Genomic DNA, 54789 nt, shown 5'->3' with positions numbered 1-54789 from the left:
CACCATCGTCGCGGTCGGCAAACAGATGGCGATACCCGAACCGGGCTGGGTGGTCGCGATCGCCGCAGCGATGCAGGAATCCAAGCTCCGCAACCTGCACTACGGCGACCGTGACTCCCTCGGACTGTTCCAGCAACGCCCCTCGATGGGCTGGGGCACCCCGCAACAGATCACCACCCCGACCTACGCGGCGACCAAGTTCTTTGAACGTCTCACCGCCACACCGAACTGGCAGGCCATGAGCGTCAACGACGCCGCACAGACCGTGCAGGGCTCAGGATTCCCCAACGCGTACGCGCAGCACGAGGACGAGGCACGTGTGGTCGTCGCCGCGGTGTCCGGAGTGCGCTGCCAACCCACGCCCGCGATGGCCGGAACCGGTGACTGCAACGACATCCAGGCACCCACCGCCGCCGCGATGACCGCGATCAACTACGCGTGCGGGCAGCGAGGGTTGCCGTATGTGTGGGGCGGCAACGGTCCGGTGAACGGTGACAGCGGATTCGACTGCTCAGGCCTGACCAAGGCCGCCTACAACGCGGCCGGGATCTCGCTTCCCCGCACCGCACACACCCAATATCACGCCGGACCACAAGTACCCGACGGGCAACTCCTGCCAGGCGACCTCGTCTTCTACGGTCCGCCCTCGAAAATCCGGCACGTCGGACTCTACATTGGACACGGAAAGATGGTGAACGCCCCAGACTTCGGCCAGCCGGTTCAAATCGACGAATACCGCCATCCCCACGACGACTACGCGGGCGCCACACGACCCACAAACTAGGCTTTTGTGTAGTTTCCGGAGGAACATGACATGTTCCGCGCCTAAATGATATGCGTCTGATCTTTTGGATCAGATGCCGTGGAAAGTTTCCCAGGCTACCTCGCTACAGTGCGCGCTCCTGTACGCCGTGTAGCCGAAGGGTCGTGCCCGTTGTCTGTGTTGCAATTGAAGTCCCCGGAGGTCAGGGAGGTGCCTGGTCCTTTGCGCAGTCCTTGTGACGGATTTCAATGGCGGCACTCCGGCAAGCGGTCCAGGATGTCGACGATCTGGCGAAATTGCTCGCCGGTCGCGGCGTGTCCTGCGTTCACGGTGTGTACGTCGAAGCGGTTGTGTGGGGTCAGTCGGTCGGCCTCGAGGATCATCCGGTCCTGTAGCGCGATGGGGATCAGCCGGTCCGCGGTGTGCCGGATGTAGGTGCGGGGGATGTGGCCCCAGGTGTCCGCCTGGACCTGGGAGTTCTCTCGGCCCACGGTGAGCGATTCGTCGGGTTGCAGATAGGCGAGCGTCGAGTAGAACTCGGCGTCGCCGGCGCCGGCCATAAGCGTCTCCTTCAACGCGGCCAGTGCTTCGGGGTTGGCGGTGCGGTAGTTGGCCCGCACCGCGCCGATGACCGTGGGGTCGGCGACGACCAGGGCGGCGAGGTTGCCGGCCAGGGTCGTCGACCCCTCCGGGGTCGTCAGGTAGTCCTCCGGGCTGGCCAGGTCCACGCAGCAGAACGCGGTGTCGTAGACGATCCGGTCGATGAGGTGCGGCACGGCGTTGCCGACCCGGTTCAGTGTCGCGCCGCCCATGCTGCCGCCGTAGAGGATGACCGGGCCGAACTCGGCGACCGTACGGACCGTCTGGATCGCCGCCGCGGTGTAGGCGTCCAGTCCGATGCCCGCCATCGGCGACGGTCGGGTCGCCAGCGATGCCGGGTCTTGCGGACACTGGTAGTCGAGGGCGAACTGGGCGTCGGTGGCGCGGTGCCCTGGCAGATCCACCCCGACGGTGCGGTGCCCACGCAAGGACAGCGCGTCGATGCCGCCTGGGGTGCCGCTCGCACCAGTGACGATCACGAACGTCGTCGTGCTGCCCCTTCCGTTCCGCGCCTGTGCGGTCGAGCCGCCCTCGGCCAGGGTGAGCCCGCCAGCCGCCGTGCCTGCCGCGGCCGCGCGCAACGCCGTGCGCCTGGAATGCCTCGTGTTTGTCATGACACCGAGTGGACCGCGGTGGGCCGCCGTGCCGGAAGCGGAGAAGGTGGACACCTGCGTCCACGAAAGTTGCACGTTGCCCGGCACCAGAGCGGGTCGGCTATATACGGCATCCCTTCCCGCGCCCCCGGAATCGCCAGCCACCCCCGGATAATCACCACACTCGCCACCACCCTGCACCGCGACATCCGCCGCCGACGGCTGCCTTGTCCTGTCCGACGGGCGCGCCTACGCCAACCCATCCGGTGCCACCACCGCGCTGGGCGGCAACCACCAGAACGGCTGGAGCGCGTTCCGGCGCGTATCCGACGGCCGCACGTTAGGCGAACTGCGCCGCGAACTGGCCGCCCAGCGCGGCCAATGACACCCGGGGTCGGGGGTGTCGCGGGCCATGCGACGACGGGCCGCGCGCAGTGCGTCGAGCTTCTCGGACCGGACGATGGTCTACCCCATTAACAGCCACGTCGCCAGGATCGTGCGGTCCAGGTTCAGGCTGGCTTCGGTCATTCGCAGGTCGGCGCCGTCGAGGCCGGTCGTGATGTCGCCGGGCCAGCCCTGCATGTCGGTGTATTCCATCGGGGTGAGCCCGGCCCAGTCGTAGCCGTGGGGCGGGGTGAACGACGGCGGGGCCGGGGCGCGGCGCAGGTTGGGCAACAGCCCGGCGGCGAGGAAGTCGAATCCTTCCTCGGTCGTGAGCGAGACATCGGGATGGGGTTCGGGGCGTGTCGCGGCGCGTTCGCCGCGACGGATCACCTCATCGCGGGGAAGTGTGGCCAGGACTTGCCCCAAGCGGGTTATGTTGTGAGACGGTGTTTGCCATCGGTGGACCCACAGGCCGCCACGTCCCGGCCCCCAGGACGCGATGGTCACGCCGTCGTGGTGATCGACAGGGTTGGCCACGGGCGGCTCGGCGTAGACCATCATGCCGACCGGGGCGGGCAGGTCCTCGGGATGCAACCGGTAGTCGGTCAGCGTGGTCGCGGCATGGCGGGCGAGTTCGGTCATGTCACCGGAGACGTAGAACAGTTCCGCGACCGGGAGCTGGACGGCCAAGCGTGCCCGCGATGGTGGCGGCCACGTCGTCGGAGCGGTCGAACACCCGCGAGTCGCTCGCGTGGTCGGGCTGTGGGCCTAGAAAGAACTGAAACCAGTTCCGCCGCACCGTCCGGTCCGGTATCCCGTGTCCAGGCTGTCATGCGGGCGCGGATCTCGGGTACTTCTCGTGCGGTCACGGAAATAGGCATGACGGGACCCCCTTTAGGCATTAGCGCTGTTGTCGAAATCGCGGTTATGGTTCGCGGGATGACAGGTCCATGGACGCTCCACGCACGGCGCCATGTCAAGCCACATATAGGTGTTCACCGAAACGGGCGTGCGCGACGACGGCCCCAGGTGTCCACACGAGACACGTGTCTTGTTTGACGAATCGCTTGACATGGAGGCGGTGACGAAGCGTCCATAGACGTGTAGCCCGAACAACCGGATGCGCACCGGCGGGCCGACGCCCCGGCCGGGGCATGACCATCCCATTCCGCACCAACGCAGGGAGATCGTCATGTCCCATCAGAACCACGCCACCCGCACCGCCCCAGCCCCCGACACCGCCGAGGGCGATCGCCACCTGCGGGCCGTGGCCGACGCACCCGGTCAGCAGAACGTGCCGACCACGGAAGACAAAGTGCGAGAAGCGCTGACCGACAATCCCGGCGCGACAACCGCCGCAGTGGCGATGACCGCCGAAGTCGGCCGTTCAACCGCCGCGAAGATCCTGGCCCGCTGGGGACGCGACGGCACCGCGATCCGGACCGCAGGAGATGGCCCGCGCAATCCCGATACCTGGACGCTCACCCCGTCCGACCGTGCCACCGCCGCGCCCAGCACCGAGGACGCACAGCCGGACGCTACGGCGGCGGGCGACACCGCCGAGAACACCGGAACACCGGAGGAACGCGCCACCGTCGGAGACGCCACGGCGGCGCAGGAGACCGAGACCCCTACCGGACCGGAACCCGCCGACGACACGGAACCCACCGCCACGGACACCACCGACTACGAAGCTCCCCCCTCAGCCGACGCCGAGACCGATGACGATGGCACCACAACACCGCCGCCCGGCACCCCAGCGGACGGCGTAACCAAGACCGAGGCCGAGCCGTCTCCGGCGGGGCCGTCTACGGCCACCGGCACCGTGCGGGCGGACACCGACCGACTTCCCAAGGGTGGACTGCGGGCCCTGGTCGAGGAGTACCTGACCGACCATCCGGGTGAGACCTTCGGCCCCGCCACGATCGGTAAGGAGCTGCGCCGTTCGGGCGGGGCGGTCAACAACGCCCTGGAGAAGCTCGTCGCCGACGGGTACGCGCGCAGAACGTGCGAAGCGCCGAAACGGTTCGCCATCAACCCGGACAAGACCGACGTCCCGGATACCACAAAGGACGCCGCCGAGCCCGCCCGCAAAGCCTGACACCCGACCCGCCCTGCCCGCGCGCAGGACCGGTGGCCCATCCTCTAGGGCACCGTCCTGCGCGCGGATTTCTCCGGGAATACCCGGGGCGCGGACCGTTCGCCGGATCGCCCATGGCCCGACGGTGCGGCCCAACGGTGGCGCAGCGCTGCCAGCGACGCCCCCGTAACCCGTCCCGGCACTGCGTGGGCGCCGCCACCGACACCGACCTGAACCTGCCCACACCGTCCGCGCCCTGGCCCGTCAACGGCGGGCGCGGCGGACACGATGGCGCCGTTGCGTGCCTCCGTTGCGGTCAGCTCGTGAACCTGCGTGGCGGCTAGCACGGCGGCAGGTCCCCGGCTACGCGTCGATGACGGCGTGCAGCAGGGCACGGGTTTCTGTGTCGGTGGAGTAGACGACGGTGCCTGCCCTGGCCCGGGTGAGCAGCACGCGGTAGGTGCGGCGCACCCACAGGTCGACGTCGTCCGCTGTCGCGCCGTCGAGGGCGTCGTCGTGGGTGGCGGCGGGATCGGTGACCCATCGGTCGTCGCGCCACAGGAGGTCGGGGCCGAGGATGACGCCGCCGTAGTCGTACTCGAAGCCTTGCGCGCTGTAGACACTGCCGATCTGGCCGGCGCCCGCGGGATCGATCGCCCACAACGGCGAGGGCGGCTGCCCGTTGACCGTTCGCTGGCCCTTCACACTCCACGGGCGGCGCCAGTCGCCGATCACGATGTCGTCGGCCAGCGGATTTCCTGGCCTCGCGTCGGTCCACGGCCAGCACAACCCTGCCGTGATCCGGGCGCTCGCCCCGAGCCTGGTCTTCGCGCGCAGCAGCTGCTGCAGCTCGCCGGGACTGTCGGCCACCCGCAGCTCGAACCGTGGCGCGGGTTCTTCTTCCGCGTTCCATGAGGTCGGCAGGCAGGGTGCGTCGTCGAGGCCTAGAAGGGCGCGGACCCAGCTGTCGTAGCGGACGCTGCGGTGGCGGTGCTGGCTCGTCAGCTCGGCGGTGTGCACGGTCGCGCCACAGGCTCGGGCGGCGGTCTCGAGGTAGTCGCAGGTACCGATTTGCCCTGGCCGGACCGCCTGGTCTTCGTCGAGGAGGAACACCACCACCCGGGCGGCCTCGATCAACTGTGCGGCCTGGGTGCGGTCGCTGCGGCGTGAGGCGGGGGTGTAGCGGGTGTTCGAGGTGGCCCGCAGCTGGTGCGCGTCGTCACACACCAGCAGATCCACTCTGCCGGGCGCGGTGTCGGCGGCGGTGCCGAAGTACTGCAAGAGCCTCTGGGTGGCGCGGGAGCCGTGTCCGGCGGTCTTGCGCAGTGCGGTGGTGAACGCCTGCGAGCCGGTGGCGTGCCGGGCCCGATGGCCGGCGCGCACGGCCTCGCCGAGCAGAGTCAGCGCGAGGGCGCTCTTGCCCGTGCCCGCGGCGCCGGCGACCACCACCACGGCCCTCGGGCCGTTCTCGTCGGCGAGGCACCGTCGCACGTGGCCGAGGACGGCCTGCTGATCGTCGGACAGGGCGAACACGTTGGCGTGGGTGAGCGAGCGGGCCGCGAGGTCGAACAGGGTGGGCGCCGCGGAGTGAGAGGGTGATCCGGCGGTCGGCATGACGAGTACGGTCCTCCTCGTTGCGGCGTTAAACGTGTGCCAGGGTCTCAGGACTCGGCCGTGTCCGTGCCTGGAGCTGCGCCTCGGGCGAGCAGCACCGCACGGCGATGGGTCGGTGCCTCGCCGGGCACGATGTCCGGTCACTCCGGGCTCCCCCACCCGGGTGGGCGCACCTCACCCTCGGATTTCTCGCAGACGGCCTGAACGGTCCGCTCCTAACCGGTAGTTGCCGTCCTGATCAGGCTCGAACCCGGTGGTGAGTACGGGTCATCGCGGCTCTCCTTCGGCAGTCGTATCCCGGCCGGTCGAGGTCGGGTGGACGGGACGGATCCAGCGTTGCGCGACCGGATCCCAGGTGGCGGTCATCACCAGGCGATTGAGGTCGGGCAGGCCAGGTCCGTACAGCCAGCCGAACTCGATACATTCGGCTTCTCCTGGCCATAGCCCGGACCACGTGTCCCGCGGGCACCGGCAGTTCTCGAAGTCGTGACCGAGACGCTGCAGCCCGGTGGCCAGACAGCGAGCTACATCGCACAGTTCGTGGTGAACGTGGCCGATCTCAGCGTGACAGTCCGGGCATAGTGGTTCACGCGGCGGAGTACTTGACGACGCCCTTGGCGGGGTGGTCATGCTGGCCCCCCAGTCGCGTCGCTCCGGGCCTTGATGAACTCGTTCCAGTGCTGGGTCTCGGCGCTGATGTAGGTGTTGTGCAGGCGCACATCGGGGTTCGCGAGCAGTTGCCGGTGCGCGAGGACCAGGCTCGCCCCGGCAGTGATGGCCTCGGCGAGGCGCAGGTGCATGCACGCCCAGTCGAAGCAGCGCCGGTAGTCATCCTGGTCATACGCGCGGCTGCTGAGGGTCGGGTAGATCTCTTGCGCGCGGGTGAACAGGGCCTCGGCGGCTGCGCAGTGCTCGGCGGCGCTGTGCGGCTCCGTCGCGGTGGCCGGGTCGGCGGGTGCGGTGTTCGGCGACATGGTGTCCTCTCCTTCAGTTCGGGGGCTGGAACGTGGGGTCAGCAGGCGGTGAGCACCGCGCGGGCACGGGGATCGGCCAGGACCGGGTGCGTGGTGTGGCGGCCGTCGTCGGCGATGAGCGCGCGCACGCCGAAGCGGGGCGGCCCACCGGAGAGATCGGTCCAGCCGTAGAGGGCGGGCAGCATCGACAGCGCGTGCCCTGTCGCCTCGGCGGCGGGGTCACCGGCGCGGTAGCCGAAGACCTCGACCTCCAGCTCCACCGCCGCGTCGTGGGCCGTGACGGCGTAACGCAGATGCGGTGGCAGCTGGTCCCGCAGCTCGGTGAGGGCGGCGGGAGCACCTGGTTGCGGTGGTCCGGTGAGGTCGGCCAGGATCCGCAGCCCGAGCTGGGGCAGGTCGTGGCGGTAGGTCTCGCCCAGCAGGGGGCCGTAGCGGCGGGCGGTGGTGTCGGCGGCATCGATCCCGGTGTAGCCGCAGCTGTCACGCATAGGCGGGAACACCAGCGGTGTCTCGTCCGGTCCGGGTGGGATGTACTTGTCGCCGCGCATCGACCATCGGTCGCCTCGTCGCGCGGTCCACACCGCGCCGGTGTCGAAGGCGTGTACGTAGTCGGTGCCGTGGCTGGTGGGCCAGGGCCAGGGCCACACCCGGTTTCCGAAAGTCACCTCACCGGCCTCGTGGATCTCGGCGGAACGCAGGAAAAACGTGACGAGGGTGATGAACCCGCCCGCGGACCGGGACCGGGTGATCTCGTCGAACCAGCGGCCATCCGGGACGCCGAGGCGGAGCGAGCCGAGCCAGTCGGCGTCCGGGCCGCGCCCGAGGTAGAAGTCGTGCGTCGTACTACTCATAGAGTGTCACCGCCGATGATGGGCATATCGGCGGGTTTCTCCCGCATCAGCGGCATCGGCACCGACGGCGGCGCGGCCGGATCACGCAGCCACGCGTACAGATCCGGCGGACCGAGCGGATCGTCCTCGCCTTCGGGGAACCAGGGGTTGTGCGGGTCGATGCGGTGCCAGCGGACACCGCCGCCCACCGTGGCGAACACCGCGTCGGCCCGGGGGTCGAAGGTGATGATCCAGGTGCTGTTGTGGCTGGAGTACCACGGCCAGGGCCAGCCGAGCTCGCGCCGATACGCGTGGCCGAGACGTTCCTCCTCCCACACGCCGAAGGTGTCGGCCACGGCCGCGCGGAAGGTGGCCTCGTCGGTCGCGGTGATCGCCAGCCGCAAGGGTGGGACGGCGAGGAAGTTCTCAGGATAGCACTCCCCGTGCAGGGAGCCGATCCACTCGGCGTCCTCGCCGCGTCCGAGGTAGAAGTCGGTGTTGCTCGACATCGCCAGGCCCTCCTTATCGTGACGGCGTATACAAATTCCGGTCAGCTGGTGCCGGGACGCAGGCGTACGGGTCGGGCGGCGGGTACGGCGGCGCCTCGTCGTGGCGCGGAGTGTCCCGGTCGCGCTCGGCTGCGCGATCGAGGAGGAATGCGATCACGATCACCGGTGTCCACGGTCCCGGCAGGACCACGGCCAGTACGGTCCACACGAGACGCTTCTTCCTGTCCTGCATCATTTCTCCTCGAATTGTTTGACAGTAGGGGTTTGGACTGTGTGCCAGGGCTGGTAGGTCGGGAGGTGGAGTGCGGGTGGCGCGGGTGGGTCACACAGCCATCGCGCGAAGTTCGGTGGGCCGCACCGCAACGGTGGGCGCGGGTCGTCGGGGTCGAGGCGGTGCCAGCGATCCCCGCCGCCCGCCGTCATGTGGGCGGCGGCGTCGATGTGGGTGATGATCCAGTCGTTGCTGTGGCTGGATTCCGTCTCCCATGGCCACCCGTTGCGAGGCTCGTGCGCGGCGCCGAGTCCTGTGACGGCCCACATCGGCAGCAGGTCTTTCACCGCCAGCCGGTAAGCCGACGGTTGCCTCGCGGTGAGCGCGGCACGGCCGCGGGGGTCTTTGAGGATGTTGTCGGGGTGGCAGGCGAATTGCAGGGAACCCAGCCACTGCGCCGTCGGGCCGGTACCGAGGTAGAAGTCGGTGCGCGTGACCATCACGCGGTCCTCTCCGGGAGTGGGGATGGCTCGGGTTCAAAGGTCCTCGCGGACCGGGCAGGTGGGTTGGTGTCCGACGCCGGAGGTCAATCCGGGCGGGCACAGCACTGGGGTTCCCGTTGCCCGCGCGTCGAGGTAGCGGCCCAGTGCCGCTGGGTCGTTGGCCGCGATCAGCGGCACCTCGCCGCCGCACTCCGGGCACGGCCCGAGGACGCGTAGGTCATCCACCGTGCCGTTGAAAGAGGTCAACCGGTACTCGGTACCGCCATCGGTGATGGCCACCCGGAACCAGTTCCAGCCGCCGTGCTGACGGTCGGGATCGTCGGTCACCGTCACCGCCGTTCTCTCGACACCGAACTCTTCGGTGACGTCGCGCCCCAGGTTGCGACGCAGAGCGGCCCGTTTGAGACGGGCAGGATGCTGGCTGGAGTCGGGGTCCGGGTTCTGCTGCCGGGCCCGGTCGAAGGCTTCGCGGGCGCGTCTAGCGAGGGTGCTGGCCCCGTGTGACGAGAGTTGTGTCAGTGCGGGAGTGATGCTCTGCCAGTCGTTCCGAGCGTTGTCGATGCTGGGGCGGCCCGTCGGCAGATACAGAACCCGTCCGCCGTCGAAGGTGTATGAGCTGCTCACGTAGAGGTCCGTGCGCCACCAATCGTCCAGCGTCGCGAGTTCGTAGTCGTAACTGGACTCCGCCTGCCCGAACCCGCACAGTGGCCACGCCTGGGTCAGATTGTCCAACGCGGTCAAGAAATCGGTTTCGGTTCCTGCAGTCAGAAACTCGCTTCCGGCGGGAAGCGCCGCGACGGTCGCGGGGTCGGCGATTCTGTCCGGCCATGCGGATCCGAGGTAGCCGTTGAACTCGGCGGCCGGGCCCGTGCCGACGAAGACCTCGACACGGGACGAGTCGTAGAAATGGTGCGGACACAAACGTGAGACGGCAGTGGGTATCGAGGTCATGTCTTCTCCCGGGATTCTGTCGGTGTGGACGGTGCGGTGGTGGCGTCATCGGCACGGAGTGCCTGTGCGAGCGCGGGAATGCGGGTGAGCGCGTCGTCGGTCGGCATGGTCAGGGTGATGCTCATGAGGTCACCGCGCAGGAAGTAGATGCGGACGGGCTCGGGTGCCTGCGGGAACGCCTTTTCCAGTTGTTCCGCGACCTCACGTTGGGCTTCGTGCTGGCGTGTTTGGTTTTCGAGGCGTTCGCGGTGGGCGGTCTGGGCGCGGTCGAGCCACTGGTGGAAGGCCGGGATGAGGCGTTGGTGAATGTGGGTCGCGACCTCGGTGGCCGGTGTAGCGACTGCGTACGTGGCAACGGGAAACTCGTCTCGGCGATACCAGAGGAAGACATCGCGAAGTTCTCGCGGGAGGTCCCCGGGGATGAGCTGGTAGTGCCACGCGCCTTGCCCGGCTACTGGCTGGAAACCGATCCTGACTCCGGTGGCCAAGCACACGATGTCGGCGACTTCGTCTCTGTCTCGGCCACGGCCGACCGTCCACTTGCCCGGTAGCGCGTTCGCGACGTCGATCGCGGCGAGCGCCACCCGATCGTTCTTGGAAATGCGCGCGGGTTTCTCAGTCGGCGAGGTTGTTGTCGTGGTCATGGCCGGGCTCCTTTCGTTGTTTCCGTGCGGAGATCCGACACGTAGGCGGAGTACAGGCAATGCGGGAGGTGGGCGGGGTCGCCGTGGGATTCGAAGGGCACGGTGTCGAGGAAGTGGTGCTCAGACTCGGGGTTGAGGTGAGCGCCGAGGTCCGCGAGGCCGGCGACTCGCGCGACCGGGACCCGCGGTGTCTCGCAGACCGGGCACGGGCCGAGCAGCAACCAGGACCACAGCACGAACCCGGTCGTGTCGGGAATGAGGTACCAGGGACGGCCGTCGCTGGTGATCTCGATGAGGTCGCCGGGACTGGTGCTCGCCCCGGTGCTGTAGTGGCGGTCAGGGTCGTCTCGCACGATCACGGTGTCGACACCGACGCCGAGCGCGGCCGCGAGATGCATGGTGGTGATCGCGCGCCGACCCCACGAGGAGCGGATCGTGTAGCGGTCAGCGAAGGCGTGCGTGGCGACGGCGCGGTGACGACGGGCGGCGGCGATCGCGCGGTCTGCTAGCGAGGCGGATGTGTCGCTGTGCGTCTCGTTGGTGGCCATCACGACCACCCCAATGCGTCGGTGACGGGCGCGGGCACGTACCCGACCTGTTCGCCCGCACCGAGCCACACCACGGGAGGGGCGGTGTCTGCGGGGCCGTCTCCGTCGGCGTTGTCCGGGGCGCACGCGACCCGGGCGAGGAGGTTCTCCAGGGGGTAGTCGGGTTGCGTGGCGAGCCGTAGTGGGGCCGCCGGGTTGTATCGATCGAGGGCGGTGATCAGGTCACCAACGGTCGCGATGGTGGTGTCGGTCATCGGTAGTCATCTCCCGGTAATGGTGTGGTTCGCGGAATGAGGCGATGGTGTGCACGTCGGGCGATTGAGCTTTCTTGGTGTTGTGGTGGGCCCGGGCGGGGCGGACGTGAGGGGGAGGGTGCCCGCCCCGCCCGGGGTCTGGGGGTAGTTAGCGTGTGGCGCGTAGCGCGGCGGTGGCGGCTTGTCCGATGGCGCGGGCGGTGGCGGCGGGGTCGGTGAGGGTGTAGTTCGTGACGCCGTCCATGGGCCGATTCCACGGGCTACCGCCGGGAAGCAGCCACAGGACCGCGCATCCTGTGACGCGTAAGCGATCGAGGAGTCGCTGGCCCGGTTCGCGGGTCTCGTCCTCGAAGTCACCGTCGGAGATGACCACCAGGAGGCGGGCGGCGTTCGGGTGGGACAGGTCGAGGGCGCCGTCGAGGGCTTCGATGGCGTCGTCGATGACGTGTCCGGCGAGGCCTGTGCCGAATTCGGTGATTCGGGCGGGGGTGGCTCCGGGGTGGGTGATCGGGGTAACCAGGCCCGAGCCGAAGGTCACGGTCGCGGTGGTGGCGGGCACGTCGGTGTGGTGGGCGGCGTGGGCGAGAATCCACGCGGCCGAGGCGACCGGTGTCGTGTAGTCCTTCATGGAATCGGTGACGTCGCAGGCGATGCCGAGCCGTAGTGGTGGTGCGGGAACGGTTTTGCGGGTGGTGCGGGTGAATGGTTCGGCGGTGGGGATGGCGCCCGCCGCGCGTTGCGCGGCGGCGGTCATGGCGCCGCGCACCCGTAGCCGTCCGGGCGGTATGACCGAGGTGGTCGTGGTGGTGGTGCGGTCACGGACTCCGGCGGTGGTCAGCGCGCGGGCCAGGTGCCGCGCGGCGGTGCGTTCGTCTGTGGTGGGCGGGCGGGTGCCCGTGATGTGGGTGGCGTACGGGCTGGTCCCGTTGCCGAAGGTCTTGTTCGCCACGCTGACGGCGCTGGCGCGGGCGGCGTCCTCGGCGGCACGCGCCTCCATGGCCTCGGTGACGGGATCGGTCGGCGCGGGGTCTGTGGCGGCCTCGTGGGTGATGGCGGCGGCGGTGGCGGCGATCGCTTGCGCTAATGGGGAAGGCACGCCGTTCCCGCTTCCGGGCTGGGCACCCGGGTCGGCGGCACCGCGATCGGGCGGTGGCTCGTCGGGGTCGTCACCGAGGGCCTCACACCAGCGGCGTCCGAGATCGATCATGGAGGCGGTGTCGTCGTCGTCGGCACGGTGCGCCGCACGCCAGATCGCGCGCAACTTGGCGAGGGTGTCGTCGTTGAGAATGTCGCGCACCACGCGCTCGACCCGGGCGACTTCACGACGGTTGAGGACTCCGCCGTCCACGCGTGCCAGCAGTAGCGCGGCACTCTGCGCGGCGTCCTGTCTGGACATGGTCGGCGCGGCGTTGGGGTCGTTGACTTTCGTGTCGGCGAGGATGAGATGGGTGGCGCTCCCGCGCAGCCAGTACCGATCTTGCGGGCGGCGGCGTAGGTGCGCGGCTTCGATGCGGGACTCTTCCAGCAGGATCGCGGCGGCCACCGCACCGGGTGGCGCGCCCGGGGGTTCACGCCACACCGAGTGTCGCGCGTGGGCGCATTCGTGGGTCAGCAGGCCCCATGCGGTGCGGTAGCGCTTGCGGTCACCGACCCGGTGCGGTGCGACAGTGGCGGGATCGACCCCTTTGGGGAGGTGGATTCCGTCGACTTCGATGGCGGCGAGGTCCGGGAAGAAACAAGCTGGGGCGTCGTGTCCCGCACCGGGGGCGACGGTGACCACGAGGTCGTCTCGGTCGGCGATGGCGGGGACCTCGTCCCCGAATCTGCTGGACAGGGTCAGCCATCCCGGTTTGGCGGGGAACACGGCGGTCGGTGTGGCGGCGGGTGCGGCGATGTGCGCGGGCATCGTGTGTCCTTTCCGGACGGTAATGGGTGGTGGGAACCGGTGGGGAAGTGGCTAGAACTGTTCGCCGACGGCGAGCGGGGCGACGTGGGCGCCGAATATGTTGCGGACCACGTCGGCGACGATGTCCTGGTCTTCTTCCGGCGCGGCGGCGATCAGGTTCCCGGCAGCGGTGACGGTGTCCAGCGCGGCGGCGGTGTCTTTGAACGCGAGGAGTTCCCGCATCTGGGGCGCCCATCCGATCTCGCCCTTCTTGTGCCGTGCGGCGAGGTTTTTCGCGACCCGTACCGCTTTCGGGTCGGCCCCGATCCGGGTGGCGAGGTCGTAGTCGGTGGTCACCTGGATTTTGACCCGGAACCTCGACGCCAACGCGGGGCTCAGTACCGCGCCGTGTACCCCGGGGTTGTGCCCGCCGACGACGTAGAACCCGGGTGCGGCGTCGACACGTTCCCAGTTGTTGGTCTTGATGGTGATGTGCCCGCGCCCGTCCATGATGGGGTACACCACCGCGAGCACGGGTGCGGGAATCAGGGTGAAGTCGTCGATGAAGAATGCGCGCCCCTCACGCATCGCGGTCACCAGAGGCCCGTGCGCGAATTCGTAGGTTCCGCCCGGGGTGGGCACGTACCCGCCCACAATGTCGTCGACCGTGGTGTCGCTGTCGCCGGGAAGGGTCACCGCGTCACCGAACGCGGCCTCGACCAGTGACGTCTTGCCCGTCCCCGGGGGCCCGTACAGCAGGGAGGGAATCTTGTTCTGCCGCAACCGACGCAACACCGTCACGTCCGAGCTACCCGCGAGCTTGCGCGGGTGGTAGAGCTGCCCGTTCGGGCGCCGTACCGGTGCGGTCACCAGCGCGGGCGCGGGCGCCTTTTTCGGCGCGGGGGCACGTTTCGGCGTGACGGGCGCGGGCGGCGTAGTGGCGTCGCCTGTCACGGGTTCGGTGGTGCGCGTGCTGATCACGGCGGTCGCGGCGGCGGCGGGGGTGTTGGCGTTCGCGCGGTAGGCCCGGGACGGGTGCCCCATGTAGTCCGCTTCCCCGCGCGTCGCCAGGGTTTCCAGGGCGTTGCCGACCGCACCGGATGATCGGTTCAGGAGACGGGCGGCGGCGCCCGCCGTCAGTCCGGTATTGGCGGGTTGCCGGGTGAGCAGTTCGGCCACCATGCGGCGGAGTTCGCCGTTGCGCAACCGGTGGGCCGCGCCCGGGGCGGCGGGCGCGGTGCCCGTGGCCGGAGTCGTGGCGTGCGTCGTCATCGTCCTGGTTTCCCTTCAGAGCAATGGGTTCAGTGGTTACTGGCGCGGCGGGGACCAGTGCGGTTGGTGCGGGTGTCACGCGCGGCGCAACGTGGTGGTGAGCGCGAGCACGGCGTGGCCTTCACTGGGGGCGGGGTATTCCGATCCGTCGGCGGTCACCACCCGCCATTCCGACTGTCGCACGATGTCGGCGGGAAAGTAGCTACCGACAAACGCGCCGTCGGGCCCGGTTACGGTGCCGTACAACAGTTGTTGACGGTCGGCGGGGTCGATCACCACACCCGTGACAGTGCATTCGTTTTCGGTGTTGGTGCGGGTCACCACTTCGGGTTGCACGTCGCGGCCCATGGCAGGGTCGACCACGTACACCACGCGTTCCGGCGCGTCGTCGGTGCCGTTCACGGTGTTGCCCCTTTCGTTGCGGTGTAGCGGTTTCGTGCTAGGTGATCAGTGGGCGCGGCGGGGAAGTCGGCCGACGACGGCGACGGTGTGGGTAGTGTCGTCGTAGGTCGCGGCGTCGATGACGAGCCCGCATCCGTCGCACTTGTACAAGGGTTCAACCCATCGTTTGGGGGCGTGGGCGGTGTCATCGCCGTTGCTGTCGATCATGCAAAAACCGCTACTGTGTGGCGCGTTCCCGCACACGCACACCCAGCGTTCGCAATCGTGGGCGGTGATCGTGGCGACGGTGGCGGCACGCATGGTCGGTACGTCCGGGTACGGCGTGGCGGTGTTGTGGTGGTTCATGGTTGTTCGGTCCCCCTTTCGCGGTGGCACGGTCAGTGGGTGGCGGCGAATTCGGCTTCCGCTGCTTCGGCGTCGCGAATGTGGGTTGCGGCGGCGGCGTCGGCGGTGTCGTGGTCGGGGTAAGTGTTGGACCAACCGCAATAGCAATGCGCGGTGGCGGTGCCGTCCGGGTTTTCGGTGGTGTCGGCGTAGCACATAGCAATCCCCAATCGCGTGTTTGCCGGATTCCGCTTTCCGGGGATTCATTCGCACCCGGTGCGGTGGTTTGTCATGATTTCCGGTTTCCCGGTGACACAACAAACGTAACTCGACCCCGGGCGCCGCGCAATAGATTTCCCGGGTTAATTTCAGGGAATTTCGCCTATCTTTTCGCGCGAATGAGCACACTTGAACGGAAATGTTTGTGCAGGTCAGCCGGTTGTGGATTATCCGAGAGAGGACCGGTTGACGACGGGTGAAACCGCGGATAAATGTAGCTTTTTTCAATGAATAGAAAGAGAATTGAAGAGAAGAAGAAAGCGAGCAAGGTGCCAAGGTGGGCATTAATGAAACGATGACGGAGCCGCGTGACATCGCCGCCGGGCCTGATGTGTTCACCTGCTTGGCGTCAAGCGAGTCTGGGATACCGGTGGATCCCCCCAGAGGGGGTTTGACCTGGGAGAACGTCTGACACGGGGGGATCCACCTTAAGCGGATACCGGAGAACGAGGCTGATAGGCCGGGCCTGTGGCCCCACGAGTGGCAGTCACGCTCCGGGACGGCGAAGGCCGCTGCAGTGGCACCACGTGATCGCACCGACGGACATGACCCGGCGATCGGCGTGCTATCCGCGCACGGCGAACCACGGCGACCTCGAAGTGTCTTGTCGGCGCGCGGGCGTCGCCACCGACACTCGACGAGAAAGACGGCCAGCGTTATCAGGGAATACGATTGTGCGCCCACGAAGTTCTTTTTCTTCAGCCTCGACGGTTGTGATGCCACAGTCGACGCTAGCATCGGCACGGTCGGGCTAGCGGCGGGAAATCGAGGCATTTCGCTGTTCCACACAAATACCTCTACCGCCTGGTAATCGCACCTCGGTTCCGGCTTCGACGAGGCGTGTTCGAGAACAGGCGGTGTGGCATTCATGGCGACGCGGATCGGGAGGAGTTCTCGACCGGTATCCCGGTGTCGTGGGCGCGTAGCCGCTGGGCGAGATCGACGGTGTCCGCGGTGGGCGTGGTGTCGAGTTCGGTGAGGCGGGTTCGCAGGAGGTCCAGGGTGCGGGAGATGGCGTCGTGCCGGTCGAGGGTGTGCTGCAGCCGCATGATGTCGCGGTACAGCAGTTCGTTGTGTGGGTCGAACGCTCGCGCGGTTTCCAGCAGATCGAGGGTGTAGTCGGGGTCGGTCCCGACGCGGGCGCGGGCGAGCGCGGCCACGGCGTCGAGCGCGTCGCGCCGTGTCGCTTCCCGGGCGGCGGTGAGCCAGTCGGAATCCAGGCCGTCGGCCAGGGCGCCGCCGTAGTGGGCCACGATCGCCTCGTAGGCATCGGCGCGCCGCTCAGCCGTGCCGGCGGTGCGGCGGCGGGTCACCGCGTCGGTGAAGGACCAGTAGTCCACCTCCATCACGGCCGGGTCGAGCCGGTAGTGCCCGTGCTCGGCCAAGACCAGTTCACCGACGGTGCCACGGGTCGCGCTATCGAGAGTGCGGCGGATGCGGGACAGGATCGTGCGCAGCACGCTGGCAGGGTTGCGGGGCGGGTTGTTCGGCCAGAGGGCGTCGACGATGGCGTCCCGCGACACCCCGCCGGGATGCACCGCGAGGAAGACCAGGAGTTCGAGCGGGCGGTTGCTCAGCTCACGCAGCTCAGTCTCGGGATGGCCGGGTCCGGGTCGCCAGCGCAGGGCCGGTGCGCCGAACACCGTCAGCGCCAGCGGCGCGGGTGATCCCGGATCCCTGCGTGCCACAGGTGGGCGTGGTTCCTCGGTGGGTTCGCCGGCCGGTGACGGTTCCGGCGCGGTTGGCCCCGCGATGATCTCCAGTCGTCGCGGGTCGTCGCCGGCGTTCCGCGGCGAGGTGTCCGGTGGTGTCGCTGCCTGCCGGGGCTTGGGGGCGTCGCGGGGCGGGTTACCGTCGACGCTGTCGTGGGGTGCGGCGCCGCGGAGGAAGGCCAGGAGGTCGCGGGTCGCGGTCTCGGGCAGGGTGAAGGCTCGGGTCCCGCGCAGGGGTTCGCCGAGTCCGGGATCGGTGGCCGAGATCATCCCAGGCCCGGTGACGTAGGCGGTCACACCGGCGCGCCACTGGCCCAGCAGCAGCGCGGTGAGCCCGTGCTGGGCGTTGTTGTCGAGCAGGTGCTGCAGCCGCGCCTGCTGGCCGGGGCCACCGGGTGGGGATGCGATCAGGACGGCGGGCCGCGGCAGCGCCTGGGCGTCGAGAGCGGCCAGGGCGGTGTCCAGGTCGGCCACCACGATGATCGATGTCGGCAGGTCTGCGGCAGCTGCCGACACACCGAGCAGGCGGGTCACGTCGGCGCTGGGCACGTAGACCCTGAGCGTGGTTGCGTTCTCGAAAGAGTCGGCCAGGAGCGTGAGCAGCAAGGCACGGGCCGCGGCGTAGCCGCCCGGCCCGACCAAGCCCAGCCCGTGGACACGGGCCAGGTCGAGGGCGACCTGAGTCCCCGAGCCTGCGGTGAAGGCCTCACCGTCGGTGTCGAGGCTTGTGGTGTCAAGCGCGATGTCGACCACGGACGGCAGCGTCGCCGGTCCAGGGACACTGCCGGTGAGTGCGGCGGCGCCGATCACGCGGCGGACACGAGGTACGAACACCGTCAGCGTGCCCTCGTTGTCCGTTCCTTCCGGTGCTGTGCTCGAGCGCGGTGCCAGGGCGCCGGCCGCGGTGTCGGTCTCGGCGTTCAGTTCGCGGTCTTCGTCGTGGTGCCGGGCGCGCAGATGGGCCAGCCGCAGCTGGTACACGACCGGGGCGACGGGCAGGTCGTCATCGCGCCGGCCGCTGCCCGGCCGGTACTGGGCGTAGTGCCGCCGTCGGGCGAGCAGGAGCAGGGTGCTGACCGCCGCGGCCAAGCCCAGGCTGACGAACACCTCACCGCTCCCCCAGGTCGCGCCCCCAGCAGGTTTATCCGACGCGGGGACGTCGGCAGGCATCGCGGCCGGAGCAGTCTCCGAGGACGGTGGCATGGTCGTGCTGGGTGCCGGCGGTGCTGGCTCGGGCGCGGGCAACGAGGGGGCGGGCGTCGATTCCGGCAGGGGCGGCGCAGGCAGCGTGGTGGCGGCGGCGGGGAGGCGGAGGGCGTCGCCGGGGTGGATCAGGTTCGGGTTGGTCAGGATCCGTCCGCCGGGCTGGGCGCTGCCGTGGTTGAGGGCCCAGATTTCCGGCCAGCGATCACCCTCGCCGAGGCAGCGTTGCGCGATCCTCCACAGCGAGTCGTGCACCCCGTTCTCCGGTGGCCGGACCCGCTCGGTCCCGGGCTCGGCCGGAAACCGGGTCTGTTCATGGGCGACCGGTGTCGCGGAAACGGGAGCGGTGACGGCCACCGGACTGTGGCCGGCGGGGAGGTCCGCGGCGGTGGCGGTACGGCCCAGCACGGCCACGAGCAGGGCGCCGACGAGCACGGCCGCGACGCGCCGCACCGGGCCTGTCTGTCGTTTCAGGTCCGGCAGTCGGGCGCCGCGCGCGACGTCGGCCGCGCACGCGGCGAGATCCACGACGAACACCAGCCACAGCAGCCAGGCCAGGCACGCGAGCGTGTCGAGCAGGAACCGTGGCGACATCTGCGTCATCAGCGCCGTGCCGATCTCGTCGAGGCTCGGCAGGTGATCCGGCAGCGGCCAGCCCACGCCGTGGACCAGCGCCCAGGGCAGGCCCGCCACCAGCGCGGCCAGCACGACGGCGGCGAGCGACCCGCGCACCGCCCGGCCCAGCAGCCGCGCGGCACGCGCGATCGGTGCGCGGCCGATCATCAGCTGCTCGCCGCGCCGACCGCTACTCGCCCGTTGCCGGCGGACTCCGGTGCGGGAAGTGCCGGCGCGGTAGGTCGGGCGGCGCGCGGCCCAGCGGCCGCTGGGGTGTCCTTGCCGGGGGTGCCGTTGTTCTTCGCGGTGCCAGGGCGTTTGCGTTTGCCGCCGCGGGCGGGCTTGGCTGCCTGGTCGCGCCAGCGGGTGAGGTCCGTGGCGGGGACGTCGGTGACGGCGGCGAGCTCGGGCACGTCGATGACGTCGCCGGCTGCGGTGAGGGCTTCGCCGAGCTCGCGCTCAACGTCGGCGAGCTGCCCGGCCAGCTCGGTGTGACGGCGGGCCAGGGCGCCCACAGTGCCGGCCGCCTGGGCACGGCGCGCGCTACGCGCCGAATCTCGTTCCTCGATGCGGCGGGTGATCTCGTCGTCGGTGGTGACCATGCCGGTGTTCTCCCTCCAATATGTGCGGGCCGGGGGTCAGGGCTCGATGCCGGTGATCCCGCGCTGCGGATGTGCTGCGCCTCGCCCGTGGGTGTGGATGTCGTCGATCCCGGCCAGCGACAGCAGCTGGGTCCGGTAGACGGCGGTGACCTCGACGATCACCGTGTCCCCTGCGGTCGCGACGGTGCCGGTGGCGCCGACGCTGGCCAGGTATCGCTGTGCGAGGTCACGCGCCTCTACCGGATCGACGCGGACAACACCGTTGGCGCGATAGGCTGCGAGGTCGAGCGCCTGGGCGCCGGCCCGGGCGGCGGACTCGGCCTGCCCGCCGGCGCGGACCTTGCTCGCCAGGGCGAGGCCGCCGTCCAAGCTCAGCCCGGTCAGAGCGAGCAGCCCGAGCAGGAGAGCGACCACGAACGCAGTCACCCGGCCTTCGTCCGCACGCCACCACCAGCGCAGGCGGCACACGGACGCGCCGGGCACGCGGGCGCACGGCGGGACAATGGGGTGACGAGAGTGAGCGGCGTGACCGCGTGGCACGAGGCCGGGCACACGGTCCTCTACCCGCTGCAAGGCCGATCGCTGCGCTACGTCACGCTCCGGCCCCGTACGGCCGGGCGCGCCGGCTTCACCGCGGTCCGGTCCCGCCGGGTCGACCTGGGAACCCAAGCGGTCGTCGCCCACGCCGGACCACTCGCCCAGACACGCTATGTCCTCGAGGCGACCAGCGCTGCTGACCGCCTCTATGACGGCGTGCCCGACGAGGACGTCCGTCTCGATGCCTACCTGCTCGGCGGGCACGACGACCTCGCCCTGATCGTCCAGGCCCGCCAGGCGTACGGGTTCTCTGACCGGCGACCCGATCTGTGGGCCGAGATCGTGCAGGACCTCGTCGACCGGCACTGGACGGACATCGGCCGTATCGCCGAAGCGTTGCTCGAGCATCGGACGCTGCCCGGTGCCCAGCTCCGCGCCTGCGTTCCCGCGCTTCCGCTCGTGCGCTGACGACGCCATCAGGCACCACCGCGCCGGGCCTGGGACCGGTAGGTGTCGACGACTTCGCTGGCGGACGAGATCAGGATTTTTCCGCCGGGGACGCCGAGCAGGACAGCTTGCCCGAAGTCCACGATGCAGCGCACCTGCACGGTCACCGCACTGGCAGGGGCCAAGGTGCCGGACATCGTGGTCGTCACGTCGCGGCACACCACACCCGCCTGAGCGAGCGCGGAGCCGACGGTGTCGCGGGCGGCGGCGGTAGCGGCCGTGGTGGTGCGGTGCAGCGTGGCGGCACGGGCGGCCTGATGCGCGGCGTCGTCGAGCCGCAGCCGCGCGTCGACGCCCCGGTGCACCACCACAGCCAGCAACACCAGCAGCATGACCAGCACCGGCGTCAGCAGGACGGCTTCGGCGGTCACCGAACCGCGCTCGGCACGCCACCAGGCCCGTGCCCCGTCGACCAGCCGGCTTCCTTGCCACCTCACGGCTTCCGCTCCCCTGCCGGGTCACCTGCTCCGGGTGGTGTGGTCGTGCGGTGCGATGGAAGCAGCGTGAGGCGGGGCCACTGCGAAGGTACCTGTTCCCAGGGAAATTCCCCGGCGTGGGTGAGGTCGCGGGCGGCGGTGACGTGAGCGAACACGTTCCGCGGCAGCAGTTCCGCTGCGCCGGTCAGGCCACGCAGCTCGTCACGGCCGGGCAGCGCGGCCAGGACACGATCAGTGCGGCAGGTCAGGTCGGTGCGCCGCAGCTTCGCTTCCCACGCGCGGGTCAGCAGCACGCAGCCGCGCAGATGCCGGGCGACCTCGCTCAGACCCTCATCGATCGAAGTGACCGCCTGGCGTGCCGCGGCCACCAGGTCCTCGCCGGCGTCGGGATCGGTGGCGAGTTCCTCGGCGAGGACACGCGCGTCGCGGCCGCGGTCCAGACAGCACAGGGTCTCCCACACCACCCGGTGCGCCTCACCGGGCAGGGCAGGGTCGATCCAGGCGCGGGCCGGTGTGCGGTGCAGCTCGTCGACTCCGGCCAGCAAGTCCCGCACCAGCCTCGCGGTATCGGTCCCGAGGTCGGCGAAATCCCTGCAGCGCCAACCCTCACCGCGACGCAATCGGGTCCGGGGAGTGTCAACGTGCAGCCGCCGCTCATCGCGGGCCGCGCACGCGGCGCGCCATCCGGCGAGCACGACGATCAGGACCACGGCGGCGAAAATGAACTTCCCGGCGAACCCGTCTCCCGACACCAGAGCGAATCCCACGACAGTCGCCCCGGCCAGTCCTTTCAGGACACTGCCAGGTCGCACCGCGGCGAGGGCCTGTCGGCGCCGCCAGTGGCGTGCGGTGACGGCGGGATGGAGCAGCACGGTGTCCGGCCCGTCCGGGAACACGCCGTCGAGCACCGGCGAATGGCTGAGGTTACCCATCAGGAAACTCCTGTCGGTCTCGCACCAAAAGCTCTTGCTGGTAAGGAAAAGTCAGGGTGTGGTGCCCGTATCGGGCACGAAGCGCTCGACCTCACCGGCGGATTCGGCGTGCACGTGCAGCTGCACACCAGGCAGAACCGTCGCGGCCTCACCACGGACACTCACTGACACCGAGGTCGCGTCACGGGTCACAGAGAGCTGGGGGCCACGTAGTGGGCCGGCGGCGAGGTCGTCGAGCAGCCGCCGTCCCGCGGCGTGGCCGGCACCGGCGGTGCCGTGCTGGACACGGGCGGCGGCGAGGGCTTGCGAGGCGGCGGCCTGGGCGACGTGGGTCGCGTGGGACCACACGGCGAACTGAATGATCGCCAGCAACGCCAGCAGCAGCAACGGTGTCGCGATGACCAGCTCGACGGTGACCTCGCCCCGGTCCCCATACAACGCACGGTAAAGACGTCGGGCCAGCGGGCCGCGAGGACACCGCGAGATGACATGCCGGGCCGGCATGGCTAGCCGATCCCGAGGTTGATCGAAGTGGCCTTCGCGGTCAGTTTCGCGACGATGATCGCGATGATGGCGATCGCGGCGATGGCCATCAGGGCGGTAACGATGACGGTGGTGGTGATCTCACCGCGCTCGGGTTCGGCTCGCAGCACGGCGATCCTCGCCGACACCACTGTCCATATCGTACGGACGTATTGCTTCATGGCTCCTTCTTTCGTTTCCGAGCAAGGCTTTCTTCCCGCTAGGCACGGGCTGACTAGAGTCCGTTGAGGACCTGGATGACTGCGGGGTAGGCGATGAATCCCAGGAAGCCGAGAAACAGCAAGGTGACCGGCAGGGCCATGCGTTCGGTAGCGGCCTGGGCATCGGTTTCGGCGTCGGTGACCTGATGGGTGCGCAGCGCTTGGGCTTTCGCCGCCAGGGACGCACGAATGCGAGCACCCTCGGTCCCGGCCAGGGAGATCGACGCGGCGAGTTCGGCGAGTTCGGTGATGCCGAGTTCCTCGCCGAGCCGGCGCAGCGTGGCCCACGGGGTGGTGCGGGTCAGCTGGGCGGCGTGCAGCGCGCGGCGGATCTTGTCGAACGCCGACCCCGTCCCGACGGCCGCGGCGTCGCCGAGAGCGGCCTCGACCCCGGCTCCCCCAGCAAGAGTGATCCAGACAAGGTCGAGGAAGGCCGAGAGCGCGTCGCGGAACTCGCGCCGCGACCGGCTGGCCTTGGCGCGGACCTCAAGGTCGGGGGCCAGGAAGCCGAGCGCGGCGAGCACGAGCCCGGACAGCAGCGGCACCTCGATACCCAGCGACAGCCCGCCCAGGGCCAGCAACGCCTGCAGCAGCCACGGCGCCAGCAGCCCTGCAACGGCGAGCACGGCTTTGGACGCCAGGTGGGTGTCGACGCCGCGGCCGGTGACCCGCAAATCGGCCTCGATCTTCGCACCAGGCAGCCCGAACATCCGAAGGACGGGCACGAACACGCGGCCCCAGGCGCGCACCCACGCGGCGTCCCCGGCGAGAACGATCGGCGCAGCCGGCCGCGTGGCGCTGACCTGGGCGAGCTGGTCACTCAGTGCCGGGCGAGGTGGCACGGCCCAGGCCAGCAGCAGCCACAGCCCGGCACCAGCGCCCGTGCCGAACACGAGGGCGGGGATCATGAGCGCTCACCTCCACCAGCGGTCGCTGCGCCGTCTCGCACGCCGGTGGCATCCGGGGTGTCCAGGGCAAGCACCCGCGGTTGCCGTCCGCCGGTCGCGATCCGGGCGAGCCAGGCGAACCCGGCCGCGAACAAGCCCGCGATGAGCAGCAGGACGAGCTGGCCGGTGGCGGTGTTGTAGACGTCGAGGTAAGCGCGGTTGAACACCACGACCCCGACAGCGAAGGCGGCGGTGGTGGCGACGATGACCCGCACCGAGGTCCTGGTCCGCGCGCGGCCGGTCTCCACGCGCATCCGCATCGCGGCCTGCTCGCGGGCGGTGGTGGCCAGCGAGCCGAGCAGGTCGCCGAGCTGGCGGGCCTGATGCTCGGCCGCGAGCACGAGAGCGGCGAGGACGAGGTCCGCGGTCGGGTCGTCCAGCTCGCGTGCGAGAGCACGCAGGGCCGGCGCCAGGCGCTGCCCGCTTTCCAGCCTCGCGGTGAGGGTGGCGACCTCGCCGCGGATCGCGGCGGGCGCAAGTGGGGCGGTGGCGAGGATGGCTTGCTCGAGCCCCGCCGCGGCGGACAGGACGTCGCGCAGCATCTCCGTCCACGACGCGATCGCCTCGATCCGCGCGACCCTGCGGGTGTGGGCGCGGTCCGGGCCGACCAGCCGGGGCAGGAACCACGCTCCAGCGGCGGCCAGCACCGCGCCGGCCACCCACCCGGTCGCGGCCCCGGTCAGCACGCCCGCGCCGATGGCTACGGCCAGGCGCAGCAGCACCCGCCGGTCTCCGGCCTGGGCGCGTGCGGCGCGCAGCAGCGTGTGAGGGCGCGAGGGTGACGGTACCGCTGCGGGCCGGCGCCAGGCGGCCACGATCAGCAGCACCCCGACGGCGGCGCCCAAGCCAAGTGCGGCGGCGAGCATGGTGGTGGTGTCGATGATCATGGCGTCCACCGCCCCTCCGGACGGGCCAGCAGGTCCGGGTCGAATCCGGCGGCGGCGAGGTCGTCGAGGGTGTCGGCGCGCAGGGCGCCGGCCACCGGGACGGCGCGGCGGTCCGGGCCGCGGCGGTAGACCTCGTTGGAGATCACCGCCCCGTCCTCGGCGTCGATCACCTCGCGGATCGAGGCGATCACCCGCGTCGTCCGGTCTGCGGCTCGGTCGAGGTGGACCACGAAATGCACCGCCGACGCGACGAGCAGCGCGGTGGCCTCCAGCGGTAGCCGTTCCGGTCCTTGGGCGGCGTAGGAGGCAAGGCGGGTGAACGCGATCTTCGAACTCGACGCGTGGAGGGTGGCCATGGAGCCGTCGTTGCCCTGGGACATCGCGTTGCACATCGGAATGACTTCCGCGCCCCGGATCTCCCCGACGATGACCCGGTCCGGGGACATCCGCAGGCCCCAGCGGACCAGCTCCGCCTGGTCGATGGCGCCTTCGCCCTCGACGTTGGGTTCGCGGGCCTGCAGGGCGGTGACATCGGCGTGCCGCTCGGGATCCCGGTCGAGACCGAGTTCGAAGGCGTCCTCGATCGTGACGATCCGCTCCAGCGGGTCCATCTCCGCGGCCAGGCCCCGCAGAAGCGTGGTCTTCCCGGCGCCGGTGCCGCCGGTGATCAGCACGTTCTTCCGCGCACGCACCATCGCGCGCAAAAACCGTTCCAGGCTGATGTCGAGGGTGCCGCGGCGACGTAGCTGCGGGAGGGTGGCGGTGAGGTAGCCGTGCCGGCGGATCGTGCACGCCGTCACCCCACCCGCCGTCAGGCCGAGGACCGCGAAAAGCCGCTCGCCGCCGGGCAGCTGGAGGTTCAGTGCCGGACTGCCGCGATCGAACCTGCGCTCCTCTGACGACGCCCGGGCGGCGAGGGTGCGGATCAGGTCGGTGAGTTCCGTGTCCGATGAAGCCACCGGCGCTACCTGGGCACGGCGGCCGTCGTTGTACTGCACGAACACCCGGTCGAAGCGGTTGACCGCGATCGTCTCCACCGTTTGATCTGCCAGCAGCGGTTGCAGCCCACCCAAGCCGAACACCTCATCCAGTACCTGGTCGACGACGCGCTGCTCGGCTACGGAGTCCACGAGGGCGCGTCCGGCGAGGAGTTCGGCCTCGCTGTGTGCGGCGACCGCGATGTCGAGGACCTCGCGGCCAATCTCGCGACGCCGCGCCACGCTCAACGCATCGCCGCTCGTACTGGACGCGGTCTCGACCCGGCCAGGCAGGTCCGTGGTCAGCGCCTGCCGGAGCCGAGCGCGCAACCGCTGCTCGGCAGCCCCCAAGCCGGTCGCGACGGACGATGCGGCGCGGTGATGGGTCTGAGTCATGCGAGTGGCTCCTTCCCTGCGGTGCTGGGCTGATGGCCGTTGTGCCGCGCATCACTCACCTGCGGCGGCGCGGACGCCGGGTGTGGCCCGAGTCCGGGCGGGGTGATGAGCACGCCACCGGGTCGGCGCACCTGCTGGGCAGGTACACCCGGGACACCGGCCGGCATGGCCGCCGGTGGTGAGGCGGTGGGGCCGATGGGTTCGGCCAGGGTGCGGGCGAGTGCGGCGACGTGGTGGGCAAGGCCACCGTGGGTGCCGCGGCGGCGGGCCGGTGGCGGCCGGTGCCCGGCCGGGGTGGCGGCAGCGACCGGATCGTGCGGGAGACGCCCGATAGCGGGTATCCCCAGCTCCCGCTCAACATCCACGGTCGGATAGCCATCACCGGTCAGCAGCAAGCCGGGACGTGGCGTCCAGCACGCCAGTTCTCCCAGCCGCACCGCGGCGTGGGCGAGGTCGTCGCCCTGAGTACCAGTCACCAGCACCAGAGCGTCGGCGCGGCGCGCGATCGCCTCGGCCGGTGATCCGGGATCCACCCGCCCGCAATCGGCGAACACCACCACCCCCGCGTCGCGGGCCACGACGGGCAGCAGCGGCCCGTCCGGAGCCGCGACCAGAGTCGACAGCGCGGCACGCGCGTGAGTACCACCGGGCGGGGCCACCAGTGCGCGGGCACCGCCGGGCACGGCCTGGGTGTGGCCCCACACCACCGCGGGATCACGGGTACGGCGTGCCGCGGCGGCGAGACTCACCAGCCCCGGGGTGCCCGGCAGGCCGAACCGCATCGCCACATCACCCCCGGATGGGTCGACCTCGGCGACCAGACGGCGTGTGCTCGCGGCGTGCGGCCACGTCATGGCCAGCGCGACGGCCAGGGTGGTCACGCCCGGCGAACCCTTCACCGAGCACAAGGCGATCAGCATCACCGCTCACCGCCCGCCGGTTGCATCACCAGCGCCAGCTGCCCAGCCGGGACCTGCGCTAGCTGTGACGCCCCTGCGGTGTCGAGATCCAGCGACACCACGGTGGCCTGATCCGTGCCCGCAGGAGCGACCCCCACGACCGTGGCACGCCAGGACGTCCCCGGCGCTTGTCCGGTGGCCGAGCTTCCTGCAGCGGTGGCAGCGGTGACCACGACGGTCACCGAGGCTCCGGCGGCCAGCTCGGGCGGGGCCTGCCCCGGCTTCACGACGACCCCGACCACCGCACGGCCCGTCCCGGGGATCGCGGCAGTGCCCACCGCGTCCAGAGTCAGCAGCGCTCCCGCACCGAGGCTGGTCGCCATCGGGCGCCCCAGCACGCTGGCCGCCTGATCCGCCGGAACCAGGGATACGCCCGGCGCGGCGGACACGTCGATGCTGCGCAAGTCCGCAGGCGTCAGCACATGCCCGAGCAGGGCCGGCTTCGCCAGCACCAGCACCGGAACCCGGTCCTGGGCGCTGGTCGTCCACCACACCGCGCCACCGACACACAGCACCACCAGCAGCATCCCGGCCACCAGATGCGGCAACCGGCGACGACGACCCCGGCGCGCAGCCGACCCTGCCGGCGAACCCGAGGAATCCAGCCACGACCCCGGCCGGGCTTCGCCAGTCGCGATGTCGCCGCGCGCGGAACTGTCAGTACTGGTCACGAGAATCCCTCCAGGCATAGCTCACCCGCACCACGTATTCACCCGGCCAGAAATGCCGCCACTAATACACGGTCAGGAAAAGGTAAGAGAAAAACTGCTGATTCAGTTGGGAACGTCGTCCGGGTTATCCGGTGCCCAAGGCTTGAGTTTCGGCGACCCTGAAGGACGCCGCTGCGCTGGTGGTCATGTCCGGGAACGTGCCGGACGCCCCAGCGCCCGACCACGTGATCCGCCACGACACCGTCGCCACGGCAGGAAACCGCTCGCCCGGCGCACCGGCCGACGAACGCTGGTAGGTGTGGCCACAATCGGGCGAGACCGCCTGCGGATCCGCCTGAGCGGCGAACGGGGTGCCCGGCCCAGCGCAAGACACGGTGCTGCCGTCGCCCATCGCCCAGGACACGGAGGCCGGGCTCGCCGTCGCGGTGACCGACACGCCGGGAACCGAAGCCGTCGCCGACTGCGGCCGCCACATCGCACGGTCCAACCACAGCCACGTCGGCAGCTGCACCAGCTGGGTTCCAGCTGGGCTTGAGCTAATCACCGGACTCGGCAACCGCAGCTGCGACCGCGCCTGCTCGGCCAACTCTTCTGGCGAAGGCAGCGGCGCGGCACCCGGTGCCTGACCATCAGGAATCCACACCGGCGCCCGGTAGAGCGCGTCCCGCTGCCCCTCACCGGAACACTGATAGACGTACCACGCGCCACCCGGACCTGGGCCTTGAGCTAGCGCTACGGCTTGAGACCGCGGGTGGGCCAGCGACACGAACTGCACCTCGCCGAAACCCGAGCGGTGCGGGTAAAAGCTAACCGTCTGCACCCCGTTCGCCGGTGGCTGGTAATTGCTGCGCACGTACGAGCAATTCGCCTGGTTGCTGTTACCGCCGACAATCCGGTCGCCGGGCGACGGAAGGGCCTTGCCCTGTTCCCCGGCCTGTGATCTGGGCGCGCCAGGTTTCGGTGCTGTGCCCGGCCGCGGGGCGGGGTACCCGCCGCGCCCTGCGCCGAGGTCGCAGTAAGGCGAGGGATCGCTGCTGCAGTCGACACTGCCCCAGCCGCCGGCTAATGCCGGTGTAGTCATGCACAGGAACAGGGAGTAAACGAGGACTGCGGATGTGCCCGTTCTCTTTAGCATGTTCCTACATCCTGAATCGCGAAGTCGGTGACTTTCCAGGACCCGTCGACCGCCTTTTTCGCCATGGCGTTGATGTGCCGACGCCCGCCCGGGCCGTCGTTGGCCAGCTGACCGTTGTCGGCGCGATACTTGATCCAACGACTGTCATCGCCGCAGTCCACAATGTTAACCGTGGTCGGATTGTCGACGGGGTCAACAGATTCGACCAGCGGGGCATTCTCCGGCTTTCCTTTGGTAACGAGGCCGTTGTAGCGGTCGGCATACAAGCCACGCGCGATCTTCGACAGCGCTTCAGCTGTCGCGTTCTGGACCAATTTCGGTGATTGCCAGTCCGAAGTCGTCGCGGCGTCAGCCATGTCGCTCCACATACCCAAGTAGGCGGCAGTGGCCGCCCGCTTGGCGATGTCGGCCGGTGAGGCGGCCGTGGCGCTCGGGGCGCGTGGCGGTACCGGCGTCGAAGGAGTCGGGGTTGCGGCGTTGTCCGAGCTGCAGGCGCCCAAGCCGAGTCCGATCGCCGAGGCGAGGGCGGTCAGGGCGAGCCGGGTACTGCGGCAGTAGTTCATTACGGTCCCCCGGTTCGTGGACGGTCGCGGCTCAGCGTGGGCGAGCCACACCGTGACGCTCATCGGCGTCAAGGGCGGCTCAAGACCGACTTTCGTGGTGCTGGGGCCTCGGGCGGCTGTCCTCGCGCGAAATTCACCCATTGGTTTGAGAGCAGGCCAGCCTGAAGATCGCACGGGCAGGATGCTGTACAGGGTGATCACACGAGGGCCGGAGGAGTCGTGCCGCTGATGGCGAGCAGCTGGTGGTGGAGCAGCGGTGCTGCCGCAGGCGGGCTGATGCTCGGTGCGGCAGCGAGCGGACTCACGCGTCGATTCCTGCGACAGGAGCGGACGTTGGCCGGGGCGTGGTGGTTCGGCGCGGTGCTCACAGCAGCCGCCCTGTTTTTGCTGGGCTGGCGTGTGGGAGCCCGAGGCGAACTCGCCGTCTATGGATTCGTGGCCGTGCTGGCGGTTCCCCTGGCGGTGATCGACTGGTGTGAACACCGGCTTCCCCGGGCCTTGACGTGGCCGCAGCTTGTCGGTGCCATGCTGGGGTTCGTGGTGTTGTGCTTGGTCCGTCACGACCCAGCCTCGGGTGTTCGAGCGCTTGCCGCACTCGTCTCGGCGAGTGGGCTGTTCCTGATCCTCGCCGTGGCCACCGGCGGGGGTGTCGGTGCCGGCGACGTCAGCGCCGCCGCGGTGGTCGGTCTGGTGACCGGTTGGATCGGCTGGGCCCAAGTAGTCGAAGCGCTGCTGACGGCCTCGCTGCTCGCGTTTGTCATGATCGCTGCGCCCGGCGTCCGACGCCACGATGACGACGGTGCCACGGTGGCGCCATTCGGGCCGTGCCTCCTGACAGGCGCGCTGGTCGTGGTGCTGGCAAGCGGGTAAAACGCCCCTCGTCAGGCATGGTCGTTGCGTGGATGTCCGGTGTTCCACTGTTCTCCCCTCCTTTCCTGAGAACCTTCATGGCGGGTGAGGTCCTATCGGTTGGCGTGCTTACGGCGGGGTTGCCGGAGTGGCGCTTGAGGGGAGGGGCGCCACCCCGGCAGTACTTCCGCCGATCCCCGATAAACCGACGGAAGTGCTTGTGGTTAAGCAGTTAGTCAGAGCGGCGTGACGGGCCAGGCTGGGCGGCGAGCCTGGCCCGTCACGCCGCGTCCGGGGCGGCTCCCCGGACTGCCAGAGCTATCGCCGCCGATCAGCAAATCCAGGATCGGCGACGACTGCTCTGACGAGTCTGGATCACGCCGGGCCGTAATAGCCTGGGATGCAGCGGGTTCCCCCGTTCCACCATGCTCCGGTCACCCTCCATTTGATGACTGGTTGGAGGTTGGTGGTCCCGGGGCCGACGCAGTAGTGGAAGAGGGAGCCCCAGAAATCCTCGACGTCGAGCATCACGGTGGAGCCCGTACCACCATCGCAGTGCCGATATTTTCCCCAGCCGAGATATCCGCACCCCTCGCTGACGGTGACGGGGCCACGAGGCGCTGTTTCTCTTGCTGTGGCCGCGTTTGCCGTCGCGCCCGATCCTGCGATGGCGAGCGCGGCCACAGCTCCAGCAAGGCCATAACGAATTGCCCGAGTCCGCGAAATAGCAGTCATGTCTTCAGTCCTCACAGTCGACGGTCAATCGAAAGGCGATCTCTTCCGGGAACAAAAGCCCCGATGTGATCCGAGAGGGGCGTTCGAGTGGTTCTGCCAACTACTATCCACCGCGGCGAGCCGACTGGAAACCATCCGGCGAGCACAAAGTTGTGCTCGTTTTGTGCCAACCTTGTCCCCTGTTTGTCATGACCAAAATGATGTTCATTAAGTGCGGCGGCGCGACTGGTCAAGACAAATATCCGAGCGCGTTACCCCGCGTTGAACAGGCAAGCCCGACCAGGTCGATGCCGGGCCGGGCTCGCGCTGACAGTCACGAAACTTGTTTCAGGGAACGGCTTTCTGCTGCACCAACAGAGCGATACGAGCCCGGACGTCAGTTCCCTGGGGGTCGTGAAGATCGTCGAGGATGTGCGCGGCTTGACTGTAAGCATCCCGAGCCGCAGCTATTTCTCCGAGTTCGGCGAGTGTTTCGGCGCGGGCAACGTGAGTTTGCGCTTGGGCCCAGCGTTCGCGATCAGCACGCCGGAGGACTAGGGCGGTGTCGAATTCTGCCAGAGCAGACCTGAACGCATGCCGCTGGCGAAGCATGAGACCGCGCTGGTGGTGCACGGATCCCAGCAAGGGCTTTGAGGCAAGTTCGCTTGCCTGGGTAAGTGCGGCCGCGGCGCTGGTGTCGGCTCTCGTGGTGTCGTTCAGTCGCTGGTGAACCGGGGCCGCCATACTCAGGGCGAGAACGGCTCCGAAGGTGCAGTCGGCCGAGAAGAACAGCTTTTCCGCTTGGGCGAAAGTGTCCCGCGCCTCGCCCAGGCGATCGAGCGCCGCGAGAGCTGAAGCCGTGCCTAAGGTGGTCCAGGCACGACATCCATCGTCAATGTCGTCGCTGTGAGCTTGGGTGGCCTGCTCGAAGCGGTCTAATGCTTCGTGATCGCGACCGAGTTCATGCAGAGCCCAGCCGAGATTTTGCAGGCAACGCACGACTCCGGCAGGGTTCTCCGCGGCGCGGGCAGCGTCGAGTCCGGCGGTGGCGAGCGTGAGCCACCCGGTCCAGTCTTTCGATAGATGAAAGTAAGGCAGGAAAGCGGTGGCAAGCTGCCACAGCGCATCTCCCGCCGAGACACTGCGAGCGGAGCGGACGAGGTTGATCACGGCAACGGCTTCCGTCGAGCACCAGCTCACCGCGGCGTCATATTCGCCGGCGAAAGTAGCGGGTCGGACACCGACGCCCTCGCGCGAGGGCGCCTGCCGCCCGAGCCATCCCGGCATAAGAACAGCGCTGGCCGCGGCCGCAGAGCTGGCATACCAGCGGATGACACGGTCACGGGCGCGTTCAACTTCCGATAGTGGTTCGTTGACAAGCCCGTGCAGATAGGCATATGCCCGAGTCAGTGGGCTCATCCTGATCCGACCCAACGGAGTCTCCTCAACCAGATGTGCACTCAGAAGCGCTGATAGCGCGTCGCCGGCGACCTCTTCGTCTACCTCGGCGAGCGCTGCGATACCGGCGGGACCAATGTCGAGTACCGGACTGATACCCAGGAGCCTGAACAGTCGCGCGGAACGAGGCGGCAGTGCAAGGTACGAGAGATCGATGGTGCCATGGATGTTGACCTCTCGGTCCGACGATGTGAAGACGTCGAGTACGCGGTCTCCGTCGGCGAGTTCCGCAGCCAGCCGCTGAAGCGTGGGCGGGCGCCTCCGCGCGAGCTGCTCCGCCGCGATCGCGATAGCCATCGGGAGACCACCACAAGTCTCGACGACCATGTCCGCGGAAACAGGATCCGCATCCACACGAGCATCGCTGGTTCGTTTCCGAAGCAGGGTCAGCGATTCTTGTTTACTCAGAGGTGGCACGACGAGGCGAAGTCCACCGGTCTTCATCAACAGGGCATCTTGGTACTCCCGGCTTGTGGTCAGAACGACGCTTCCTGCGCCGGGCAGAAGGTCCTTGACCTGTTCATAGCTGCCTATGTTGTCGAGTACCACGATGGCGGGGCGCTGCGAGAGCAGCGATCGGTAGTGTGCAGTTTTGTCCGGCAGGGGCGCTTCCAGCTGTACAGCATCGGCGCCCAGAGTACGAAGGAAGCCGTCCAACGCCGACTCCGATGTGAGAGGGCACCCCGGAGCGAGCCCGCGCAGGTCAGCGAAGAGGCAGCCTCCGGGGTAGCCGTGGACTGCGTTCGCGGCCCATTGGACTGCCAAGGCCGTCTTGCCGACCCAGTATTCGCCTTCGATCGCGACCAGAGCGGCTCCGCCCCGCTTCTCGACAGCCACGTCGATTTGTCGCAGCTGCTCAGCACGCCCTACGAAGCCTGGAACCGTGGCAGGCAACTGCATGGGGCGGATCGGCGCATTCTCGCCGACTCTCTGCTGCCGTGCCAGCCACTCAAGCTCACCTCCGGCACCGAGGGCGCGGTCGATCTCGCTCACCGCCGCCGGCAGCAAGGGACGCCAGCCATGGAGCATCTTCGACAGATAGCTGGCGCTGTAGCTGGTCATACCGGCCAGCTGGCCGAGCGTCACATCCCGCTCGCGGCGCCATCTCTCGACCGCCACCGCAAAACTATTGATATTCCTCAAGGCGCCTCCCCACGCTTCACTGCCTGCCCACCCCCACAAGCAGAGCGAGGGAAGCCCGGCAGGCGCGTACTACTGGGCGGGGACCCGGAGCCAGCACCTCTTGCCACGGTGCCGTTGATACGTTCGGAGATGTGCCCGCGAGGCCGGTTCCCCGCACAAGCTCATTCCGATATAGTGGAATGATCAAGAGTCACAGTACGTAAGAGCGGATCACGAGTCAACCATATCGGACAAGGGCGGCAGGAGATCCGGTATTCCGGACTGCCGCGCGGAGGGGTGCACGGTGTCCGAACCTGGCCACGACATGCACGGCGCATCGGGGGACGAGGCTGCCGGGGAGCCGTTCGCCGTGCTGCTGCGCCGCTTGATTGGTCTGAAGAAGCTCCCGGACGGCAGGCCGTACACCGTCGCCGAGGTGGACAAAGACCTCAATCGCGATCAGAAGCGGATCTCGAAGAGTCACTTGTACGGCCTGGTCAACGGCACCAGCGAACCAAGCCTGGAGGTTACCCAGACCCTCGCCGACTACTTCGGCGTGGAGTTGGAGTACTTCGGGAAGGGAACACGAGCACGCGCTTTGCAGAACCAGTACGCGTTGTTGGAGAAGCTGTCACACGACGGCGTGCAAGAAGTCGCGTTCCGCGCAAGCGAGCTTTCGGGCGACCAGTTGCGGAGCGTATTGGACTTCATCGAGTTCCAGTCCACTCGAAAGGATGCCCCAGGTAACACGTCTGGGTGACGTCGAAGTCGGTTCCCCGACGTGACGTGGTCTTTCTGCGACGATGCGGTCGGGTGATCAACAACGGGCTGGGAGGGCCGTCGTGAGGAACCTTCCTTCAGCGCTCCACCGCGAGTGGCGGGTGATGCGCTTGCGGAGAGATCTTCGCCGGCAGCTGGCCGCGGCGAGGATCGAAGGACCGACACCCATGACCGAGGTGTGCGAGCGCCTCGGCCAGCTGCGCGACAAGCCGATCCGGCTGATGCTGATGCCCATGGATGTGCCCGGCCCGTTCGGGCTGTGGTTGAGCACAGCCGCTGCAGACTTCATCGTGGTGCAGAGAGTCGGTACCACGTGGTTACACCGCGAGCACATCATCGCCCACGAACTCGGACATCTTCTCGCGGGTCATCCGACAGGTACCGGTGACGACTCGGTGTGGCGGGAGCTCATGCCCGACATTCCCCTCGAGATGATCCGTGGTGCGCTGGGGCGCACTACCTATGACAACAGGTTCGAAGAGGAAGCCGAAACTCTCGCCACCGTGCTGCTCGAGGCCACGGCGAAGGCGCAATCAGTCACCCTTCCCGGCTACTCGCCCCGTGCCCGACGGGCACAGACGGCGCTGGGTGATCCGATCGATCTGCTATGAACCTGACCCAGTTCCTGCTACTCGTGCTGGCCTGGTTCCTTTACAGGCTGGCGAAGTCGCCGCGCAACCCGGCGTTGTGGGCTGTGGTCGCATGTATCGCCTTCCACCTGCTGGGTTCCACCACGGGCATCGTGTACCTGCGCGTGTTCTTCGGCGAACTGCCGGCCTCCAGCACTGTCAAGCTCGTCATGAACCTCGCCCTGAACATCTCGCGGTACGCGCTGATGCTGTTCTTCCTGCTGTCCGCAGGTGGAACCCGGCGGCGCGCGCAGATCGAAGGTGCAGTCCTCGGTGTCGTGTGCGCTGCGATGACCACAACAGTTCTCGTCCTACCGCCGGAATTACGAGACAAAGCCTACCCGACCAGCGGTTCGCTCCCCAACACGATGTCCGCTCCCGGCGTCGCCCCCTTCTATCTCATCGGCGGTACCTACACGATCTACGCCACGATCCAAACCGCCCGCTGGGCCCTGCGCTACGCCAACGAGTCCCGGCACCGTGCCCGACTCGGCCTCCGTATTGCCGCAGCAGGGCTCGGGTTCGCCGCGACGGCGACAGCGGCACGAACCGTTGTCACGATCGTACGCTGGACCAGTCATCCCGGCTACGGGGGCGATCTCATGGCCGTCACCAACCGGCTGGTCCCCATCGGGACCTTCCTTTTTCTGGCCGGTGTGCTGTATGTCGGGCTCGCCGCACGGCTGTCCGCACTCCGTGTCTGGCTACGACACCGGCGTACGTATCACGAGCTACGGCCGTTGTGGGAACCGCTCCACACGGCATTTCCCGAGGGCCAACTCGACCGCGCTCCCACCTACAGATGGTTCGACCGCATCAGCCCATGGCGCATCGGCCACAAATACTGGCGACGCGTCATCGAGATTCGCGACGGTCTCCTCCAGATCAGCCCCCACCTCGTCGACCTCGGCTACGACGCAGCACGCCCAGCCGAGCAGCAAGCCGACACGATCCGAAGAGCGGTCGAACGACAGCGAGCGGGCACGGCACCGCAAGCCAAGACAGCCCTCACTGTCGCAGAACCCAGTACCACCAACATTAACGACGATGTGAACCAGCTCGTCCGTCTATCGCAGGCCCTGGCCCAGAAAGGTAGTCCGTGACCACCCCACCGAAAACCGAGATTCGCGACCGCAACGCTTTAGCACTCAGCAGGATCCGCGCTGGTGAACAGAAGCCGTACGAAGAGAAGACCTATGTCCTACGAGCACTGACCATCCCCGGCCGCTCAAGTGGACACGCGCGAACAGTTCCCATAGCCGTTGTGCAGCTCGACGGAACACGGTATGTCTGCGCGCCCGACCGAGGACGCGACTGGGTCCAGAACCTCATCGCAGCCAACCATTGTGACCTGGAAGGCGACGACCAACCACGACACCAGGCCGACCTCGTCGACGACGTGGCTGCAGCGGGTGCCGTCCATGCCTACCTCGCGAAACTCGGGAAGCCTTCGACAATGTGGCCCTTCCCAAGCGACGCCAGTCCCGAGGAGATTCATCGACACCTCGGCAGCATCGCCGTGTTCCGCCTCAAACCTCGCAACCCGTGAGCCCCATGACGCAGGCTACTAGCGACCGTCAGCTGCTGATCACCGCATCCCAGGTACTTCGTGGCCCTCGCGGCGGACACATCAGCGACGGCGCCGTTCTCGTCGAGGCCGGCACCATCGTGGCGGTCGGCACCCGACGCGCTGTTGAGCAGCAGGCCCAGCCCACCGCGGCCCACCTCGACTATCCCGATTGCACTGCGCTGCCGGGATTGATCAATTGCCACGTGCACCTGGCCTTCGACGGCGGCCCAGACCTCGTCACCACAGTCCGTGAGACGCCCGACACCGTCTTGCTCGACGGCATGGCCGAGCGGGCAAGACAACTGCTCCAATCCGGCGTGACCACCGTCCGGGACCTCGGTGACCGCGACGGGCTGGCCATCCAGCTCCGAGACAGAGTGAACCGCGGTGAAGAGATCGGCCCACGAATCGTCGCTGCCGGCCCACCGATCACACCACCACAAGGCCATTGCTGGTTTCTCGGCGGCGAAGCCGAAGGCGAACAACAGCTACGGCAACGGGTCCAGCGAAACGCCGACATGGGCGCCGACGTCATCAAAGTCATGGCCTCCGGCGGGCAAATCACCCCGAACTCCCCGCCGATGTGGCAAACCCAGTTCACGGAGAACGACCTGCGGATCGTCGTCGACGAAGCCAGCCAACTCGGGCTCCCCGTCGCCGCACACGCACACGGCACTCATGCGATCCAGGCAGCGGTCAACGCCGGCGTCGCCACAATCGAGCACTGCACGTGGCTACAATACGGCGGAGGAGGCTACGACACCCAGGACGCCGTGGCCCGCACGATGGCCGAGCGCAACATCTACGCCTGCGTTGCATGGCCTCCCGACTGGCAAGGTTTCATGGCGCGACTAGGAGCTGAACGAGCCGACATGGTCGTCAACAGGTTCCAATGGATGGCTCGCGTTGGCATACCCCTCATCCCCGGGACCGATGCAGGCCTACCTCGCTCAGGATTTACGGACTTCGCCGAGGCACTCAAGCTCTACAGTCACGTCGGCTACACAGCAGGCCAGGTCATCGAAATGGCCACCACAACCAGCGCGCAGGCCCTCGGCCTAAACCATGTCGGCCGGCTCTCAGCAGGCCACAGCGCTGACATCCTGATTGTCGAAGGCGACCCGACAGCCGACCTCAGTAGCCTGAGTCATTTGCAGCAAATATTGATACGTGGCGTTCCAACGATGAAATAAGGAACCCAACCAGAGTCTAACCGGCCTTTGCCGTAGCGCCCGAAACCTTACACAGTTCGACCAAATTCAGCGTATTGCGCTGAACCGTCCAGAAGCGCCCGATGCGCTACTTCAACTCGGCGAGCCATCGACGGACGAAGACGTTGCTTGGCAGCATCAGCGTAGAGGAACTCAAATCGACTAACCTCGTCGGCTGCTGGCCGAATCGCCAGAATTTGTTCATCGCTCAGAACGCCACCATCGAAGATGAGCTGGATGCTGTCACGCCAGACTCCATGAGTCGGCATCCAGTCGATGAGCAGTAGGCGACCGATCTGCAGGTCAATGCCGAGTTCTTCACGAACCTCGCGATAGCAAGCGGCTAGCGGCGACTCCTCATCCTCGGTCAGGCCTCCCGGAATGTCGAGGAATGGCTTGTAGGTCGGCGAGATGAAGAGCACACGTCCCGCATGATCACGGATGAGCACGCCTGCGGCCACATTCTTTCGAGGCAGTCGCCCGGCTATACCGGGGTTGAACTCGGCCTCCGGGTCGCCTTCGTCCTGCAAATCATGCCCGAACACTGCGCGATCACCGCGGTGGTTTGGCTGCTCATGCCTCAAGGTGCCTCACTTGGTAGGAGCGTGGCCACCGTGTCAGCCAACTCGCGCACAGGCCGCAGCTGCCGGTGCCGTTCAAGCTGGCTGAGCAAGTCGCGAACGATGTGATGCGAGCGCTTCGAGTTGGCGGCCGCAGCGGCTTCGGCCGCCATCGTGCCATAGTGAGCACACTGCTCTACATCCTGTTCGAGCAGTGCCGCCTTGGCCCGTTGACCAGCGGCGAAAGCCTGGCGACGTACCTGCCCTTGGGCTTTGTCCCATAGGTCCTGGAGGTAGGGTTCCGCCGCTCGAACATCTCCTAGCTCGAGCCATGCCGAGCTGGCGAAACTCGCGAACACAGCGTCATCCCAGTGTGCCATCCAGTAGGGCGTCTCATCGGCCGGACCGTGGTGGTCGTACGACTTCTCAGCTCGGCGTAGGGCCTCAGTGCTACCCCTGTGATCGCCTAGGGCCGCGCACGCGGCTGCTTCGAGCATGGCCGCTTCGGTCTTCACCGCCGCGACGGAGCCGGACAAAGCAGTCTCCTGTGCAGCCAGAGCAAGAGTCAACGCCTGGTCAGGCCGATCGACATACAACGCTTGATGGCTCATGGTCGCGAACACAAACGATCCGTATGCAGGGTTACCCGCTTCTTTGGCGAGCCGGAGGGAGTGAATGAAGTAGTGCTGGGCGAGGCGGTGGAGCTGGGAGTCGTACGCCATGTATCCGATGACCTCGCTTAACACCGCCGAGGCTTGGAATAGCTCACGTCGCACCGAATCGGATGCAGGCCTGCGTAGGATGGGCAACACACGACTCGTCAAATACTTCACAGCTAGCCCGCGGCAGTAGTCGCCACCGAACTGTCGGTCCAGCCGATCCAGCGCTGTGGTCGTCGCTGTAATCTCGTCAATGTCGCGAACACTTGCTGGGACACCGGCCGTCGGAACATCGACGTCCTCTGATCTGAGACGCCAAGCACGAACAGCCTGGGCAGGCAGTCGTCCCTCGAAGACACACACGCCGGGCCCGATGTCCGCCCCGTTGTCAGCATGAGCCACCGCTTCCAACGTACTCAACGCATCCTCAACTGACTGGGCATAGCGTGGCGACGCCGTCGGCTCCAATGACCGAGTCTGCCTGGGCGGCGAGAGCAAGACCTCCAACTCAGCAAGGCTCACTTTGAGCACATCGGCGATACGACGGCGGCGGTACGGCTGCGGGGTCAGGTCGCCCCGTTCCCAGCGTCCGACGGTGGAGAATTCCACCTTCACCGCCGCACCGAAGCTTTCCTGGGTGTAGCCCAACTGCATACGCCGTGCCGCGAAGGCATCTCGCCGGTTGCCCATGAACATCACCCCGCCTGTTAGTCCCTTGCCACGATAGCCAGCTATCGGACAAGTCTGATCACCCTCTCGATGAGCTGCACCCGTTCGGACTACGAACCCTGTAAAGGCGTGTTTGTGCAGGTCAGGACTAGTGCCGCCTCATCGTCGCCTCATCGTCGCCTCGTTGGCGCTCTGGCTGAAGTTTGATCACTGGGCGTTGATTAGCTTTGCTGCGCTCCAGGACGGGCCGCGCACAGGGCGGACGCGACGCAGTCTCTGGTCTGCGGATGTGGATTTCTCGCGCTGAGCGTTTCCGTAGCTCGTCACGTTGGGCAGCCAATCAGGGACACCCACAGTCGCCTGCGCGTCCGACGACCCGGAACCGGTAGCTGCCGTGCGTACAGGTCCCGACATCCACCCAACCTGTGCAGAGGAGTCGATTTCATGCCCCACCAGCACGATGCCGTAACCACGGCTCAGCTCCACACCGTCAGCGGTGTCGACTACGCCGAAGTGTTCGCCTCCGCTGCCGCGTGGTTCACCGGCCCGGCCCAGGCCGACGTGGCGATATGGAGCCTTGAGCTCGACCAGCAGGGACGGCTCTACATCGAGTCCGACGAACTTATCTATCTCGAGATCTACTATCAGCGCTTCGACAAACCACACCTCTTACGAGAGGTGCGCTGACCTGGGTGGACAAGCGCGTGCGGCACCGGTTACGCGGCGACCACAGACATGGCTTTCCGTCCGCGAGCGCAGCACGGCGCCGGCATCGAGACGGGCGGCACGATCGCCGGAACACCACCCTGCAACGAACTTCGCACGACTCGCAGAAGTCGGTATCGCGAAGCACTGCGTCCTGGTCACCATCCGCCTGGAAACTGCACGGGTCGTGCAGGCCAAACCATCAGCATGAAGCTACAATCATCGATCGCACAGACGCCTATCCGTCACATTTCGGCAGCCAGGCGGGGGCAACGACCTATGAACGCCTCATTGTCGCCACATAGCCGCTCTGGACCGGAGCCTGGTGCAGACGTTTAGCTAGTCAGCGCCTACGGACTACACCTACCTACCAGCAGCTTCTAAACAAGTTACCAGAAGAACCAGACCCGTATCAGGGCGGGCGACCCGAGGCTTTCGAGCGCGTTCTTATCGACCTGCGCGATCACAATCTGACGCATCAAATCAAATAGGGACTCGCTGACTATTGGAGTAACGATGCTCTTCCAGCGATTCGTGGCGCCACGCACGTCACGATACCCAAAGACTCAGCTCGCTGTGCCGTGTTTGTTCGTGCAGCCGGTGTGTCGACGGGAATGGAGTAGGGACACCGCGCGAGGTGGTGCCGCATGACGAACACCAGAACCTGGTCCATCGCGTGCCGTGACATGACCGGCCGTGAACGGGCCTTGCGTGTTGCCGTGCGTGACTCGGAGGTCGTGGTCGTGGCTCCCCCAGGGGAGATCGCGATCCTTGACTACGGAGCCATCACCCAGTTCCGCTCTACCGTCATGCAAGCCGCTGAGGTGGCGGGCACGCCCGTGCCAGTCGTATCTGGCGCCGTCACGACAATCGGCACGGCGAGCACGGCGGAGCAGAACCTTGGCGGTCTTCCCCCAACCGTCGAGGGGCGCCCTGTTCTGTCGTCATGTCGCGACGGGACCACGGCCCCGATAGCTGGTCCCGTCGCGATCCCCGCCGCCAGGGGTGAGGGCGCATGATCGCCCTGATCATCACGGCGGGCGCTGCGTTGACGTTTGCCTGTTGCCTGCTGCGGATGGCGTGGCGGCGACGGCAGCAAGCCGAGTCCGCCTACGCCGGTTCGCACCGCCGTGCGCCGCGCCAACCCCCCAACCGAGTCCTGCGGTACGCGATCGCGACCGCCGGGACCCACGGCCTCGGCTTGATCAGGAAGGCCGAAGGCCCATGAGGCGGCCATGTCACGCCGTGCCCGCCGCAGCCTTGCTTCGTCGGCTGGGATGGCAGCACCGCAGGGTCGGCTGCCGCGACGGCGACGGCCAGCGGTCCGCGCTGCACCTGCGGCGGCGTACTTCCGCGGACGTCGAGATAGAGCTGCCCGGCGGGCGACTCGCCCGGCTGACCAACGTCGAGGCTGGGCAGCTCCGTGCGGCGCTGCGGGACGTCCTGCTCGCGGATCAGCCGTCGCACCGAGCGGGAGCCGCCTAGCCAGACCTCGCGGGTAGAGCTGGATTTCCGTGGCGTCTGAACGGATGAGCACGCCCACGACACCGACTGCGGTCGGACGGGAGCGGTTACACGACGCCTCCCGTTCGGCCGCGCCCAACGCCCAATTTTCTCGAGTTAGGACCGAGTCATGACCGCCACCATCGATGCCCCACCCGCACAGGCCGACCAGCACCCCGGCCAAGGCGTGCGGAACTACCGCGACATATTCGGATGGCCAACCACCATCGACAGTGCCTCCGGCAACGTCTACCTCCAGCTCGGCACCACTGTCGATGCACTCATCATGCGCGCCGGCTCCGGCGCGGAGGTCAACAACTTCCTTGCGCGGCATCGGTTGCGTGTGCCCATCATCGTGGTCCCGGGTGATCCGAGCGACTGGATTTTCCTTACCCAGCCACGCACGACCATGCGCATGTCGTCCTGGGGTGATCTGGTGCGCACCCAGATCGGCTGGAAACGGCGCGGCGACACTGTTCTGCTCCCCTCGTCAGACAGCGTGAATGAGGGCGTCCGGTGGCTTGAACGGCCACAGCCGCACATGACCCTTCCGCCGTGGACCACAGTGGCCGACGCTGCCCGCCGGGCGTCCTCGCCGTGCGGGACGTGGTGAACGTGCCGATCGAATCGCCTGTTCATCGGCACCCGCGGCACGCCATCGTGATCGCCTCCGGCGGGCTGGACTCCACTGTGCTGGCGTACTGGCTGGCCGCGCGAGGAGCCAAGCTGACTCTGTTGTCCTTTGACTACGGTCAACGGCACCGGGTCGAATTGGAGCATGCGACTGAGATCGCGCGGTTACTCAACTGTCCACATGAGATCATCGAACTGGCGACGCTCGGCCGGCTGTTGTCCGGTTCCGCTCTGACCGACGTCGGCGTGCCGGTTCCTGAAGGGCACTACACCGACGAGTCGATGCGGGCGACGATCGTCCCGAATCGCAACGCGATCATGCTCGACATCGCTGTCTCGCTGGCCGTTGTCCGCAAAGCTGACGTGGTCGCGTTCGGCGCGCACGCGGGTGACCACACCGTCTATCCGGACTGCCGACCCGAGTTCGTCGAACGCTTCACACGGTCGGCTCGCGTCGCCAACGAGGGACTTCTGGACGACGATTTCGAGATTCTTGCTCCTTTCATCACACAGAGCAAGACCGACATCGTCCGCGTCGGTGCGGCGTTCGACGTGCCATTCGAGAAAACGTGGTCGTGCTACCGGGGCGGGACGATGCACTGCGGCACGTGCGGGACCTGCATCGAACGCAAGGAAGCGTTCCAGCAGAACAGCATCCCCGACCCCACCATCTACGTCAGTGCGTGAGGAGATGACGACGATGGCGGACGCGGAGTTCGGATCACCGGCAGGGCCTGGGCGGGGCCGTCGTTCCCTGCGCCACGTCTCGCGTGTGTCGGGTAGCGAGCCGGTACAGCGTGGCGAGGGGATCGTTCCTGCCGCCCAAGCACTCAGCACCGTAGCGCACCCGGACACGGCCGCGCCAGCTTCCCCGGCCGACGGGCCGCAGTCGCACTCGCTGATGCCGCTGCTGTCCGAGCCGTGTCTGCGCCGCGCGTTGCGCCAGTGCAGCCGGCGGGCCTCCGCCCCTGGTGCCGACGGCATGACCTGGGGGCGGCTTCGTAGCGAGGCCCACGTGATGCTGCCGCAATTGGCCCTCGAACTCACCGAGGGCACCTGGCGGCCCGGGTCGGTTCGCGAGGTGCTGCTGCCCACCTACACCGGCAAACAGATGTACACCTTCATCCCCACCGTGCGCGACCGTCTGGTGCACCGCGCGCTGCGCAACGCACTGGAGCCAGTACTGGAAGCACAAGCGTTCCACGACTGGGTCTCGGGATTCCGCCCGCGCCGAAATCGCATCACCGCCTTGCGCCAGGCCGCCGTGCATCACCAGGCAGGCTTCCGATGGGTAGCCGATCTCGACGTCGCCTCGGTATCCGAAGGCGCGACGATCGACGAAGTCATCGACTGGCACGCCGAATACATCCACGACGGCTCCTTCCTCGCCCGCTTGCGTACGGCGCTCGCAGCGATGCCGAGCCCCATCGCGGCAGGCTCCGGCCTGGCACCCCTTCTGATCAACCTTCGACTATCTCAAGTGGACAAACACATGCCGCAGCTCCGGGTCGTCCGCTTTGCCGACAACTACGCCGCCTTCGCCCCGACCCGCGACGAAGCACACAGCGCCTTCTGCGCCATCAGCGACGCGCTCTTGAGACTTCGGCTATGGCCCAACGAGCGCAAGAGCCGCATCCGGAACGACGCCAACGTCGAAGACCTGTTCCTGATCGGCGGCTGAGGCATGCGACTGGAATGGATCAAGGTCACCGGCGGAATCTGCGAGTACGGGGATGCTGGGCGTCGCATCGAGGTCCCGACCCTGTTGTGGACCCGCACCCCGCTCACCTACGCGCACCTGCCGAACGAACAGGCTGGTCTAGGTCGGCGGTATCCCGTCGCCGAGATCAGCCACGCCGAGGCGACCCAGATCGCCAGTCTCCTGGGCGGCCGCTTGCCGCGCTCCGCAGAATGGGAATGGATGGCCGCCGGACCCGGCCGCCGACGCTGGCCATGGGGCACCGCGTCCTGGCAGCCCGCGCTGGCGAACCTGCGTGACTCAATGCACGACACTGTCACCCCGGTCGACACGCATCCCGCCGGGGCCACACCCGAGGGCATGCTCGATGTCGCGGGCAACGTGTGGGAGTGGACCGCCAGCACCGCGATGAGCGACGGGGTCGTCATCCGAGGTGGCTCCTACGCCTCGTCGCCGTTGTACGCGCAATGCACGTTCCTCAACGCCGCCCCCGCTGAATTGCGCTCGCGTGGCATCGGCATGCGGGTGGTGCGCGAACCATGACTCTCCAGCCGCCCACCACTCGCGTCCTCGCACCCGGCCAAGGGCTGATCATCCTCAACTGCTCACGGAGGAAGCTTGTCACCGCCGCGCCGGTCGAGGCGCTCGACCTCTACCAGGGCGGATGCGTCCCGAGCGCGCGAGAACATTTCGCCGCGGATCCCGCTCGCCGAGCTCGGATCCGGATCCTGTCCGGCGCCCACGGCCTCCTGCGACCTGAGACGCTGATCAGCACCTACGACCACCGGCTCACGACGCGGGCCGCGGCCGCGTGCCTGTACGGGCGGACGGTCGCCGCACAACTGGATGCCGAACTCGCCGACGCACCGTCGCTGCGGCACGTGCTGATCCTGGTCGAGCCCCTGTACCTGCACGCGCTGCAACGCGTGTTCGACCATCCCGCCCGATTCGGGCAGATCACGATCATCCCGGATCCGGGGGCATGGCACGACGCATTGCCCCACCTCCGAGACTGGGGGTGGGCGTGACCACGCTGCACGAGGAATTACTGCACCGCAACAACTTTCACACCAGCAGCACCCGAAGCTGGGAAGCCGTGTCCGGGATCGGCTGGCACGACCCCACACCGTCAGGCCTTCCGCTGGCCGCCGTGCGCACCCTCTCGGTCGTCATCCCGGCCCACAACGTCGGCTACTGCCTTTCGTCCGTGCTTGACGCCTTGGAAGGCCAGCACCACCGGTACAAGTTCGAGGTCATCGTCGTCGACGACGCGAGTACCGACACCACAGCCGCCATCGCCGCCGTGCATCCGATCGTCACCACCATCCTGCGGATCCCTGAACGCGCGGGCGCGGCCACCGCCCGCAACCTCGGCACCGCACTCGCCCACGGGCAAACCATCCTCTATCTCGACGGCGACATGGTCCTGCCCCCGCACGTGATCACCGACATCGCCGCCCGCGCGACCGACACCACAGTCCTCGTCGGGTTCCGGCACAACCTCCCCTACGACCTGCACCAAGGCGGGCGCGGCGTGCTGGCCGATCACCCGCACCTCGCCGCCGACCACCGAGTCGTCTGGCGGCCACCGGTCGGCCGACCGCTGCTCTACACCGGAATCACCCTGGACAAGCGCCTCGACGGCCGCCCCCTGGACCACACCCGAGACTTCCTCGACCTCGGCTACGGCCGGCGCTATGTCGACTGGGACCTCCCCCGCATGGTCGTCACCGCCCTGGTCGCCGTTCCCCGCACCGCCGTCCTCGACGTCGGAGGGTTCGACCCCGAATTCGGACGCCTCGGCTGGGGCATGGAAGACACCTACCTCGGCGCGTGCCTCATCGCCGCCGGGCAGCTGATCATCCCGCTCCGGCAGGCCGTCGGGTTCCACCTCGATCCACCGGACGCCGACCAGCAATGGCAACGCAAACTCGCCAGCTGGCCTGACACCCTCGCCCGCTACTGGGACCTCATGCGTCGTCCCGCCCCCACCGGCCGCTCCCAAGCATTCACGACCGGCATGACCAAACTCCTGCGCCTCTGCGAGGTATTGCAATGAATGGCTCAATATCACTGACGCTTGGCTATTGCCTCTTCGGCGCCGGGCTGCTGGTCGGCAGGCTGATCCGTCGCCGCGCGCCCGCAGCCGTGGCGACGAAACCGGTCTGCGGGTGTTCTCACGGGCTTGAGCACCATGCCCCCGAGTCCAAAGAGTGCCGCGGCGAGATCCTACGCAGGGACACCCGCAGCACAGATGGTATTTACATCGGCAACCAGTGGGTTGCTTGTACATGCCGCCAGTACGTCGGCCCGAAGCCGTTCGAGGAACTCTTCGTCTCGCCGATCCTGCCCCCGCAGGACACGGCATGACGGCACTACACACCACCACGACACGTACCTTTGCGGCGCGAACACACGGAAACGAGAGCGTCGTCCATGATCCGCTCACCGGACTGACCCACCGCGCCGGAATCGCGCTCGGCTCCGGGCGTGTCCGGTTGTCCGGCACCGACGTCGCTTCTTGGCCTGAAATCCACCCGGCAGCCGTGCACGCGGGCGTGCCGATCAGCGTGTGCTGGTCACCCCTGGTGCGCTGCAACCTCGCCTGTCCGTACTGCTTGGACGACAAGTCCGTCCTCGAACTGGGCCGGGCCGAGCGCTCCCGCATCGCGAACCTGCTCGCCGAGTCCGCGGTCCTGGGGGTAGACATCTCCGGCGGCGAACCGCTGCTGCTGCGCGATTTGCCCGAGCTGATCGACGTGCTTGTCGCGGGCGACTGCGCGGTCAGTGTGACGACCAACGGAACACACCTGGCCCGCCGCACCGAAGCCCTGGCCACCCGTGTGGACGCCGTACGGGTAAGCCTGGACGGCCCGGACGCCGAACGCCATGACCGGTGGCGCGGTGCAGGCAGTTTCGACTACGCCATCGCCGGAATCCGCGCAGCGATCGCTCAAGGCATCCCCACGCAGATTCAGACCGTGCTCCTGCGCTCCACAGCTCGGGCCAGCATGCGAGCGATGGTCGACCTGGCCGCCACCCTGGGAGTGAGCGGGGTGACGTTCCTGCAGATGCTTCCCATCGGGGAAGGCGCCGGGCTGGCCGACGCCGAGCAGCTGACCGATGACGACGCTCTCGCTCTCCTCACCGAGCTCAGCACCACCGCAGCCGTACCCATACGCCTGCGTACTCGCGAGGCGGCCGGAGGCTTCACGGTGGTCCGCTCCGACGGCCAAATCTGGCGCAACCAGCCGGGCGCACACGCCATCAGCTCCCTCCGCCCCCTGCACACGGCCGGCGATCTCACGCTGACCGCTCGGGACGGCTCAGCGTGAACAGCTCCGCAGACCGCCCGTCGAATCGGCTCAGCTCGCACGCACGCACCGCATTACGGAGGACAGACCATGAACACGCCGACGAGCGAACAGCTCGACCAGTTCGCGCACGCCCTGGGCGAAATACTGCGGTCCGCGCGAAGAGAACGCGGCTGGACCCGCAAGCAGGTGCGCGCCGCGATGTGCACCAACGACGATGACCTCTCCTTGCAAACTCTCGCCAGCTATGAACTCGGCACGCGCCGGATATCCGTCGAGCGATTGCTCAAAGTATGCGCCGCGCTGAACAAGCAACCAGACGAGCTACTTCGCCGCGCGACCACCCTCGCGTTCAGCAGTGACTACGACACTCGCATCACGGTCGACCTCCTGGAACTCGTGCACACCACCGATCCCAGGCTGCGGCCTCTCCAGCGCTGGGCGCGAGTCCGCGCCCAGCAATCCCCGGCAGGGCGGACTCCGGTCGAAGAGCTCGACGCCAACGCGCTGTCCGCGATGGCCTGCATTGCCAGAACCACCATGTACGACCTCGTGCGGGCCCTGCGTGACCTCCGGGCCGCACAAGACCGCAGCCACCAAGTCGCTGACGCGATCTCCCCTACCCTGTAAGGAATAGACCGCGAATGACCACAGCACGCCGCGACTTCGAGCACCACCAGATCTGGCGCGTGACACCGGAGGCACTCCGCGACGCCACCGCGCGTCTGACCGACGCGATCCTACGTGATCACCCATCGATCGAGCGCGTCATCGGCATCGCCAACGGCGGCGTCTCGCCCGCCCACCTCATCGCCACCACGCTGGGGATGAACGCTCGCATCGTCCGCGCCCGCCACAACACCGGCGATGACACCTACCAGCAAGCCACCGGCAACGTGTCCCTCGATCTCGACCCGCTGACCCGCGCCCTCAACGGCCAACAACTCAAGGGCCGTGTGCTGGTGGTGGACGACATCTGCGGCAGCGGCGCGACCCTCAGCCGCGTCCGCGACGACCTCACGCCCTTGCTCAACCCGGACGCCCAGATCCTGACCGCGGTCCTGTGCCTCAACACCGGCGCGACCACACTGCCGGACTACTCGATCTGGACCGTCTCCGACTGGGTCGTCTTTCCCTGGGAACAGCCACCCGCCGACCAGGACACAACACCGTTGCCGCCGCCGAAGAAGGCCCTCCGCCGTGCCTAACCCGCTCCCGCTGACCGTCGCGTTCGTCCTGGCCTCCTACACCCCTAACGCGCCGGCCGGGATCGAACGCGCCACCGCCGCCCTCGCGCACGGCCTGCGCCTGCTCGGCCACCGCGCCCTCATCCTGACCGCCGCCCCCATCGACACCCCCGACGACACCGTGCTGCGGATCTGTTCGGTGGGCGTCACTTTCCCCTGCGACGACGACGAACTGCGCGCCGCGATCAGCACCCACGGCCAAGACGCCCTGCTCGCCGCCGAACTCTGCGAGGTCTACCGCGAACACCGGGTCGACGTCGCCGTCTACACCGACGGCCTATGGGGCCTCGGCAGAGCCGCCCCGATCAGCCGGGCCCGCACAGTCCTGGCCATGCACGTCATCGGACACGACCAAAACCTCGAGCCCGCCCTGCAACGCTCCGACCTGGTCATCGCACCGTCCCAGACCGTGCTCGTCCAGGCGCGCGATCGCGGCTACGACACCGACCGCTGGCAAGTCGTGCCCAACGCCCTGCTGCACCATGCGGCACCACCATCCGACTCGCGACGGGAAGCGCTGCGACAGCACGGCCCGATCCGGATCCTGGCCCGGCTCGGGCCGGAGAAGAACGTCCGAGCCTTGCTCGACGCCGGACGACTGGTCGACCGCACGATCGAGGTAATCGTCGGCGAGGCCGGGTTCGAGGCCATCGTCGGCGGCCAGGCCGCCGAACTGAACCGGTGCCGCTACTCGGCGGCCCACCTCACACTCGCCACCGTCCACGGCGGCGGCCTCGACTGGGACCAGGTGCCGTCCTGGCTCGCGCAGGCCGCGGTGGTGATCGTGCCCTCACTGCGCGAGACCTTCGGGCTGGTCGCCCTGGAGGCCATGAGCGTCGGGACACCGGTCGTCGCGTTCGACGTCGGTAACCTGCCCGCCCTGGTCGGCACCGGCGACGACGCGGGCGGCGTGATCGTCCCCCGATCGTGGGGCGAACACAGTCTCTGGCGCGCCGCCGAACAACTCCTCGCAGATCCACTACGCTACGCGCACCTATCCAGGGCTGCGTACTACCGCTCGCGGGACTATCTGCCCACCACAGTCGCCGAGACATTCGTAAAGGCGGTGCGGTGATGCCTGCTGGCGTCCCTTTGCTCCTGATTGACGGTCACAACCTGCTCTGGCGCGCGGCGTTCGGGTTCCCCGCCGCGATCCTCTCCCGCGACAAAACCCGCGACCTCACCGCCGAGTTCGGGTTCTTCGCCCTGCTTCGCGTCGCGATCCGCGAGGAGATACCGGAACCACCGGAGGTCCTCGTCGTGTTCGACGGCGAGCACGGCGCCGCCGACCGCAAGGACAGCGACGCCGACTACAAAGCCAACCGCGTCATCGACGAGACAGCCCTCAAACCCCTGCGCGCGATCCCGCACGTCCAGCAAGCCCTGACCGGCTATGGCATCGCCTGGATCGAGATCGACACCGCCGAAGCCGACGACGTCATCGCCACCCTTGTCGCCACCACCCGCCAGCGCGAGCCCGGCCGCCGGGTCTGGATCATGTCCGGAGACCGCGACTTCTACCAACTCGTCGACGAGCACGTCCACACGCTCAACACCGTCAGGAAACGCGGCCGACGGCACATCGGCCCCGCCGAGGTCACCGAACGCTACAACGTCACCCCCGCACAGTGGCCCGACTTCTGCGCCCTCAAAGGCGACCCCGCGGACAACATCCCTGGAGTGAAAGGGATCGGAGAGGGCACCGCGGCCAAACTCCTGACAGGCGGACTACACCTCGACCAGCTCCCGGACTCCGGACGGCTAACCGGCGCGAGGAACGCCAAGGTCGCCGAGACCTGGGAACAGGTACTCGCCTGGCGCGAGCTCATCCGGATGCGCACCGACCTCCCGCTCCCACACCAGCCGACCAGCATTCCCACGCGAGACCTGCCCAGGCCCGCCGACGTCATCGAGAAACTCGGACTCTGGTGAACCTCGTGCCGTTCACCGCTCCAGCGTCCGTGCTGACCGTGATGGCCCACCCCGACGACGCCGAACTCTGGGCCGGCGGAACCCTCGCACGCTGCTCCGCCTCCGGGGCCGCCGTCACCATCGCCGTCCCGCGCCACACTGAACCAGGACGGGACACCGAAGCCGCGGCAGGAGCGGCGATCCTGGGGGCCACGCTGTACCAGTACGACCAGCCCACTGTGGCGAGGGTGCGCGAACTGCTGATCGCCGTCCGGCCCGAGGTTGTCATCACCCACCCGCTGCGCGACGTCCACGCCGAGCACCGCGCGCTCGCCGAAACCCTTGTGGCTGCCCTGCCCGGCGTCGTCATCGCCACAGGGCATCCACGCCGGGTCTACACCGCTGACTCCTACAACAGCCTCGCCCTCGACGGCGCCATTCCCGCGCACACCGTCATCGACATCACCGATACCTACGAACAAAAACAGCGTGCCCTCGGCGCACACCCATCCCAGCCGATCACCGACCACTTCGGGCCGATGGCCGAGACACTCGCACGCTTGTGGGGAGGCCGGATCGGTGTGCGCCATGCGGAGAATTTCGTACCGCTGCCCATACTCGGACGTCTCCCAGCCGCGCTCACCATATGATCAGACCGCACCTCATCGTGACACACGCGCAGTTGCCATACGGACACTCGACGATCGGGCCAGTTGGCCCGATCAGGTCTTCCTGACTTCACGAACTCCCAGCTACGGCGAAGGTCCAGCACGATGGAGCGCCATTGCGTCCGTGGTTGTGGAAGTACTGACCCGCGGAGGCCGCACCGCTGCTTGTGGACGACGACGAGGTCCGCCGCACGTGAAGTGTGGGCCTCGACAGCACCAGAGTAGCGCAAGGTCACTTCAGGAACCGGCGGGGTGGTACCACCGCATCCCTTAATCGCGGTCGCGACACCCGCCTTCTCGACCTGTCGACATTCGGCGTACCTCCGGGCCACCATCACCGTGATCCCGTAGCGGGCCAACTCGTTGGCGTAGCAGTCTCAACTGACTCCGCCGAAGTCCTCGAGCGGATGTCCGACTCCGCGACCCGCGTACTCCCGCAAGGACCCGCATCGTGTTCGCCGCCGCATAAAAGACTATGAAATATCCGTTGATCAGCGGGTCGCACCCTGCGGAATCCATCAACATCTCGACTGCAGCTACCCGCCCTCCCCTACTTCCTTGACAACGACTTCCACACCTCGGTAGACAGGCATTGTTAGTCCTCAACCAAGGGGAAGCTGGGGCCCAGACCTAGTTACACTAGCGGTACCGTGCCGTGCGCGGGGCTCTGGGCTGCGGATGTTTTTTTCCGCGGGCAATTTATTCACAGCACGTCACATTGTTCACGTGCCGACGAGTCGTCGAACCGACATTCGGCACCGCTAGCGTGCACCATTGTGCGACTCCTTGCTATCGGCCAGTGTTCAAACTTGCTCCCAGTGAGTCTTTGTTTTTTATTTCGATCAGCTTGCGAAACAGAGGGGTTTGTTTTGCCTAAACTTATTCGACATGTCGCCTTACTAAGCGCTATTGTCGTAGCATCCTTTAGCTTCACGGTGGCGCTAAGCTCGCCAGCCTCCGCCGACACACTGCCTGCCGAGGCGAATCGGTCCACAATGTCGGTGCAGCAACAGGAACAGCTGTGCGCGCAGCGCGCGGCCAACCTCGGTACACCCGACAATTACGAGTGCGCCGTCGTGACGAGCAGCGGCGGGCTACGGACAAGCGCCGTCCCCGTGGGCGAGGATCCAGCGTCAGCGTCACTGACGGCGCGTCGTTCCGGCGGCGACGCGTCACCGCAGGCGATCTCCCCCGCATGCCTGCTCGGCGTCTCAAACCCGACACGGGCGATCTCCTGCTCCGACCGGAACTGGACCGTGACGCACTACCGAGAAGTCAACGGTGTCAAGACGCCCATCGGAACCGTGGACCTCAACATCAAGTCGTCGGTCGACTTCGAGGAAGGACAGGGGTCCACACCAGCGTGGGACTTGGACGTCGAAGTCACGGTCACCAAGACCTGGGGAACCCTCCAAGGAGGGACTTCCGGAAACTCGTGGACCGGGTGCTTCGGCCACCAAGACAAGTGCACGACATCGCGCCTGTCAGGCTCCAATGACGAGAACGAGCCGGTGGCGTTGCCTCCGAAGGCGAAGGTGACCAAGTGGTACACCCAGTATTCAGCGTCCATGACCAATAACCAGGTGCTTCCCATCACCGGGAACCTCGGCTCGGCTCTCGAATTGACCACGCCGGCGAACCCGGTGACGATCGCTGACCACTACGGCAACACTCTCTGGGGCCGGTGTGACAATGCCGAGTCGAACCGATACGGCTCCGGTTGCGTCGATGACAAAGGCCTCGCGTTCGTCATGTACAGTGCCATCGACAACGAAAAAGTCGGACCTGTCGCCGACCACGTCTACGACGCGATCCGCACCCTCCCCAGCCACTGGGGACGCCCTTACGCAGGAAAACCCCTGACCAGACTGACCGACTTGACCAAGATCGAGGCCAACCGTCGCGTCGCTTGCGGGGGCAGCCCAGCCCCATCCTGCGACGAGTACCCCCTGGCCTCGTCCTACCAAGGCGGCAACGGCGCCGCTCCCGGCGATCGTTCCACTCGCACTGTTCCCGCCGAGGCGAACAGCTCGCAGGGGGGCCTGACCGCCGCCTACTTCGACTACTATCGCGTTCTTGACACAGATGAGTTCTACGTCCAGGCTATCAAGAAAGACGGATCACGAGCCTGGTAGGAACTTGAGGAGCTAGCCAGAAATGGCTGACGCGAACGAGAGTGTGGTACTGGAATTTCCCGTCCAGGACGGCCAGTACCACATTCGCGCTTCCCCTGGAATCGATAACGAGTGGCCTGACTCCCAATTCGGATTATTCGTCGGTGAAGATAACTGGATCGCTGTTCTCTGCGGCACCCAGTACGGTAAGGTCCGACTGACCATCCAAGCTCTCGGGCAAGCGCCCGCAGAAATAGACCAGAGCTGGGATATGGCAGCAGAAAAGACGCTTGACTGTCCCGCCGGGCACCTCACCGTGCAAGACCTCTACAGCAGCAGTGGACCGCAGCGCTTCGAGGTTGCCCCCGGCTGGATCAGAATACGCATCTCGGCCCGGAATAGGGCTTCTGCCTTAGCGCGCCCTGAATTCGACCCATCCCCTGTCGAGCATCATCTCATCCAAGCATGGCCTACTGCGTCCCAGCTGGAACCTGAGCTCGTCTACGGCCCAGATGAATTCGCGCGACACTACGAATAAACGCCACCAGCCAACCAAAAGCTGACACCCGCACCTGCACAGTGAGGCCGCTTTCACCGCTGGCTACCACAAGGCACGCGGCGACACGAGCAGCACCGCGCCCAAAGCAGAATGTCACACCCCGCGGAACCAGCCTTGCCGATACCGCTCACCCCATGCCCTGACCCCAATCACCACGACAGCCGCCCGCCCTGCCCATCCCAGGTCTGCAAGATGGGCGCTACCTGCAGGACTCACCTCAGTGCGTCGCTCAACTGTTGACATCTTGCGAGAATCTGTGCAGCGCCGCCTGAGCGAGTTCAGGGTTTCGGGATCGTTGTCAAGGGCGATTCGCACTAAGACGTGATGTCTTCTCGATGACAAGTCAAGCTCGCCGGATTGGAACATGTTCTCGCGGTAGAGCACCTGCCGCTGGTGGCCCATCGATTGGCAACGAAGCCACCTGGCCCCAGCCACGGGATGGCAATGATCGCGGAAAGGCAGGAATGTGCCCACCGTACAAGCCAGAAATCGGGTGCGGTTGGTTGTCACCGACAAACGCGGTCGCACCAGACGAACAAACCCAATCAGACACACCACACTGTTGGCACACGTGCCATTGCCGCTCGCAGTCGCGAATGGGTTCTCGACGATGGTGGCCCATCGGTACACGATGGGCAGCGAGCAACGTTGTGCACTGCGAAAAGGGTGTCCTATCTCGCTACGAGATACTCGGCCATCTATCCACATCGGACGTGACCGCGCGGCGAAGGGCGGAGATGACGTACGACCAGTCGAAGGTGGCCAGGCCGTC

General features: G+C 67.5%; 64 protein-coding genes and 1 pseudogene (2 of these 65 running past the window's edge). 30 read left to right on the top strand and 35 right to left on the bottom strand.

Features of this window, described 5'->3' with window-relative positions; all coding sequences use genetic code 11:
- A protein-coding gene (locus tag AB0M65_RS03310) for a C40 family peptidase (protein ID WP_364020638.1) crosses the window boundary here: on the top strand, nucleotides 1–784 show its 3' portion. The gene continues 191 nt to the left of window position 1, outside the view; the window shows 784 of its 975 coding nt (coding positions 192–975); its start codon lies beyond the left edge, outside the window; the stop codon is at nucleotides 782–784.
- A 224-nt stretch (nucleotides 785–1008) separates the two neighbouring features.
- Here AB0M65_RS03310 and AB0M65_RS03305 read toward each other — a convergent pair whose 3' ends face one another.
- The gene (locus AB0M65_RS03305; RefSeq protein ID WP_364020637.1) at nucleotides 1009–1977 is read right to left on the bottom strand and encodes an alpha/beta hydrolase; all 969 of its coding nucleotides are present in this window, start codon (nucleotides 1975–1977) and stop codon (nucleotides 1009–1011) included.
- Nucleotides 1978–2170: 193 nt separating this feature from the next.
- Between AB0M65_RS03305 and AB0M65_RS03300 the strand changes: the two are divergent.
- Nucleotides 2171–2341: pseudogene (locus tag AB0M65_RS03300) on the top strand (hypothetical protein); the annotation flags it as partial.
- Nucleotides 2342–2421: 80 nt separating this feature from the next.
- Here the strand turns inward: AB0M65_RS03300 and AB0M65_RS03295 are convergent.
- Nucleotides 2422–3030 (bottom strand): hypothetical protein, encoded by a 609-nt coding sequence (locus AB0M65_RS03295; RefSeq protein ID WP_364020636.1) that lies wholly within the window; start codon nucleotides 3028–3030, stop codon nucleotides 2422–2424.
- 502 nt (nucleotides 3031–3532) lie between these two features.
- Here AB0M65_RS03295 and AB0M65_RS03290 point away from each other — a divergent pair.
- Nucleotides 3533–4441, top strand: coding sequence for a hypothetical protein (locus tag AB0M65_RS03290; RefSeq protein WP_364020634.1), 909 nt, complete (start codon nucleotides 3533–3535; stop codon nucleotides 4439–4441).
- 342 nt (nucleotides 4442–4783) lie between these two features.
- Here AB0M65_RS03290 and AB0M65_RS03285 read toward each other — a convergent pair whose 3' ends face one another.
- From AB0M65_RS03285 to AB0M65_RS03200, 18 genes are all read right to left on the bottom strand, one after another.
- On the bottom strand, nucleotides 4784–6034 hold the full coding sequence (locus tag AB0M65_RS03285; RefSeq protein ID WP_364020632.1) for a DNA/RNA helicase domain-containing protein: 1251 nt from the start codon (nucleotides 6032–6034) through the stop codon (nucleotides 4784–4786).
- Between the two features lie 626 nt (nucleotides 6035–6660).
- The gene (locus tag AB0M65_RS03280) at nucleotides 6661–7008 is read right to left on the bottom strand and encodes a hypothetical protein (protein ID WP_364020631.1); all 348 of its coding nucleotides are present in this window, start codon (nucleotides 7006–7008) and stop codon (nucleotides 6661–6663) included.
- A 38-nt stretch (nucleotides 7009–7046) separates the two neighbouring features.
- Nucleotides 7047–7859: a hypothetical protein gene (locus tag AB0M65_RS03275; RefSeq protein WP_364020630.1), complete on the bottom strand. Its 813-nt coding sequence runs from the start codon at nucleotides 7857–7859 to the stop codon at nucleotides 7047–7049.
- Complete coding sequence (locus AB0M65_RS03270) at nucleotides 7856–8347, bottom strand: hypothetical protein (protein WP_364020629.1); 492 nt, start codon at nucleotides 8345–8347, stop codon at nucleotides 7856–7858. Before AB0M65_RS03270 ends, AB0M65_RS03275 begins: the two co-directional genes overlap by 4 nt.
- Nucleotides 8348–8360: 13 nt before the next feature.
- Entirely contained in the window at nucleotides 8361–8582 is a 222-nt protein-coding gene (locus AB0M65_RS03265; RefSeq protein WP_364020626.1) for a hypothetical protein, read from the bottom strand.
- Nucleotides 8579–9058: a hypothetical protein gene (locus AB0M65_RS03260; RefSeq protein WP_364020625.1), complete on the bottom strand. Its 480-nt coding sequence runs from the start codon at nucleotides 9056–9058 to the stop codon at nucleotides 8579–8581. Before AB0M65_RS03260 ends, AB0M65_RS03265 begins: the two co-directional genes overlap by 4 nt.
- Nucleotides 9059–9094: 36 nt before the next feature.
- On the bottom strand, nucleotides 9095–10012 hold the full coding sequence (locus AB0M65_RS03255; RefSeq protein WP_364020624.1) for a hypothetical protein: 918 nt from the start codon (nucleotides 10010–10012) through the stop codon (nucleotides 9095–9097).
- On the bottom strand, nucleotides 10009–10656 hold the full coding sequence (locus AB0M65_RS03250) for a hypothetical protein (protein WP_364020621.1): 648 nt from the start codon (nucleotides 10654–10656) through the stop codon (nucleotides 10009–10011). Before AB0M65_RS03250 ends, AB0M65_RS03255 begins: the two co-directional genes overlap by 4 nt.
- Nucleotides 10653–11204: a hypothetical protein gene (locus tag AB0M65_RS03245; RefSeq protein ID WP_364020618.1), complete on the bottom strand. Its 552-nt coding sequence runs from the start codon at nucleotides 11202–11204 to the stop codon at nucleotides 10653–10655. Before AB0M65_RS03245 ends, AB0M65_RS03250 begins: the two co-directional genes overlap by 4 nt.
- The gene (locus AB0M65_RS03240) at nucleotides 11204–11458 is read right to left on the bottom strand and encodes a hypothetical protein (protein ID WP_364020616.1); all 255 of its coding nucleotides are present in this window, start codon (nucleotides 11456–11458) and stop codon (nucleotides 11204–11206) included. Before AB0M65_RS03240 ends, AB0M65_RS03245 begins: the two co-directional genes overlap by 1 nt.
- A 148-nt stretch (nucleotides 11459–11606) precedes the next feature.
- On the bottom strand, nucleotides 11607–13364 hold the full coding sequence (locus AB0M65_RS03235; RefSeq protein ID WP_364020613.1) for a hypothetical protein: 1758 nt from the start codon (nucleotides 13362–13364) through the stop codon (nucleotides 11607–11609).
- Nucleotides 13365–13415: 51 nt separating this feature from the next.
- Complete coding sequence (locus AB0M65_RS03230) at nucleotides 13416–14615, bottom strand: AAA family ATPase (RefSeq protein ID WP_364020610.1); 1200 nt, start codon at nucleotides 14613–14615, stop codon at nucleotides 13416–13418.
- Between the two features lie 75 nt (nucleotides 14616–14690).
- Complete coding sequence (locus AB0M65_RS03225) at nucleotides 14691–15017, bottom strand: hypothetical protein (RefSeq protein WP_364020608.1); 327 nt, start codon at nucleotides 15015–15017, stop codon at nucleotides 14691–14693.
- A 45-nt stretch (nucleotides 15018–15062) separates the two neighbouring features.
- Nucleotides 15063–15362, bottom strand: a complete 300-nt coding sequence (locus AB0M65_RS03220; RefSeq protein WP_364020606.1) for a hypothetical protein — start codon at nucleotides 15360–15362, stop codon at nucleotides 15063–15065.
- Between the two features lie 32 nt (nucleotides 15363–15394).
- Nucleotides 15395–15559 (bottom strand): hypothetical protein, encoded by a 165-nt coding sequence (locus AB0M65_RS03215; protein WP_364020603.1) that lies wholly within the window; start codon nucleotides 15557–15559, stop codon nucleotides 15395–15397.
- Between the two features lie 927 nt (nucleotides 15560–16486).
- Nucleotides 16487–19318, bottom strand: a complete 2832-nt coding sequence (locus AB0M65_RS03210; protein WP_364020600.1) for a BTAD domain-containing putative transcriptional regulator — start codon at nucleotides 19316–19318, stop codon at nucleotides 16487–16489.
- Complete coding sequence (locus tag AB0M65_RS03205) at nucleotides 19318–19752, bottom strand: hypothetical protein (protein ID WP_364020598.1); 435 nt, start codon at nucleotides 19750–19752, stop codon at nucleotides 19318–19320. Before AB0M65_RS03205 ends, AB0M65_RS03210 begins: the two co-directional genes overlap by 1 nt.
- Before the next feature lie 36 nt (nucleotides 19753–19788).
- Complete coding sequence (locus AB0M65_RS03200) at nucleotides 19789–20178, bottom strand: hypothetical protein (protein ID WP_364020595.1); 390 nt, start codon at nucleotides 20176–20178, stop codon at nucleotides 19789–19791.
- A 90-nt stretch (nucleotides 20179–20268) separates the two neighbouring features.
- Between AB0M65_RS03200 and AB0M65_RS03195 the strand changes: the two genes are divergently transcribed.
- Entirely contained in the window at nucleotides 20269–20757 is a 489-nt protein-coding gene (locus AB0M65_RS03195; RefSeq protein ID WP_364020593.1) for a hypothetical protein, read from the top strand.
- A gap of 8 nt (nucleotides 20758–20765) precedes the next feature.
- Here the strand turns inward: AB0M65_RS03195 and AB0M65_RS03190 are convergent, their stop codons facing one another.
- Genes AB0M65_RS03190 through AB0M65_RS03150 form a run of 9 tightly spaced genes read right to left on the bottom strand, consistent with a single transcriptional unit; the run spans nucleotide 20766 to nucleotide 27745 of the window.
- Nucleotides 20766–21233, bottom strand: a complete 468-nt coding sequence (locus AB0M65_RS03190; RefSeq protein ID WP_364020590.1) for a TadE/TadG family type IV pilus assembly protein — start codon at nucleotides 21231–21233, stop codon at nucleotides 20766–20768.
- The gene (locus tag AB0M65_RS03185) at nucleotides 21230–22165 is read right to left on the bottom strand and encodes a hypothetical protein (RefSeq protein ID WP_364020589.1); all 936 of its coding nucleotides are present in this window, start codon (nucleotides 22163–22165) and stop codon (nucleotides 21230–21232) included. The genes AB0M65_RS03190 and AB0M65_RS03185 overlap by 4 nt, the downstream gene beginning before the upstream one ends.
- Before the next feature lie 51 nt (nucleotides 22166–22216).
- On the bottom strand, nucleotides 22217–22669 hold the full coding sequence (locus AB0M65_RS03180) for a TadE/TadG family type IV pilus assembly protein (RefSeq protein WP_364020587.1): 453 nt from the start codon (nucleotides 22667–22669) through the stop codon (nucleotides 22217–22219).
- 2 nt (nucleotides 22670–22671) lie between these two features.
- Nucleotides 22672–22869 carry a hypothetical protein gene (locus tag AB0M65_RS03175; protein ID WP_364020584.1) on the bottom strand — a complete coding sequence of 66 codons (198 nt, stop codon included), beginning with the start codon at nucleotides 22867–22869 and terminating at the stop codon, nucleotides 22672–22674.
- A gap of 53 nt (nucleotides 22870–22922) precedes the next feature.
- Nucleotides 22923–23816, bottom strand: a complete 894-nt coding sequence (locus tag AB0M65_RS03170) for a type II secretion system F family protein (RefSeq protein WP_364020582.1) — start codon at nucleotides 23814–23816, stop codon at nucleotides 22923–22925.
- Nucleotides 23813–24742 (bottom strand): type II secretion system F family protein, encoded by a 930-nt coding sequence (locus AB0M65_RS03165; RefSeq protein WP_364020579.1) that lies wholly within the window; start codon nucleotides 24740–24742, stop codon nucleotides 23813–23815. Before AB0M65_RS03165 ends, AB0M65_RS03170 begins: the two co-directional genes overlap by 4 nt.
- Nucleotides 24739–26115, bottom strand: a complete 1377-nt coding sequence (locus AB0M65_RS03160; protein ID WP_364020576.1) for an ATPase, T2SS/T4P/T4SS family — start codon at nucleotides 26113–26115, stop codon at nucleotides 24739–24741. The genes AB0M65_RS03165 and AB0M65_RS03160 overlap by 4 nt, the downstream gene beginning before the upstream one ends.
- Complete coding sequence (locus tag AB0M65_RS03155) at nucleotides 26112–27035, bottom strand: carbon monoxide dehydrogenase maturation protein (protein ID WP_364020574.1); 924 nt, start codon at nucleotides 27033–27035, stop codon at nucleotides 26112–26114. Before AB0M65_RS03155 ends, AB0M65_RS03160 begins: the two co-directional genes overlap by 4 nt.
- Nucleotides 27035–27745, bottom strand: coding sequence for a hypothetical protein (locus AB0M65_RS03150; protein ID WP_364020572.1), 711 nt, complete (start codon nucleotides 27743–27745; stop codon nucleotides 27035–27037). The genes AB0M65_RS03155 and AB0M65_RS03150 overlap by 1 nt, the downstream gene beginning before the upstream one ends.
- Nucleotides 27746–28095: 350 nt before the next feature.
- On the opposite strand from AB0M65_RS03150, the gene AB0M65_RS03145 reads away from it, so the two are divergent.
- Nucleotides 28096–28371: a hypothetical protein gene (locus tag AB0M65_RS03145; RefSeq protein ID WP_364020569.1), complete on the top strand. Its 276-nt coding sequence runs from the start codon at nucleotides 28096–28098 to the stop codon at nucleotides 28369–28371.
- Between the two features lie 502 nt (nucleotides 28372–28873).
- Here the strand turns inward: AB0M65_RS03145 and AB0M65_RS03140 are convergent.
- Nucleotides 28874–29236 (bottom strand): hypothetical protein, encoded by a 363-nt coding sequence (locus tag AB0M65_RS03140; protein ID WP_364020566.1) that lies wholly within the window; start codon nucleotides 29234–29236, stop codon nucleotides 28874–28876.
- 28 nt (nucleotides 29237–29264) lie between these two features.
- Between AB0M65_RS03140 and AB0M65_RS03135 the strand changes: the two genes are divergently transcribed.
- Together AB0M65_RS03135 and AB0M65_RS03130 are read left to right on the top strand one after the other, a co-directional pair.
- Nucleotides 29265–29438, top strand: a complete 174-nt coding sequence (locus tag AB0M65_RS03135; RefSeq protein WP_364020563.1) for a hypothetical protein — start codon at nucleotides 29265–29267, stop codon at nucleotides 29436–29438.
- Between the two features lie 233 nt (nucleotides 29439–29671).
- Complete coding sequence (locus AB0M65_RS03130; protein ID WP_364020655.1) at nucleotides 29672–30313, top strand: prepilin peptidase; 642 nt, start codon at nucleotides 29672–29674, stop codon at nucleotides 30311–30313.
- A gap of 354 nt (nucleotides 30314–30667) precedes the next feature.
- On the opposite strand, the gene AB0M65_RS03125 is transcribed toward AB0M65_RS03130, so the two are convergent.
- Nucleotides 30668–31027 (bottom strand): DUF6355 family natural product biosynthesis protein, encoded by a 360-nt coding sequence (locus AB0M65_RS03125; RefSeq protein ID WP_364020562.1) that lies wholly within the window; start codon nucleotides 31025–31027, stop codon nucleotides 30668–30670.
- Between the two features lie 327 nt (nucleotides 31028–31354).
- Nucleotides 31355–33607 carry an NB-ARC domain-containing protein gene (locus tag AB0M65_RS03120; protein ID WP_364020559.1) on the bottom strand — a complete coding sequence of 751 codons (2253 nt, stop codon included), beginning with the start codon at nucleotides 33605–33607 and terminating at the stop codon, nucleotides 31355–31357.
- Between the two features lie 283 nt (nucleotides 33608–33890).
- Between AB0M65_RS03120 and AB0M65_RS03115 the strand changes: the two genes are divergently transcribed.
- The 5 genes from AB0M65_RS03115 (at nucleotide 33891) to AB0M65_RS03095 (ending at nucleotide 37758) form a co-directional block, all read left to right on the top strand.
- Nucleotides 33891–34346: a helix-turn-helix transcriptional regulator gene (locus AB0M65_RS03115; RefSeq protein ID WP_364020556.1), complete on the top strand. Its 456-nt coding sequence runs from the start codon at nucleotides 33891–33893 to the stop codon at nucleotides 34344–34346.
- 187 nt (nucleotides 34347–34533) lie between these two features.
- Complete coding sequence (locus AB0M65_RS03110) at nucleotides 34534–34977, top strand: hypothetical protein (protein WP_364020555.1); 444 nt, start codon at nucleotides 34534–34536, stop codon at nucleotides 34975–34977.
- Entirely contained in the window at nucleotides 34974–36098 is a 1125-nt protein-coding gene (locus AB0M65_RS03105) for an MAB_1171c family putative transporter (protein ID WP_364020554.1), read from the top strand. Before AB0M65_RS03110 ends, AB0M65_RS03105 begins: the two co-directional genes overlap by 4 nt.
- Nucleotides 36095–36544, top strand: a complete 450-nt coding sequence (locus AB0M65_RS03100) for a nitroreductase family deazaflavin-dependent oxidoreductase (protein ID WP_364020553.1) — start codon at nucleotides 36095–36097, stop codon at nucleotides 36542–36544. The genes AB0M65_RS03105 and AB0M65_RS03100 overlap by 4 nt, the downstream gene beginning before the upstream one ends.
- A gap of 5 nt (nucleotides 36545–36549) precedes the next feature.
- On the top strand, nucleotides 36550–37758 hold the full coding sequence (locus tag AB0M65_RS03095; RefSeq protein WP_364020654.1) for an amidohydrolase family protein: 1209 nt from the start codon (nucleotides 36550–36552) through the stop codon (nucleotides 37756–37758).
- Nucleotides 37759–37805: 47 nt separating this feature from the next.
- Here the strand turns inward: AB0M65_RS03095 and AB0M65_RS03090 are convergent, their stop codons facing one another.
- Together AB0M65_RS03090 and AB0M65_RS03085 are read right to left on the bottom strand one after the other, a co-directional pair.
- A complete protein-coding gene (locus AB0M65_RS03090; RefSeq protein ID WP_364020551.1) occupies nucleotides 37806–38321 on the bottom strand; it encodes an NUDIX hydrolase in 516 nt (171 codons plus the stop codon).
- A gap of 35 nt (nucleotides 38322–38356) precedes the next feature.
- Complete coding sequence (locus AB0M65_RS03085; RefSeq protein WP_364020549.1) at nucleotides 38357–39685, bottom strand: helix-turn-helix transcriptional regulator; 1329 nt, start codon at nucleotides 39683–39685, stop codon at nucleotides 38357–38359.
- Nucleotides 39686–40108: 423 nt separating this feature from the next.
- Here AB0M65_RS03085 and AB0M65_RS03080 point away from each other — a divergent pair, with 423 nt between their 5' ends.
- From AB0M65_RS03080 to AB0M65_RS02995, 18 genes are all read left to right on the top strand, one after another.
- Nucleotides 40109–40351, top strand: coding sequence for a hypothetical protein (locus AB0M65_RS03080; protein WP_364020548.1), 243 nt, complete (start codon nucleotides 40109–40111; stop codon nucleotides 40349–40351).
- Nucleotides 40352–41384: 1033 nt separating this feature from the next.
- Nucleotides 41385–41597: a hypothetical protein gene (locus AB0M65_RS03075; RefSeq protein ID WP_364020546.1), complete on the top strand. Its 213-nt coding sequence runs from the start codon at nucleotides 41385–41387 to the stop codon at nucleotides 41595–41597.
- Between the two features lie 17 nt (nucleotides 41598–41614).
- Nucleotides 41615–41854, top strand: a complete 240-nt coding sequence (locus tag AB0M65_RS03070) for a hypothetical protein (RefSeq protein ID WP_364020545.1) — start codon at nucleotides 41615–41617, stop codon at nucleotides 41852–41854.
- 148 nt (nucleotides 41855–42002) lie between these two features.
- The gene (locus AB0M65_RS03065) at nucleotides 42003–42485 is read left to right on the top strand and encodes a hypothetical protein (RefSeq protein WP_364020544.1); all 483 of its coding nucleotides are present in this window, start codon (nucleotides 42003–42005) and stop codon (nucleotides 42483–42485) included.
- Nucleotides 42428–43192: a 7-cyano-7-deazaguanine synthase QueC gene (gene queC, locus AB0M65_RS03060; protein ID WP_364020542.1), complete on the top strand. Its 765-nt coding sequence runs from the start codon at nucleotides 42428–42430 to the stop codon at nucleotides 43190–43192. The genes AB0M65_RS03065 and queC overlap by 58 nt, the downstream gene beginning before the upstream one ends.
- Nucleotides 43185–44186 carry a reverse transcriptase domain-containing protein gene (locus AB0M65_RS03055; RefSeq protein WP_364020540.1) on the top strand — a complete coding sequence of 334 codons (1002 nt, stop codon included), beginning with the start codon at nucleotides 43185–43187 and terminating at the stop codon, nucleotides 44184–44186. Before queC ends, AB0M65_RS03055 begins: the two co-directional genes overlap by 8 nt.
- Nucleotides 44187–44189: 3 nt before the next feature.
- Nucleotides 44190–44747: an SUMF1/EgtB/PvdO family nonheme iron enzyme gene (locus tag AB0M65_RS03050; protein ID WP_364020539.1), complete on the top strand. Its 558-nt coding sequence runs from the start codon at nucleotides 44190–44192 to the stop codon at nucleotides 44745–44747.
- Nucleotides 44744–45232 (top strand): DUF6884 domain-containing protein, encoded by a 489-nt coding sequence (locus AB0M65_RS03045; RefSeq protein WP_364020538.1) that lies wholly within the window; start codon nucleotides 44744–44746, stop codon nucleotides 45230–45232. Before AB0M65_RS03050 ends, AB0M65_RS03045 begins: the two co-directional genes overlap by 4 nt.
- On the top strand, nucleotides 45229–46263 hold the full coding sequence (locus AB0M65_RS03040) for a glycosyltransferase (protein ID WP_364020536.1): 1035 nt from the start codon (nucleotides 45229–45231) through the stop codon (nucleotides 46261–46263). The genes AB0M65_RS03045 and AB0M65_RS03040 overlap by 4 nt, the downstream gene beginning before the upstream one ends.
- Complete coding sequence (locus tag AB0M65_RS03035) at nucleotides 46260–46574, top strand: hypothetical protein (protein WP_364020534.1); 315 nt, start codon at nucleotides 46260–46262, stop codon at nucleotides 46572–46574. The genes AB0M65_RS03040 and AB0M65_RS03035 overlap by 4 nt, the downstream gene beginning before the upstream one ends.
- Entirely contained in the window at nucleotides 46571–47539 is a 969-nt protein-coding gene (locus AB0M65_RS03030) for a radical SAM protein (protein WP_364020531.1), read from the top strand. Before AB0M65_RS03035 ends, AB0M65_RS03030 begins: the two co-directional genes overlap by 4 nt.
- A 69-nt stretch (nucleotides 47540–47608) precedes the next feature.
- Entirely contained in the window at nucleotides 47609–48148 is a 540-nt protein-coding gene (locus tag AB0M65_RS03025) for a helix-turn-helix transcriptional regulator (RefSeq protein ID WP_364020528.1), read from the top strand.
- A gap of 14 nt (nucleotides 48149–48162) precedes the next feature.
- On the top strand, nucleotides 48163–48726 hold the full coding sequence (locus AB0M65_RS03020) for a phosphoribosyltransferase family protein (RefSeq protein ID WP_364020525.1): 564 nt from the start codon (nucleotides 48163–48165) through the stop codon (nucleotides 48724–48726).
- Nucleotides 48719–49840 carry a glycosyltransferase family 4 protein gene (locus tag AB0M65_RS03015; protein ID WP_364020522.1) on the top strand — a complete coding sequence of 374 codons (1122 nt, stop codon included), beginning with the start codon at nucleotides 48719–48721 and terminating at the stop codon, nucleotides 49838–49840. The genes AB0M65_RS03020 and AB0M65_RS03015 overlap by 8 nt, the downstream gene beginning before the upstream one ends.
- Nucleotides 49840–50697 carry a 5'-3' exonuclease H3TH domain-containing protein gene (locus AB0M65_RS03010; protein ID WP_364020519.1) on the top strand — a complete coding sequence of 286 codons (858 nt, stop codon included), beginning with the start codon at nucleotides 49840–49842 and terminating at the stop codon, nucleotides 50695–50697. Before AB0M65_RS03015 ends, AB0M65_RS03010 begins: the two co-directional genes overlap by 1 nt.
- A gap of 5 nt (nucleotides 50698–50702) precedes the next feature.
- Nucleotides 50703–51326, top strand: coding sequence for a PIG-L family deacetylase (locus AB0M65_RS03005; protein WP_364020516.1), 624 nt, complete (start codon nucleotides 50703–50705; stop codon nucleotides 51324–51326).
- A 1013-nt stretch (nucleotides 51327–52339) separates the two neighbouring features.
- A complete protein-coding gene (locus AB0M65_RS03000; RefSeq protein ID WP_364020513.1) occupies nucleotides 52340–53479 on the top strand; it encodes a NucA/NucB deoxyribonuclease domain-containing protein in 1140 nt (379 codons plus the stop codon).
- A gap of 22 nt (nucleotides 53480–53501) precedes the next feature.
- Nucleotides 53502–53996: a hypothetical protein gene (locus AB0M65_RS02995; protein ID WP_364020510.1), complete on the top strand. Its 495-nt coding sequence runs from the start codon at nucleotides 53502–53504 to the stop codon at nucleotides 53994–53996.
- 700 nt (nucleotides 53997–54696) lie between these two features.
- Here the strand turns inward: AB0M65_RS02995 and AB0M65_RS02990 are convergent.
- Nucleotides 54697–54789, bottom strand: partial view of a hypothetical protein gene (locus AB0M65_RS02990; protein WP_364020656.1) — the 3' portion only. 42 nt of this gene lie beyond the right edge of the window; only the last 93 of its 135 coding nucleotides appear in the window; its start codon lies off the right edge, out of view; it ends in the stop codon at nucleotides 54697–54699.

The organism is Amycolatopsis sp. NPDC051071, from assembly GCF_040682875.1.
GTDB lineage: Bacteria > Actinomycetota > Actinomycetes > Mycobacteriales > Pseudonocardiaceae > Amycolatopsis.
This window is presented reverse-complemented; position numbering and strand designations above follow the sequence as displayed.

Excerpts from the sequence above, each read along its gene's own strand:
- AB0M65_RS03155 (WP_364020574.1), bottom strand. The coding sequence starts at position 27,035 with ATGCTGATCGCCTTGTGCTCGGTGAAGGGTTCGCCGGGCGTGACCACC.
- AB0M65_RS02995 (WP_364020510.1), top strand. The coding sequence starts at position 53,502 with ATGGCTGACGCGAACGAGAGTGTGGTACTGGAATTTCCCGTCCAGGAC.
- AB0M65_RS03255 (WP_364020624.1), bottom strand. The coding sequence starts at position 10,012 with ATGACCTCGATACCCACTGCCGTCTCACGTTTGTGTCCGCACCATTTC.
- AB0M65_RS03035 (WP_364020534.1), top strand. The coding sequence starts at position 46,260 with ATGAATGGCTCAATATCACTGACGCTTGGCTATTGCCTCTTCGGCGCC.
- AB0M65_RS03085 (WP_364020549.1), bottom strand. The coding sequence starts at position 39,685 with ATGGGCAACCGGCGAGATGCCTTCGCGGCACGGCGTATGCAGTTGGGC.
- AB0M65_RS03235 (WP_364020613.1), bottom strand. The coding sequence starts at position 13,364 with ATGCCCGCGCACATCGCCGCACCCGCCGCCACACCGACCGCCGTGTTC.
- AB0M65_RS03265 (WP_364020626.1), bottom strand. The coding sequence starts at position 8,582 with ATGATGCAGGACAGGAAGAAGCGTCTCGTGTGGACCGTACTGGCCGTG.
- AB0M65_RS03205 (WP_364020598.1), bottom strand. The coding sequence starts at position 19,752 with ATGGTCACCACCGACGACGAGATCACCCGCCGCATCGAGGAACGAGAT.
- AB0M65_RS03105 (WP_364020554.1), top strand. The coding sequence starts at position 34,974 with ATGAACCTGACCCAGTTCCTGCTACTCGTGCTGGCCTGGTTCCTTTAC.
- AB0M65_RS03275 (WP_364020630.1), bottom strand. The coding sequence starts at position 7,859 with ATGAGTAGTACGACGCACGACTTCTACCTCGGGCGCGGCCCGGACGCC.
- AB0M65_RS03305 (WP_364020637.1), bottom strand. The coding sequence starts at position 1,977 with ATGACAAACACGAGGCATTCCAGGCGCACGGCGTTGCGCGCGGCCGCG.
- AB0M65_RS03110 (WP_364020555.1), top strand. The coding sequence starts at position 34,534 with ATGACCGAGGTGTGCGAGCGCCTCGGCCAGCTGCGCGACAAGCCGATC.
- AB0M65_RS03065 (WP_364020544.1), top strand. The coding sequence starts at position 42,003 with ATGACCGCCACCATCGATGCCCCACCCGCACAGGCCGACCAGCACCCC.
- AB0M65_RS03270 (WP_364020629.1), bottom strand. The coding sequence starts at position 8,347 with ATGTCGAGCAACACCGACTTCTACCTCGGACGCGGCGAGGACGCCGAG.
- AB0M65_RS03170 (WP_364020582.1), bottom strand. The coding sequence starts at position 23,816 with ATGATCCCCGCCCTCGTGTTCGGCACGGGCGCTGGTGCCGGGCTGTGG.
- AB0M65_RS03045 (WP_364020538.1), top strand. The coding sequence starts at position 44,744 with ATGACTCTCCAGCCGCCCACCACTCGCGTCCTCGCACCCGGCCAAGGG.
- AB0M65_RS03165 (WP_364020579.1), bottom strand. The coding sequence starts at position 24,742 with ATGATCATCGACACCACCACCATGCTCGCCGCCGCACTTGGCTTGGGC.
- AB0M65_RS03230 (WP_364020610.1), bottom strand. The coding sequence starts at position 14,615 with ATGACGACGCACGCCACGACTCCGGCCACGGGCACCGCGCCCGCCGCC.
- AB0M65_RS03080 (WP_364020548.1), top strand. The coding sequence starts at position 40,109 with ATGCCCCACCAGCACGATGCCGTAACCACGGCTCAGCTCCACACCGTC.
- AB0M65_RS03025 (WP_364020528.1), top strand. The coding sequence starts at position 47,609 with ATGAACACGCCGACGAGCGAACAGCTCGACCAGTTCGCGCACGCCCTG.
- AB0M65_RS03215 (WP_364020603.1), bottom strand. The coding sequence starts at position 15,559 with ATGTGCTACGCCGACACCACCGAAAACCCGGACGGCACCGCCACCGCG.
- AB0M65_RS03180 (WP_364020587.1), bottom strand. The coding sequence starts at position 22,669 with ATGCCGGCCCGGCATGTCATCTCGCGGTGTCCTCGCGGCCCGCTGGCC.
- AB0M65_RS03075 (WP_364020546.1), top strand. The coding sequence starts at position 41,385 with ATGATCGCCCTGATCATCACGGCGGGCGCTGCGTTGACGTTTGCCTGT.
- AB0M65_RS03280 (WP_364020631.1), bottom strand. The coding sequence starts at position 7,008 with ATGTCGCCGAACACCGCACCCGCCGACCCGGCCACCGCGACGGAGCCG.
- AB0M65_RS03245 (WP_364020618.1), bottom strand. The coding sequence starts at position 11,204 with ATGGCCACCAACGAGACGCACAGCGACACATCCGCCTCGCTAGCAGAC.
- AB0M65_RS03000 (WP_364020513.1), top strand. The coding sequence starts at position 52,340 with ATGTCGGTGCAGCAACAGGAACAGCTGTGCGCGCAGCGCGCGGCCAAC.
- AB0M65_RS03140 (WP_364020566.1), bottom strand. The coding sequence starts at position 29,236 with ATGGCTGACGCCGCGACGACTTCGGACTGGCAATCACCGAAATTGGTC.
- AB0M65_RS03240 (WP_364020616.1), bottom strand. The coding sequence starts at position 11,458 with ATGACCGACACCACCATCGCGACCGTTGGTGACCTGATCACCGCCCTC.
- AB0M65_RS03220 (WP_364020606.1), bottom strand. The coding sequence starts at position 15,362 with ATGAACCACCACAACACCGCCACGCCGTACCCGGACGTACCGACCATG.
- AB0M65_RS03250 (WP_364020621.1), bottom strand. The coding sequence starts at position 10,656 with ATGACCACGACAACAACCTCGCCGACTGAGAAACCCGCGCGCATTTCC.
- AB0M65_RS03210 (WP_364020600.1), bottom strand. The coding sequence starts at position 19,318 with ATGATCGGCCGCGCACCGATCGCGCGTGCCGCGCGGCTGCTGGGCCGG.
- AB0M65_RS03010 (WP_364020519.1), top strand. The coding sequence starts at position 49,840 with ATGCCTGCTGGCGTCCCTTTGCTCCTGATTGACGGTCACAACCTGCTC.
- AB0M65_RS03260 (WP_364020625.1), bottom strand. The coding sequence starts at position 9,058 with ATGGTCACGCGCACCGACTTCTACCTCGGTACCGGCCCGACGGCGCAG.
- AB0M65_RS03185 (WP_364020589.1), bottom strand. The coding sequence starts at position 22,165 with ATGGGTAACCTCAGCCATTCGCCGGTGCTCGACGGCGTGTTCCCGGAC.
- AB0M65_RS03160 (WP_364020576.1), bottom strand. The coding sequence starts at position 26,115 with ATGACTCAGACCCATCACCGCGCCGCATCGTCCGTCGCGACCGGCTTG.
- AB0M65_RS03290 (WP_364020634.1), top strand. The coding sequence starts at position 3,533 with ATGTCCCATCAGAACCACGCCACCCGCACCGCCCCAGCCCCCGACACC.
- AB0M65_RS03175 (WP_364020584.1), bottom strand. The coding sequence starts at position 22,869 with ATGAAGCAATACGTCCGTACGATATGGACAGTGGTGTCGGCGAGGATC.
- AB0M65_RS03125 (WP_364020562.1), bottom strand. The coding sequence starts at position 31,027 with ATGACTGCTATTTCGCGGACTCGGGCAATTCGTTATGGCCTTGCTGGA.
- AB0M65_RS03130 (WP_364020655.1), top strand. The coding sequence starts at position 29,672 with ATGGCGAGCAGCTGGTGGTGGAGCAGCGGTGCTGCCGCAGGCGGGCTG.
- AB0M65_RS03030 (WP_364020531.1), top strand. The coding sequence starts at position 46,571 with ATGACGGCACTACACACCACCACGACACGTACCTTTGCGGCGCGAACA.
- AB0M65_RS03050 (WP_364020539.1), top strand. The coding sequence starts at position 44,190 with ATGCGACTGGAATGGATCAAGGTCACCGGCGGAATCTGCGAGTACGGG.
- AB0M65_RS03285 (WP_364020632.1), bottom strand. The coding sequence starts at position 6,034 with ATGCCGACCGCCGGATCACCCTCTCACTCCGCGGCGCCCACCCTGTTC.
- AB0M65_RS03020 (WP_364020525.1), top strand. The coding sequence starts at position 48,163 with ATGACCACAGCACGCCGCGACTTCGAGCACCACCAGATCTGGCGCGTG.
- AB0M65_RS03095 (WP_364020654.1), top strand. The coding sequence starts at position 36,550 with ATGACGCAGGCTACTAGCGACCGTCAGCTGCTGATCACCGCATCCCAG.